The following is a 56,521-nucleotide window of genomic DNA, read 5'->3' on the forward strand; positions in this document are numbered from 1 at the left end:
GTACTGGAAACACGGAGTACTGTATTGTCTGAGAGGCGCAGTGCATAGTATATCGTCTTCTGTGACAATGTTTTTGAATCACGTTCTGCACGTCCGCTTCCTGATTTCAGCGCTTCCTGAACTTCTTTACGGTCACTGTGATTTTCCATAGAAGATGAATCTGCCTGATTATCATAAAGAACCGTTCCGTCCTCTGCGATATACGTAATACGGTCATCTTTTTCTTTAATCTGATTCAGATAATCCACGCCGTTCTGTTCTATGCCATATGCCAGATACGACGCTTCTTTTTCCAGTTCTGTATTGATCTGTTTCCCAAAATGCTGATAAAGGATTGCCATCACACATGCAATCCCAAATATCAGCACAACCACTGCCACCAGTATATTTGATTTAAAGATTTTCTTTGTCACGTTATCAGCCTCCCATTTGGTGTTCATTGTTTCTGTGTTCGCCTGTAATCGCATACTCGACCCACTCAGCAATATTCACCGCATGATCTCCGATTCGTTCCATATATTTTGCAGTCATTAAAAGATCCAGTCCTGCTTTTGCATCCAGATTCTGGTACATCAGCTCTGCCAGTTCCTCTTTAATCTGATTAAATGCATCATCTACCTGATCATCATCATCGATTACTTTTCGGCAGAGTTCCAGATCACGTTTTACAAAGGCATCAACGCTTTCTGTGACCATGTTGACCGTCATTTCTGCCATCTTTCCGATAAGCGGAGGAATTTCAACATGTTTCTCATCAATATACTTTGAAAGATCTGCAATATCTGCTGCCTGATCTCCGATTCGTTCCATATCTGAGATCATTTTCAGTGCTGCGGAAACCTCTCGTAAATCTCTTGCTACCGGCTGCTGGTGAAGCAGGATACGCATACAGAGATTCTCAATCTCACGTTCTTTTGTATCAATTTCTCTGTCTGTCTCAAAAATTGCTTTAATACAATCCTCACCCCGGATTGCTTTATTAGAAAGAGAAATTGCTTTTTCGCAAAAGCTTCCCATCGTGATGATCTGCACATGGAGTGCTTCAAGCTGCCGTTCGAAATGCGTTGCCATAATCAACCAAACCTCCCTGTAATATAGTCCTCTGTTCTCTTGTCTTTCGGCATGGAAAACAGAGTATCTGTATCGCTAAATTCTACAACTTCTCCCAGAAGAAAGAATGCTGTTTTATCAGAAATTCGGGTCGCCTGCTGCATATTATGCGTAACGATCACAATCGTATATTTTCCTTTTAATTCCATTGCAAGCTCTTCGATCTTTGATGTAGAAATCGGATCAAGTGCAGATGTCGGCTCATCCATCAGAAGCACTTCCGGTTCAACTGCCAGTGCTCTAGCAATGCAAAGTCTCTGCTGCTGTCCACCGGACATACCCAGCGCACTTTTCTTTAATCTGTCTTTGACTTCGTCCCAGATTGCTGCATCTCGAAGAGATTTTTCTACGATTTCGTCCAGCTTTGCCTTGGATCTGATGCCATGTGTTCTCGGTCCGTAAGCTACATTATCATAAATACTCATCGGGAACGGATTCGGTTTCTGGAATACCATTCCGACTCTTTTTCGGAGAAGATTTACATCCATGTCACCATAAATATCTTCTCCGTCAAGTTCTACTTTTCCAGTAATTTTACATCCCTCAACAAGGTCATTCATTCGGTTCAGAGACTTCAGAAGAGTTGATTTTCCACATCCACTCGGTCCGATAAAAGCGGTTATTTCTTTTTCCGGAATATGCATATTGATATCATGTAATGCATGAAAATTTCCGTAATAGAGATTCATATCTTCAATAGAAAGTTTAATATTATCACTCATGTTTCGTTATCCTTTCGCGATACGTTTTGCCACCATACCGGACAAACCGTTAATCAGTAATACAAATAACAGGATCACAACCGCAGTTGCAGATGCCTGATTCATGTGAAGGCCTTCACTGGAAAGTACATACATATGAAGTGCCAGTGTACGTCCGGAACCCATCAGATTCGGTACCTGTGCAACCGTTCCTGAAGTGTAAAGAAGAGCTGCTGTTTCGCCAATAATACGTCCGATTGCAAGGATGATTCCTGCAAGGATTCCAGGTACTGCAGACGGCAGCACGATCGTAAAAATCGTACGAAGCTTGCCTGCTCCCAGACCGAAGCTTGCCTCTCTGTAAGAATCCGGAACTGCTTTCAATGCTTCTTCTGCGGTTCTCATAATCAACGGAAGTACCATTATAACAAGGGTACATGCACCTGCCAGAAGTGACATTCCCCAATGAAGTGCTGTTACAAAAAACAGCATACCAAACAGACCATATACGATAGACGGAATACCAGAGAGTGTCTCTGCCGTAATACGAATAACCTGTACCAGTTTATTGCCTTTTTTTGCATATTCTACAAGATAAATTGCCGCGAAAATTCCGAGCGGTGCAGCAATCACCAGCGATAAAGCTGTCATGATAAAGGTATTGATCAGTGATGGCATAAGAGATACATTGTCGGATGTATATTCCAGGCTAAAAAGATCCGGTGTCAGATACGGGATACCTTTTACGAGGATATATGCTACCAGAAAAAATAATACTGCAAAAGTAACTATTGCCGCCCCGATCGTGAGAAGGACAAGTACTCCGGAGCCCGGATGACGCAGATACGAATGAATGCGGTCTGCTGTTGATGTCTGATTTCTTTTTTTCATATTTTCCACCGTCGGTTCAACTACTGCTGTATTAGTTTGCATTCTCTGACCTCCTGTTCAGTAAAGAAAGACTCAGGTTGATGATCAGGATAAATACAAAAAGTACAACTCCTGTTGCAATCAGTGCTTCTCTGTGAAGTCCGGTTGCATAACCCATTTCAGTTACGATATTTGCTGTCATTGTACGAAGACCTTTGAGTAAACCTGCAGGCATTCTTGCCTGGTTTCCGGCTACCATGATCACTGCCATTGTCTCACCGATCGCACGACCGATTCCGAGAACTACAGCTGCCAGAATACCGGATTTTGCTGCCGGAAGCATAACCACAAAAATACTTCTTTCTTTCGTTGCCCCCAGTGCAAGTGAACCTTCATAATAGCTTTCCGGTACACTTCGGAGAGCGGATTCTGTCGGTCCGATAATTGTCGGCAGAATCATGATTCCCAGAAGAAGGGATGCTGCCAGCCAGCTTGTACCAGTTCCTCCGAAGGTATTTCGAATAAGCGGTACCATCAGTACAAGACCAAAGAAACCATAAACTATGGAAGGAACTCCTGCCATCAGCTCAATTCCGGATTTCAGCGGACGATAAATTTTCTGCGGACAGTAGCGTGCCATAAATACAGATGTAAGTAAGGCAATCGGTACACCCACCAGAATTGCGCCGCCTGTTACATAAATACTGGCAATTATCATCGGGAAAATTCCAAATTTGTCATTGGATGGTTTCCAGACTGTTCCGAGTAAGAATTTCAGCGGTCCGATCTTGGCAATCGCCGGAATTCCATTGGCAAACAGAAACAAACAAATCAGAAATACTGCCAGGACTGAAGCACAGGCAGCCACCATAAAAACAATTTTCATGGCCTGTTCTTTAAATCTATTCATACAGGACTCTTCCTCTCTCATAATTATCATCGGATGCACACCGCCGGCACGTCCCTGATATGTAATGCAGGACATACACGAAGCCCGGTGACCCGGGCTTCATCTTCTGTCGTTTTGTATCGGTCTTACTTATTTAGCCAGATCTTCCCAGTCTGTTGTCTCACCTGTGAAGATTGCTTTTACCTGATCACTGGTCAGCTCATCAATATTATTGTCATTGTTTACTACAACTGCGATGCCGTCTCTTGCAATTTCAGTTGCTGTAAGATTTTCAGTTGTTTCTTCGTCTTTCAGTTCACGGGATGCCATACCGATGTCACAGATGCCTTCTGCTGCGGATGTGATACCTGTTGTGGAATCGCTCTGCTGTACTTCTACTGTGATCTTGCCGCCGTTTGCTTTTTCATATGCTTCTTTCAGTTTTTCCATAACCGGTGTTACGGAAGAAGAACCGGCTACAACGACTTTACCTTCTGCATCACTCTGCTCATATGCTTTAGCATCATCAGCTACTTTGATGTATCCGTTGTCTTCTACGATCTGCTGTCCGTCAGAACTGAGAATGTAGTTTTCGAAATCTTTTGCTGCATCGCTGAGTTTGTCAGTTGTTATGATGTTGAATGGACGGGATACTTTGTATGTATCATTTGCTACGTTTTCTGCGGATGCTTCTGCACCGTCAATCTTTACTGCTTTTACTGTATCATTCAGGGAACCAAGGGAAATGTAACCGATTGCATTCTCATCACCTGCAACTGTTGTCATCATAACGGAAGTACTGTTTGTGATACTTGCATCTTCTGTTGTCATGTCGACTTTTTCATCACCCTGTTTTTCTTCGATTCCGAACAGTTCGATGAATGCTCCTCTTGTTCCGGATCCGTCTTCTCGTGAAATTACATCAATAGTTCCGCTTGCTGCGCTTGCAGTTGCTGCGAATGCGGTTGTTCCGATAAGTGCTGCTGTAACAATTGCTAAAAATTTTTTCTTCATGATAAAATCTCCTCTTTATTTTGCTATATTCAATTGTTTTCCTCATTGACAAGTGCAAGTATAAGAGGAAAAAGTAAAATGCATAATCATAACACTGTAAAATGTTTGTAAAAATGAATTTATATTTTGACAGCATAACGCAAAAAAGCTCCTCAGACAGCCTTGTTAATTGCCGTCCGGGAGCATTTATATGCTTTTTGTTATTATATTCTGTTGTTGTATTTTATACCATACCGTTTACGGTTTTGTACTTGTAAAGCATCTCTGCGTGGTTCTGCTCTTCTACCTGAATGTCTGCAAGCAGCTTGCGCACACCACTATCACCAAAAGCAAACACTTCTGAATTATATTCTCCGGAAACAAGCTTTTCTGTCGCAATACAGTCAGTTGCCAGAAAAGCATCCTGCTGTTTGTCCTCCGGAGAACTCATTGCAGTATAAGCAGCTTTCGGCTGATAGTCCCTGCCGTCACTGTCGTTACAGTTACACTGCGGAACTTCTCCGCGAAGTACACGATCCAGAGATTCGTAATGTTCTCTTTCTTTCTGCTGCAAAGTCCGGAAAAGATTTTTCAGTTCCGGATCTTTTGCCTGTTGCGCATATCTTCCGTATTTTTCAATACAGCTTTTTTCCTGTGTCTGTAAGTCCTGAATCGTTGTGCGTTCTTTTTCTTTTAATATCATCGTATCCGCTTCCTCTCTTTTTATTTACAATACGGTGATAGTATCTGGAAGAAAACGGATTTTATGCATGATTCCGGAAATCTTTTTATAAGATATTTTTCAGCTCGGCAAGCTCATAGATGATATAATCAGCTACTTTTCCACCATTATTTTGCTGAATGGCACTTTTATCCCCAGAGTGCACAAACCAGCATGTGGACATCCCGTAAGCCTGTCCACCTTCAATATCTGCGGTCAGGGAATCTCCGATCATCATACATTCCGATGGCAGAACATCCGTAAATTCCTTCATGCAGCCGTCAAAAAACTGCCGGCTGGGCTTGTCCGCTCCGACTGTCTCAGAAACAAAACAGTGTGTAAAATATTTCAGCATATCCGCGCTTTTCAGGCGGTTGATCTGCTGGTCATAAGGACCGTTGCTTGCAGCACAAAGGCAATATTCCTTCTTATATAAATATTCGAGAATATCTTTTGCCCCCTCTACCGGGACTGCACTTAAATGAAGAAGCCTGCGGAATTCTTTTTCCATCTCCACACCGTCTGCGGTAAGTCCGAGCTGTCGAAGCACCGTCTGCCAGCGCACATAAAAGAGGTCGTCCATCGTCAGTTTCCCGAGTTCGATCCGACGCCAGATTTTATTATTTTCTTCTTTAAATACCGCAAACATTTCCGGACGATATTCAAGCCCAGCCTTCTTAAAACACAGATTCATCGCCCATGCCGCACCTGCATCAAAATCCAGAAGTGTATTGTCTATGTCCAGAAAGAGGACTTTTATCTTATGATCCATGTAAATTCTATTCTCCTTTAGTTTTTGTAATCCCTCATCATTTTTCAGTCTAAATGCAGTAAGATACCTTTATGATCCAGAAGACAGCCGGAAGCAGCGTCAGTACACTTCTTCTGGATTATGCATATGACCTGCCTTACGGTACTGATCTGTACAGTTCTGTTTCACAAACACGAAACTGTACTTCAGGCATTATTTTTACCGGTTGCACTTCTGTTCTTTTCTGCTAAAATAGACTTAACGGGTCAGGTTTTCCTGGCCCTTAATTCAATTTGCAGGGGGAATTAAAAATGAAAGAAAAAGGAAGTAGTTTTTCCGGCTCGATCGGCTTCGTTCTTGCCGCAGCCGGAAGCGCCGTGGGTGTGGGAAATATATGGCGCTTCCCATATCTCTGTGCGAAAGACGGCGGCGGTCTGTTCCTGCTGGTTTATCTGGTTCTGGTGCTTACCTTCGGATTTGTTCTGCTCACAACAGATGTTGCGATTGGGCGAAAAACCAAGAAAAATGCACTCCGGGCGTTTGAAGCGCTCAATCCGAAATGGAAGTTTCTCGGTAAACTGACATTTCTTGTGCCGACATTGATCATGACATATTACTCTGTCATCGGCGGATGGATCACGAAATATTTTGTAACCTATATTATCTCTGATGGAAAAGATGCCGCAACTGACGGGTATTTTACATCTTTTATCACCTCAGACATTGCTCCGATCGTGTTTATGCTGGTCTTTCTTGCTCTGACTGCATGGGTCGTATATCGTGGCGTAGAAAAAGGAATCGAGCAGTTTTCAAAGATCATTATGCCTGGCCTGATTTTACTTATCCTGATCATCGCAATCTTTTCACTGACACTGACACACACCGATACAGACGGAAGTGTCCGTACAGGTCTGCAGGGACTTGCTTTTTATGTAACGCCTGATTTCAGCGGTCTTACCGTGAAGCGCTTTCTTGAAATTCTTCTGGATGCCATGAGCCAGTTATTCTTTTCTCTGAGCGTTTCCATGGGTATCATGATCACTTATGGATCCTATGTAAAAAATGAAGTCAATCTGAGCAAGGCAACCAACCAGATTGAGCTTTTTGATACAGGTGTTGCTTTTCTTGCAGGAATGATGATCATTCCGGCTGTATTCGTATTTCTCGGCACAGACGGCATGGCTTCCGGACCAAGCCTGATCTTTATCTCACTGCCCAAAGTCTTCGATGCCATGGGAGTCCTTGGCCGTCCTGTTGCAGTCGCGTTCTTCCTGATGATGGGCTTTGCGGCACTGACATCCTGCGTTTCCGTCATGGAAACCCTGGTTGCTAACTGTATGGAACTTTACCATAAACCTCGTAAAAAAATGTGCGGTGCTGTCGGTATTTATTCGCTGATCACTGCAATTCTGATCTGTCTCGGATACAACAAACTGTATTTCGAACTTAGCCTTCCAAATGGTTCCGTTGGACAGCTTCTTGATGTCATGGACTACATCAGCAACAGCTTCCTGATGCCGTTTATTTCTCTGCTGACCAGTATTCTGATCGGCTGGGTAATCGGACCTGACTGGATCGTCGGAGAAGTAGAACGAAATGGCGAGCATTTCAAACGTGCCGGTCTGTACCACTTCATGATCCGCTATGTCGTGCCGGTCGTAATGCTGATCCTGTTTCTTGTATCCACCGGATTCACAGATCTGATTTTCTGAAATCAGCAGACGCGCCACCGGCGCCTCCTCGATATGCAATGCCAAAAAGTCCCCCGGGCAATAAACCCGGAGGATTTTTTATACTGTGATCTTGAACCAGTCTTTTTCTTCAAATTCAACAACTGTGCAGTCATTTGCATATGTACATTCCGGAAGAATGATCATCGCGTGAAGCTCATCATTGTTGAGCGGAAGTGGACAGAGATGCCAGATTGCCGCATTGATTTTTACCATGTATCCTTTCGGCACGATAAATGCTTTCGTCAGTTCCGGTACAGGTGTACCGCCGGATGCCGGTGCAACATGAATGATCATATCATCGTCCAGTGCCACGATGCCTTCCCATGTCGTTGTATGATATTCTGCCATTTTGACAACTCTTTCATCCTTACGGACTGCAATTGGAGAAAATGCCATGCTTCCCACACAGGTTCCGGAAATGCGATCCGGATAAAACTTATGGATCTCTCCTGCCAGCGGATATCCCTCCGGCTCTGTCATGTTACAGAATGTGCCGTATGGTGCAAAATCTGCTGCATTGATTTTTACTGCTTTTACTTCTCTCATTGAAAAAACCTCCTCTTGTTTTGTAAGAAACCCCATTGATAATTTCAATATATTCAGTATAGCACATTTCTTTATTTTTTTGTCAGTGTATGTTCGTATATTTCCCTGTCATAATCTTTAAATACATTGAAAATTACTTTTTTTACACTGGTTTCTTTTTGTAAAAATTCTCTCACTGTCCGAACGGCAATCTCGGCTGCGCGTTCCTTCGGGAAATGGAATTCACCTGTGGAAATGCAGCAGAATGCTACACTTTCGAGATGATTCTGTGCTGCAAGTTCGAGACAGGAACGATAACTCCCGGCAAGCAGTTCACAGTCTTTCTCCGTTACTCTGCCATAAATGATCGGGCCTACCGTATGCAGGACATAACGACACGGCAGATTATATGCGGCAGTGATCTTCGCCTGCCCTGTCGGTTCCTCATGCCCCTGTGCTTTCATCATCTGTGCACATTCATAGCGAAGCTGCGCACCTGCAAAGGTGTGGATGCAGTTGTCAATACATTTATGATTTGGCGCATAACATCCAGTCATTCCACTGTTCGCCGCATTGACAATCGCGTCACAGCGAAGCGTAGTAATATCACCCTGCCAGAGATAGATTCCCTGCTCGACCGGAGTGAGATCATCAAGCTCTGTGATGCCTTTTTTCTCTGTCTCCTCTTTCAGATACTCATCCTGAATCTTCAGAAATTCTCTGCTGAGCATCTTCGGTGCACGTACATTGAGAAGTCCACGGAGCAGATCTTTCTGCCCCTGCGAATCTTCCGGAATCAAATAATTACTATATTCTTTTTGCTCGTTTAATAACTCCTGGATCAGGTATCTTCTTCTCTCACTCTGGTTCATAACATCACCTCTTTTATGCTATTATAATCTATGCCAGATTATCCGGTCCAAATCCAAGTGGAAAAAGTTCATTTAAGGTAAAGACATTATATTGATCTTTGCTGACTGCCAGAATAATCTTAAATGTTTTCGGATCACAAAACTCCATCATTACCTGTCTGCACACACCACACGGTGCTGCATACTCTGTCAGGATTCCATCCTTACCACCCACAATACAGATAGCTTCAAATTCTTTTATCCCTTCGCTGACTGCCTTAAAAAAAGCTGTTCTTTCAGCACAGTTTGTTGGCGTATAAGCTGCATTTTCAATGTTGCACCCTGTATAATATGTTCCATTCTTTGCCAGAAGTGCCGCACCTACATGAAAATGTGAATACGGTGCATAAGAATAATCCAACTGCCTAATCGCCAGATCGATCATTTCTTCAATCTGTTTTTTATCCATAATTCTGCCTGCCTTTCTGATTCTCTCTGAACCATCAGGTTTTATTTTCTTTTTTCCTGTTCTTTATCTGCACGAATGAGTTCACGGACTGCATCTACTGCAACTTTGATTGCTTTGTCCGTATCATGCACTACCGGGTTTTCCAGTCCTGATTTTTCTCTTTCCTGATTGGCAATCACAAGAAAGCAGGCTCCTGCACGCACCCTTAAGTAATTTGCCACAACAAACAGTGCCGCAGATTCCATCTCAGAAGCAAGACAGCCAAGACGTTTCCATGCTTCCCATTTATTCATCAGTTCATAGCTGACCGGTTTTACTTCCGGTTCATGCTGGCCGTAAAATGAATCTTTAGACTGTACTACTCCTGTATGAAATTCACAGTGTTCTCTCTTTGCACCTTCCACAAGCGCGTTGATCACTTCCAGATTTGCCACTGCCGGAAATTCAATCGGAGCATACTCCTTACTGGTACCTTCCATACGGATAGCGCCCGTTGCAACGACCACATCACCACTCTTTACTTCCGGCTGCATTCCGCCACAGGTCCCGATGCGGACAAAGGTGTCTGCTCCGCAGCGATAAAGCTCTTCCATTGCGATTGAAGCTGACGGGCCGCCGATACCGGTAGAAGTTACACTTACTTTTACGCCGTCCAGTGTTCCTGTATAAGTTACATATTCTCTGTTGTCCGCTACAAAAACCGGATCCTCAAAATACTGCGCAATCTTTTTGCAGCGTTTCGGGTCTCCCGGCAAAATTACGTAACGGCCAACCTCACCCTGACCTACCTGAATATGATACTGTTTGCTTGCATCTTCAGAATAATTTTTCATGTTCGCTTTCTCCTTTTCCGGTTGATAAGAACAATCATTTAATCTATATTAAGTATAAATGCCATTGAAAGCTTTTTCAACCATCCATTTCTGCGCTGTGTTCCTATTTCCGCCTGCCGGAAAGAAAAAAAGCTGTACGATTTTCTCTCGTACAGCATTCTTTCTTATAAAACCATATGTTATTCTTTATGCAAGTCTGCTTCCTGCGCGCAGCATACGGAACATTCTTCTTGCTGCGCAAAGGTAAAGTTCCTCCGCATTTTCCAGTGCCTCGGGAAGTGTCATCACTCCGTTGATCGTTGTGATCATCGATTCAATTCCATAATCGAAAATGTCTTCAGCACCTTTTCCCATGCTGCCTACGATTGCCACTGCCGGAATGTTATGTGCCTTGCAGTGCATGCCGACGCCCTGCATGACTTTGCCGAATACAGACTGCCAGTCGGTCGCACCCTCACCGGTGACAACTATATCAACGCCTTCCAGACGTTTGTCAAAATCAACCAGATCAAGTACTGTTTCAATTCCTGATTTCAACGTTCCCTTCAGGAAAACCATCAGTGCTGCTCCAAGTCCGCCTGCTGCTCCGGCACCTTCTATCTGGTCCATATCGACACCAAACTGTGCTTTCAGGATATCACGATAGTTCTGCATTCCTTTTTCCAGCTCATCTTGAATCTCAGGTGTTGCACCTTTTTGTTTTCCGAATGTATAAGTCGCACCGTCTTTTCCGCACAGAGGATTGGTCACGTCACACATTACCGTGAAATTGCATTCTTTTACAAGCGGATTCATATCGGATACATCAATCTTGCGGATTTTGATCAGATCTTCGCCACAACCTTTCAGCTCTTCCCCGTTTTCATCAAGGAAACGTACACCCAGTGCGCGGATGCAGCCGATTCCGCCATCGTTTGTTGCAGAACCGCCGATTGCTATGGAAATATCACGGAAGCCTTTATTTAAAGCGTCCAGGATCATTTCGCCGGTTCCATAGGAAGTTGTATATCGTGGATCTCTTTTTTCATCCGGCACCAGTGGAAGTCCGGATGCTGCTGCCATTTCCATGACTGCTCTTTTTGCATCCAGCATTCCGTAACTGCAGGTAAGTTCTTCCCACAATGGTCCATGCACTTTCAGTGAATTGCTTTTGCCGTTTACTGCCGAAAGAACTGCATCTGTCGTACCTTCTCCGCCATCCGCAACTTCTATGCTGTCACATATGCAGTCCGGAAAAATCTCCCGGGCTGCACATGTGAGTAATTCTGCTGTTTTCGGAGAAGACAGGGTTCCTTTAAAAGAATCTGACGCAAATAAAAATTTCATTGGATGTCTCCTCTCACATGTCATGTCACCTTACTTTAATTTAAACTGTACATACACCGGATCATGGTCTGAGTAAGAATAACCGGTATTGATATTTTCATATTTCAGACATTCAATATTGTCAGAAACAATAAATCCATCCAGTGTAACTGTATATGTCTCGCCCGGAATATATTCCATATCTGCATTACGTGCACTGTCCCACAGGGAAGCACACTCTTCATCACTCAACTGGTCAATACAGAAAGAAAAATGATCCGGAAGTTCTGCTCTCGGGAACGGATATGCCCATGATTCTCTCTCTGCGGAATCGTCCTCAGCAGCCTTCAGATCATGGTTAAAATCACCTCCGCAAAGTACATAATTGCCTGCATCGTATTCTTTCTTCATATCTGCCGTAAGCATCTGGATCTGGCCTTCCCGGATCTCGTCACTGTTTCCATAAGCGGACATATGAAGTTCAAAAATCACCAGTTCTTTTCCATTATCGACCGGAACGCGTGAAATACTATAGCAGCGGTCCAGATCAAAAAACTTACTGAAAGAAGTGGATACCGGAAAACTTCTTCTCAGAGAATCCGTCACCGGATATCTGGAAAACAGCGCAAGCCCGGATTTACTGCTGCCATGCGGCTGTGTAAATGGATAAAACAGAAATGCAGAATCATAATTCTGTGCAAATACGCAGTCATAATCTGACATACAGTCTTTCAGAATAGAATATTCATTCACATGATAGCTTCTTGTAGAATCCAGATCTACTTCTTCGATCAATGCAAAATCCGGATCATAGGATGTCACCAGTTCTCCAGCTCCCTGAACTGTCTCAAGAACGCTGTCTTTACTCTTTGCCCAGGAAGACTTCCCGCCATCCATAAAGAAGCTGAAGTCCGGAGTATATGCTCCAAAACCAATGTTGTATGTAAGCGCAGAATACTCTTTGCCTGTTGTAAGCTTCGCATCTGCCTGCTCTACGCGGGACTCCACCTCAAGGGGCAGATTGTCTTCGATTCGATAATAGCTCGCATAAAGATAAATAAGATATGCAAGAAGTGCAATTACAAGAATGCCAATGGTGATACCAATGATCTTAAAAAATTTTTTTATCCTTTTCATAGTTTTACCTTTTCTATGCAATAATATTGATTATATATCTAATATTATCACACGAAAAGGTAAAACACTATCAGAATCATTTATTTTGTAAGAGCTTTTTCTACTGCCTGTCTCCAGCCATTTATTTTTCTTTCCCGCTCAGTCTCATTCATCCGGGCTTTGTACTCTGTTCTGTTTACATTTTCAAATAAACTCTTCTGATCATATATTCCCATTGCAATTCCTGCGGCATATGCAGCCCCTATTCCGGACAGTTCTTCTGCATCCGGTACCCTGACTGGAATATTAAGAATATCACTCTGAAATTGCATCAGGAAATGATTTCTTGTCGGTCCTCCATCCACCCTGATCTCTGCAATCTCAAGTCCTGCCGTTCTTTTCATAATTTCAACAATATCACTGATCTGGTAAGCGATGGATTCCAGTGCTGCCTTTACCATTTCATTTTTTCCGGTTGTTCTGCTCATTCCACTTATGACAGCTCTAGCATCTGAATCCCAGTAAGGAGCACCCAATCCCGAAAATGCAGGTACCAAATAAGTTTCATCTTCTAAATTTGCTGCTTTTGCAAGTTCTTCTGTTTCCCCGGCTGAATCAATTAATTTCAAGTCATTTTTCAGCCAGCTGATCACTGCACCTGTATAATTGATATTTCCTTCCAAAACATAATTCACTTTTCCACCGATTTTATAAGCAAGTGAAGTTACAATTCCTTCATCCGAAAGCACCGGTTTTTCACCGATATTCATCATAATTGATGAGCCGGTTCCGTAAGTTGCCTTTATCATTCCAGGCTCTGTGCATCCCTGTCCAAACAGAGCGCCGTGCGAATCGCCCAGCATTCCATGAATCGGAATCGGATGGTCCAAATATCCATCCAAATCCGTCATTCCGAACAGCTCGTCTGATCCACACACTTTTGGCAGACACTGTCTGTTCACTCCGAACCACTGACATAATTCATTATCCCAGCAGAGATCTGTGATATTAAAAAGTTGTGTTCGGGATGCATTAGAATAATCTGTCTTAAACGCATGTTCTTTCGTCAGCTTATATACAAGCCAGCTGTCCATGGTTCCTATGCAGAGCTTTCCTGCTTCATTTTTTTCTCCGGCTCCTTCTACATTCTGAAGAATCCATGCAATTTTTGCCGCTGAAAAATATGGTGAAAGACGTAACCCTGTTTTCTGTCGGATTTTTTCAGCATATCCTTTTTCTTCAAGCCGTCTGCATATCTGCTCACCTCTTGCACATTGCCATACGACTGCATTATATATCGGTCTGCCGCTTTCTCTGTCCCATACCATCGCTGTTTCTCTCTGGTTACTGATACCGATTCCTCTGATCTGTTCCTTACTGATACCATTTTTTTTCACAAGATCTTTGACAACATGAATTGTATTTTTCAGAATTTCTTCCGGATCATGCTCAACCCAGCCTCTCTCGTCTATAATCTGTCTATGTGGCAGATCTGTTCTTGAAATCAGATTTCCTTTATCATCAAATAATAATGCTTTCGTACCTTGTGTACTCTGGTCTATACCAAGAATATAATTTTCCATCACTTCCTCCGTTATTTTCTCAGTACTTCCTCTACTGTCTTTTCAATTCCTTCTGCATTCAGACCATAGTAGTCAAAAACTTCTCTGGATGTTCCGGTGATAACAGGTGCATCCGGTAATGCCATGTTGATAACCCGCTTCGGGCATTCTGCCGCAACTACCTGGCTTACCATGGATCCCAGCCCTCCAAACGGAGAATGTTCTTCGACCGTAACAACAGCTTTGGCTTTTGCTGCATATTTTATAATTGCTTCTTTATCTAATGGTTTTACACAATACATATCAAGAACTATAATTTTGATACCTTTTTCATTTAAAGTTTTTGCTGCATCCACACATGGTTTCACCATCTCACCACATGCAACCAGAAGTATTTCACACTCCTCCGGATTTTCTCCGATTACTCCGGCTTTGTTCATCTGGAAATTAACATTTCCCTCTTCATAAACATCTTCAACAGCATTTCGTCCAACTCTGATGTATGCTGGTTCTTCATCCTCCAGTAATGCTTCCATAAGACATTTTGTCTGGTGACGGTCACTCGGAAGATAAACACGGATATTCGGAATTGCAGAAATAGCAGCTATATCCTGTGCAGAGTGATGGCTCATTCCTAAAGCACCATAACTGATTCCACCGCTGATTCCGATCAGTTTGACATTTGTTCTGGAATAAGCACAGTCAACCTTAATCTGTTCGTAACTTCTTGTTGACAGGAAGGAAGCCGGAGATGCACAAAATACTTTTTTTCCACATTTTGCAAGCCCTGCAGACATTCCTACTAAATCCTGTTCCGCAATTCCCGCTTCCACAAACTGTTCCGGATATCCCTGTGCAAATGGTGTCAATGACGCGCTACCTCTGGAATCACTGCAAAGTACTACGATATCTTTGTCTGTTTTTGCTCTTTCCATCAGAGTCTCACAGATTACCTGTCTGTTTGCGATTTTATTCATTAAGCGCCGCCTCCTTTTTTGAATCAAAATCTCTGAAAATCTGCTCTGCTTCTTCTGCTGTCGGTACCTTATGGTGCCAGTTTGCTTTATCTTCCATAACCGGAGATCCATAGCCTTTTATAGTATTTGCAATTATGATCGTCGGTTTTCCTTTCACTGTTTTTGCTTCCTCAAAAGCTCTGTGAAGTTCATCCAAATCATTGCCATCAACGCTAATTGCGTGCCATCCGAAATCCGTCCATTTTGCGACCAGATCCCGATGTGCCATGACATCCTCCGTGCTTCCTGAAATCTGAAGTCGATTTCTGTCAATTACAGCACAGAGATTGTCCAGTTTGTACATAGAGCCGCTCATTGCGCCTTCCCATACACTTCCTTCTGCAACTTCGCCATCGCCCATGACCGTATAAACTCTGTAATCTTTATTACTCATTTTTCCTGCCAATGCCATGCCGACTGCTACAGGAAGACCATGTCCAAGAGATCCTGAATTCATTTCAATTCCCGGAATTTTATTATTAGGATGACCTATATATTGAGAACCGAATTTGGAATAAGTCTTTATGATTTCTTCTATATCAAGAAATCCTCTTGCTGCAAGTACTGCATAGAGTGCTTCTACGCAATGCCCCTTGCTCATAACAAACAGATCCCTGTCCGGACTTTCTACTGTTTCCGGTGTAATATTCATCTGACGGAAATACAGCTCTACCAGAATTTCCATCACACTCATATCACCTCCGATATGCCCTGCCTTCCCTTCCATGATCATTTTCACGACATCTTTTCGAAGTTCGAATGCCTTTGCTTTTAAATTCTCCATATAAGCTCCTTTCCTGCCTGCACAGTCCAGACAATTTTATTCTTCTCTCCTGTGACTGCTGTTAAAAAATTTCTCTTGCCTTTCTCTGTGCATATTCCATGCACATTCCTCTGTCTTCTTCCAGAATCAGACCTTTTTCTATGCACTGGCTTAAGTTCTCCTGAAACTTTTTCATATACCCCACGTAAGATCCATATAAAGAAACTGCTTTTTCTCTTGTATAATTTTCTTCGTATCCAAACAGTGTACACGCAAATGCAAAATCCGGTTTCATGGATGTACTCACCGGATGATAGATACAAAGTGGAACTTCTACAAACGGAAGTCTGTAACCACCAACGGCATTTCCTGTTTCATCTGTTACGTTTACCCCATCTTTTACTTCGATTTTCTCTGTAGTAAATGGCTGTTTTCCATCCCTTACCCAGTCATAAAGATGCTGCAGGGCTGCCTGAAATGCAGCTTCATAAGGAAATCCGTTTGGATGTACTTCTTTTCCCGGATAATTCGGAATAATTCCACACAGCATCACGTCGCGGTCATCAAGATAATAATCGATCATTGTCGATTTACTGTCATGTGTTGCCCCGGCAACATCGTAAATGCAGTATTTCATATCATCTATAAAACTATTTTCACCTCTGGCTTCACTGTTTGCCCATAATGAATTTTCACTTTCTGTATGCATTTCAATAAACGGCTCGGTCATTTTTTTCAGTTTTCTGGATTGAGTTAAAGCAGTTCGTCCATAACTCTGGTTCAGATCCGGCATGCATGAACTTGCACTTCCTGCTGAAAAATACCCGTCAAAATATGGTCTGTCCAGTTCTTCTGCATATGCAAAATCATTTACAAAACGAATCATATAAGCCCCTGACTGCGACCATCCCGCCAGATACTGATAATACGGGCTGTAATCTCCGATCAGCGGATTATCCTCTTCTCTGAGAAGTTTTGCCAAATCAGTAAGCATGTCCCAAAAAAGTCCGTCTTCTGTCTCCGGATTTGATGCACCTTCCATATTTCCCAGATCCTGCTGTGGAAGTGCATTTGAACTCTCTGGTCTTGGATTCTTCCAGCTCAGTTCACAGTATCTTTTTTCATCCAATTTCAGCATTGCCGGAATTACATTTGGTTTACTGGTGATTCCAATATAAATATCACCATTTCGCATCATATGTCTGTATGTAAGTGTCCAACATCTGTCAAAATCTATAAAACTTGTTGAATTCAGAATTTCTACAACAACATTTCCGCTGAACGCGGCCTTACTCTCAGGTTTTCTTACCAGTATGCGATTTACATACGGACAGTCTTCCACTGCAACCGCACACCTGCCATCCTGCCATTCATAAATATTTGATGTTCCATGGATAAAATATTCTTCTTCAACATATCCATTTTCATCAAATCTACATTTTTTATATGCCGTTGCAAAAGGATGGGATGTACCTGTAATCTCTTTCTTTACTATTTTCTGTATCATAGCATCCTCCTTTTACGAACTTATAATTTTTTTCTGGTCTTCTGAAAAGCATCAAAAGCAACTGCTGCTGCAAGAATCAGGCCTTTTGCTACCTGCTGCCAGTATTCGCTTACACCAATGATTGTAAGACCATTAGAAAGAATACCGATAATCAGAACGCCTACTACAATATGACGGATTTTTCCTTCACCGCCGTTAATGCTGATTCCACCTACAACACATGCTGTCAGGACATCCATTTCATATCCATCGCCGGCTTTTGGCTGTCCGGAGTTTACACGGCTTGTCATGATAATTCCACCTATCGCGCTCAGGAAACCACAAAGCATATATGCAAGAATCTGTATTTTCTGTGTATTAAGACCACAAAGTCTTGTAGCTTCTGCATTAGAACCTACTGCATAAAAATATCTTCCTATATAAGTTCTTCCGAGTATAAATGCAAATATCGCAAGAATAATTACCATAATCAGCACCGGAACTGGAATCGGACCTGCATAACCCTGACCAAAAATTTTGAATCCATTCGGAAGATGATAAACAGATGCTCCATCACAGACAATAAATCCAAGACCACGGAATATCATCTGTGTGGCAAGTGTACCGATCATTGGCGGCATTCCTGTCATTGTAATCATTACACCATTGATCAGACCCATGAAAGTTCCCAGAAGAAGTCCAATCACAATTGCCACTCCTGTAGGCATTTTGCCATATACAGCAGACATTGCAGTAAGGACACTTACCACAGATATGATAGATCCGACACTAAGATCGATTCCCCCTGAAATCAGTACAACTGTCATGCCGACAGATACAATCGCCAAAATAGAAATCTGTCTTAAAATTGTGATAAAGTTACTGACTTTAAAGAACTGTGGAGAAAGAAATGAAAATACAATAATAATGGCAACCAGTACCAAAACTACTGCTGATTCTTTAATAATATTTTTGACATTGATTTTGTTCTCTTTATTAGCACCCATTTGCTGCTCCTCCTACCGCGTAATATTAGAAGCTTTTTCCATAATCGCTTCCTGTGAAAAATATTCTCTCTCGATTTCGCCCTGCTGCACTCCTTCATAGAGGATAATAATTCTGTCTGACATTCCCATGAGTTCCTCCATTTCTGAAGAAATCATAATAATTGCCTTTCCTTCTTCAACAAGTTTATTCATTAGAGAATAAATTTCCTGTTTTGCACCTACGTCAATTCCACGAGTAGGTTCATCAAAAATAAGAATCTCTGCATCACTTGCAAGCCATTTACTTAAAACGACTTTCTGCTGATTTCCACCACTTAAGTTGCCCACTTTCTGCGCAAAAGAAGGCGTCTTTATCCGCAGATCATTTTTATGTTTTTCAAGAATCTGAGTTTCAGTCTTTGTGTCTACCACACCTGCTTTTGACACCGATTTTATAATAGGAAGTGTAATGTTATCCCTGATCGGCAGACTTAAGATAACACCCTGCTGCTTACGATCTTCCGGTACAAGACATATTCCATTAGAAACCGCGTCTTTTGGCGAATGGATGGAGACTTCTTTACCATGTACGATAATCTGACCTGATTCCATAGGATCTGCTCCGAATATCATACGTGCGGTCTCTGTTCTTCCGGCACCTACAAGTCCTCCCAGACCCAGAATTTCACCTTTTCTCAGACTGAAATTAATATCGCGGGCACCGCGTCCTGTCAGATGTTTGACTTCCAGAACAACTTCACCCGAATTGTTCTTTCTCTCAGGAAATTTCTCAGTAATTTCTCTTCCTACCATTTCACAGACTAATTTCTGTCTTGTAATTTCTTTTGTGTTGTGAGTTGCAATCCACTGTCCGTCGCGGAATATGGATAATCTGTCAGAAATTCTGTAAATTTCTTCCATACGATGAGAAACATAAATGATCGTTACTCCATCTTTCCTTAATTTCTCAACCAATTTAAGCAGAATATCTACTTCATCCTCCGTCAGTGGAGCTGTAGGTTCATCCATAATCAAGATTTTTACATTTTTCACAATAGCTTTTGCTATTTCAACCATTTGCATATAAGCTACAGACAAATCTTTGACCAGTGTTTTCGGATTCATCGGAATTTTCATCATTTCAAAAACCTGAGCGGCTTTTTCTTCCATTTTTTTAAAATCCACAGTCATTTTTCCACCGATAAAATCTCCCATAAACATATTTTCAGCTATGGAAAGATTTGGAATCAGATTAAATTCCTGATATATTACTTCAATTCCCAGACTCTTGGAAAGAGCCGGTGTCATACGCTCATACTCTTTGCCCTCTACCACGATTTTTCCTTCATCAGGAGCAATCGCACCGGATATTACCTTAATCAGTGTAGATTTTCCGGCACCATTTTCTCCAACCAGAGCATGAACCTCTCCCTTTTTTAATCCCAGAGAAACTTTATCAAGGGCAACTACTCCGGGATATGTTTTGGTTATATTTCTTAATTCCAGCGCATAATTTTCCATGCCAGCTCTCCTCCGTAAGAATGCCCTCTTGTGGGAGGGCATTCCTTTGCATTATCTCTAGTTCAGTTCATCAATAAAATCCTGTACATTGTCTTTTGTAACTGCTTCAAGAGGGAAGTAGTTGGTTGTAGACTCTAATGTACCGCCATTAACAAGTGTAATTCCATCATCGATCATCTGTTTTCCAACATCATTCAGATGAAGAGAAACTGTACCTCTGTGAATGCTTCCCTCAGCAACTGCTTCCAGACCTTCAAGTGATCCATCACAAGCAAAAAGCCCCACATCATCACCTATTCTGTCAGCTGCCTTGAATGCTTCATAAGCACCGAGTACAACAGAATCGTTAATACCTACTACACCATTCAGTTCCGGATATGCCTGCAGGAAGTTCTCTGCTGCTTCAAGTCCGTCTGTCGTTGTTACTGCATCAGATTCAATAACAATCTCACAGTTTGGATCTTTTTCTTCAAGTGCTGCTTTAATTCCTTTTACACGTTCAAGGATAAAGTCATAGGAGCTTGCATTCAGAAGACCGATCTGGCATGCGCCATCTTCAAATTCTCCATTTGCCCAGTCAGCGCACATGGTACCGATCTGATATCCCAGATCATAGTTAGATGCCAGATAAGAAGCGCTTGCATTTTCCATCTCATTATCAAAGGAAAGAATAATAATTCCCGCATCAATCGCTTCCTGATTAACGGTTTCTGTAACTCCCGGATCAGAATTCTGCTCGATAATTACATTGCATCCAGAAGAAATAAAGTTTTCAATTACGTCTACCAGTGTTGATGAATCGTTTCCTGTATCCTTTAAGATAAACTCAGCACCGTGATCTTTTGCTTCTGCCTCCATTGCCTTGCCCATGGCAACATAAGAAGTATTTCCAAGATCTGCAAATACACAGCCAATCTTCATATCTGTTCCGTCCAAAAGTTTATCATCTGCCTCTTTAGTATCTGCTGTGTTATCTTCTGCAAATACAGTGGTTCCTGTAACCCCCGCTGTCATCAGTCCCACTGTCATTGCTGCACTCAATGTTGCTCCAAGAATCTTTTTCATCATAGTTTTTGCTCTCCTTTATTTTTATTTGATAGTAAAGCCTCCATCTACTACAAGATCTTCGCCTGTGATCATATTTGACTCATCACAGGAAAGAAACAGTACTGCTGCTGCAATTTCATCTGTCTCAGCAAATCTGTGCGCCGGAATTGCTTCGATCATATCTGTCTTTACTTTACCCTGCCAAGCTTTGTCACCCATATAAGTATTTACGACTGTTGGTGCCACACCATTTACATTGATTCCATATGCAGCCCACTCAAGTGCACATACTTTAATCATTCCGACCAGAGCTGCCTTTGACATTGTGTAGCCTACATGTTTGTTAATTGCAATGAAGTCTGCCTGTGAGGTGATACAAACAATTTTTCCGCCATTTCCCTGTTTGATCATCTGATTTGCAACTGCCTGACAAACTCTGAAAACACCAACTGCATTAATTGCAATATGACGTTCCACAACATCAATGTCGATTTTTTCTGCACTCTCAAGTTCAACATATCCAGGCATATTTGCAAGAATATTGATTTCACCAAATGCATCCACTACTGCAGCAACGGTTTTGTCAACCTCTTCCTGTTTTGTAACATCGCATTTTAATCCGATTGTTTTTACGCCAAACTTTTCGGCAAGATCTTTTGCCACTTCTTCTACGTTATCCTTGCAGTCAACAATCGCAACATTTGCACCTTTTCGTGCATACATTTCTGCGGTTGATCCGCCGATACCACCGCCACCGCCAACGACAATTGCAGCTTTTCCTTTCAGATCAAAATTTCCTGTCACTTTTTTGTACTCAATCATGTTCGGTCTTCCTTTCTGATTTCGTCTGATTTATTTGATGGATTTATATTATCACTTAACAGTTTAGTTGTAAATACTAAATGGTTCACAAAATTACCGTTAAATTTTAGTGCATTTTTATCAGAACATTTTGTATTCATACAGTTTTCTTCTCTATTTTTATATAATTCATTCCGTTATTTATACATATCAATCCTTTTAATTTCCATTTTTTTAATTATTTTTTTCTGTTGAATTCTACTTTTTTCGACAAAATAAATATTTAGTGAATTTAGTAAACCACTTGACTTTTGAAATTGAATCATATATAGTATTTAGTAACAGAACTAAACGCAAAGGCAGGAATGCTTATGACAAATAAAGAAATTGCAAAATTGCTGGATATCTCTCCGGCCGCTCTTTCTCTGATACTGAATCATAAACCTGGTGTTTCTGATCAGACAAGAGCCAATGTTTTACAAAAAGTAACTGAAATGGGATATGGACATCTGATTAAACCTGTAAAAAAAGAAAACGTCGCTGATCAGACTATTTGCTTTGTTGTATATCTGAAGCATGGAAAGATTCTGAATCAACACCCATTCTTTCTTTTATTGATGGAAAGTATTGAATCCCATGCCAGAAAACTTGGTTACAATATTACGCTGATTACAATGGATGCTAACTCCTCAGTTACAGAACAGATTGATTCAATTATTCGGCTGAATCCAAAAGGCATCATTTTGTTTGCCACTGAAATGCTTGATGAAGATCTCAGACTCTTTATGTCACTTCCATTTCCATATGTAGCTATTGATAATGATTTTCCATATCTGGATGTCAATACAGTAGCAATCAATAATCAACTGGGAACTTATCAGGCAATTGAATATCTGGTGCAACAGGGACATCAGAATATTGGGTATTTTCACAGCAGCGACTATATCAGCAGTTTTGCAGAACGAAAAGAGGGCTATATAAGCGCATTAAAGCATTTTAATCTGAAACTTAATCCTGATTATATGTTTGATGTGCGCTATTCAGAGGAAGGAAGTTATCAGGATATTCACAAAATTCTACAAACGATAACCACCCTGCCCACTGCTTTTGTTTGTGATGACGATACCATTGCAGTCGGAGCACTCCGCGCATTTACTACTGCCGGTTACAAAGTACCTGATGATGTTTCATTAATTGGTTTCAATGATCGTCCAAATTCTGCAATTACTCAGCCACCACTTACTTCAGTCAATGTTCCAAAAGGTTCCTTTGGTTCTGCGGCTGTCAGCGCCTTAGTATCTCTGATTGATAAAAAAGAGCGCAACAGTTGGGATCGGTCACTAAAAACCAGAATCGGAACACAGCTCAGCATCCGTGAATCTGTCAGAAAACTCAATTGATTTTTACAAACAAAAAGATGTTATCATCCATTTTACAATGGTTTGATAACATCTTTTCTGTTTATAAAATTATGCGTTTTTCTTTCGATTCCATTGAATTACGCTGCTCCTAAAGGCTTTATACATTGCAGGTGATAACTCAGGCGCATCTTCATCCGTCACGATTGGAGAATTCTTCGCCTCCATAACTTCCTGCAATTGTTCGCGTGTTGGTTTCTGCCCTTTACTTATAGTAAATGTTTTGATCATAATAAAGCCTCCTTTCAGATTCCGTTGCCAGTCTTGCAGACTTGACGTTTCCTCGTTATCCACAAAAATGTACAGGTAAATATGATTCCTTTTATGATTGATGTTATGGAAAGTGCCCACCAGATTCCACTGAGACCGATCAGACCTCCCAATATAATTGCAAGCGGGATTCTTGCACTGGTAAAGGCGATGCTGATGATACTGCAAAGCCTTGTCCTGCCTAGTCCGGACAAAGCGCCGACGGTCGTCAGTTCCACGCACATAAAAGCCTCACTGAAACCAATGATCACCAGATATCCAACGGCCGTTGCAACTGCTTTCGGTTCGTGGAAAAAAATATCTGCGATTGTCTTCGGAAAGCAGATAAATACAAAGCTGATCAGCAGTCCCCAGATACCTACCGTCCACAGAGACGCGCGATATCCTTTACGGACACGGTCCATCTTTCCGGCACCATAATTCTGTGCAATAAAGGCATTCAGCGCTGCCGCAAAACCATCCGCCGTATTCCATGAAATGGATTCAATCTGCCCGCCGACTCTCTGCGTGGCAACGGCTTCGGCACCGTAGGCAGATACCATTCGCGTCAGTACCATGGAAATCGCACAGTAAGCCATACCCTGAATTGCAGTCGGAATACCAATCCTGCAGAGTCCGCCGAGATATTCTTTCGGTATCTTTGCCGTCAGCCGGATTCCTTTTAATACATTTTCTTTCTTTTGTATGATCACACCAAGAATCATAATCGTCATAACAATCGCCTGAGCTGTCACTGTTGCGATTGCAGCACCTACTACTCCAAGCTTCGGAAACGATCCCGGTCCAAGGATCAGCACCGGATCAAGAATCATGTTTGTAACAAGTCCAATCAGGTTGGCCAGAAACGGTGTCTTCGAATCACCCTGTGCTGTATACAACCCTGTCATTGTCAGCGTCAGAAATGAAAATACAATCAGTCCGCATGCAATCTTGGTATAGGATAGGGCTGCGGTCTGTGCCTCCGGATCCGTCAACTGAAAAAATGCGACCATTTGCCGTGTAAACAAAAGCGAAATAACCGCGTATGCCATTCCCATAAGTGTCGCAAGCTGCACTGCTGCCTGTGCAAAACCATGGGCTCTGTCACGTTCGCCGCGTCCAATGCACTGTGCCACCTGCACCTGTCCGCCCATCCTCGCCATAGCCGCAAGTCCCTGCGAAAGCCATGTAAACATACCGCCGACTCCAACTCCTGCAACTGCTTTTGATCCCAGCAGTCCGATCCATGCCATATCTGTGATATTATATAAAGTCCCAAGAAACGAAGATGCCATGATTGGGATGGCAAGTTTCGTCAGTGTTTTCAAAATAGGACCTTTTGTTAAATTCCCTTCCATTCTCTTTCCCTCATCCGTTTTATTCTTCACCCATTAGTCCTATTATACATGGTTTAATCTATATTTTCATCAGAAAAATTCATAGTTATAAGCAATAGTTATAAGCATATTTCCAAATCACACCAATTTACCACTCATAAATTGGTTGACCCGTGCTATAGCAATCGTCTTCTTAGTCGTTGGAATCACAAAATGCAGGATAGTATATTAGAACTATACTTCCCTGCATTTCATTTTTAATGTTTATTTATATTTTACCGCTGTTCCGTAGGCAATCACCTCTGCCGCCCCTGCCATGACCTGAGAAGAACCATATTTCACACCGATCACTGCATCGGCATCCATCTCTTTTGCCTCATCAACCATACGCTTCGTGGCAATCTGTCTTGCCTCATTCAGCATTTCCGTATAACCGACGATTTCACCGCCAACCAGTGTTTTCATGCCTGCCATAAAATCTCTGCCGACGTTTTTTGTCTGTACAACTGTTCCTTTTACGATTCCAAGCGGCTCAAACTCCACACCCGGAATATATTCAATACTTAGAAGCTTCATCCTCTTCTCCTCCTTCGATCTCTTTCATTCTTCCTGCAAGTGCTACGAGCGTTCCCACAATAATTACTGCCGGAATCCCTGCTATAAGCAGAAGCATTCCCAGCGGAATCGGATCCTGTGTGTTTGCCCAGAATACGATTACGATCGTAATCAGCATAAGCAATACCATAACTGCCGCACCAATGATCGCCCCGTTTCTTTTTTTCTTATGGATATCCATTTTGTTTATATCCATAAACTTTGCACCTTCTTTCTCCATCTGCTCAATTTCTTCCAGACATTCCTCCGCATTGAGAGAATCCAGTGAACGATGCTCCAGGATCAGGCGTTCGCAGATATCCTGCATTTTCGAAAGACCCTCCTTACGGTGTTCCAGTTCTTTCAGATGCTGTTCGAGGCAGATCTGCAGGCTTTTCTTTCTTTCGAAGAGAGCTTTCATTTCTTCTATGGAAATATCCATCTTGCGGAACAGTTTGATTTCCTGAAGTCGAATGACATCTGCCTGATGATATTCCCTGTACCCGTTTTCTGCACGTGCTACATTGAGTAATCCCTGCTCTTCATAAAAACGGATATTTTTTCTTGTGATTCCAACCAGCTCTTCCACCTGTTTGATTTTCATACTGCTACCTCTTACTTTTCTGACGGCCCCGGAAACCATTCACATCGCTGTCTGTATCTGTTTTATACAGCTTCCATAAGGTGGAAGGTCAAGTATTTTTTCAAATTTCTTTACTTTTATATGTCCATGCCGCTTTTACAAAGAACCCTGCTGTCTGTCACTCTTTAATATCATAACAATGGATGCCAGCAGAAGAAACATCGGATAATAAAGCTTCGGCATGATCTGGAAAGCGGAAATGTCGCCGCCCAGCTCATTGACCGCTGAGATTGCCACGAGCATCTGTGCTCCATATGGAATGATTCCCTGAAAGATGCAGGAAAATGTGTCAAGGATTGATGCAGTCTTTCGTGGTGTAATGCCATACTCCTGTGCCATTTCTTTCGCGATTGGATTTGCCATCACAATTGCAACTGTGTTGTTTGCCGTCGCAATATCCATCGCACCAACCAGAAGTCCCATGCCAAGCTGCCCGCCTTTTTTGCCTCGAAAAATCTTGTGAATCCATCCAAGCAGCGCATCAAATCCACCATATTCACGAATCAGAGCACACATAGCCGCAACCAGAATTGCCACCATACATGTCTCAAACATTCCGGATACACCAGAACCCATGTTTGTCAGAAGTTCCACCGGTGTGATATGGCCTCCGGCAAGCATAATGACTGCACCCGACACAATACCGGTCAAAAGAACCACAAACACATTGATCCCGACAATTCCCCCGATCAGCACCAGTACATACGGAAGCACCTGAAGCAGATGATAAGACTGTGTAACATGTCCTTTAATTTCTGTATGAAAGGAAAGAATGAAAATCACGGCCAGGGTTACGACTGCCGCAGGAAATGCGATCCAGAAATTCTCCCGGAATTTATCTTTCATCTCACATCCCTGTCCGTTGCATGCCGCAATCGTCGTATCCGAGATAAACGACAGGTTATCTCCAAACATTGCTCCGCCTATGACCGATGCCACACAAAATGCAAGATCAAAACCGGATGCTTTTGAGACTGCTGCCGCAATCGGTACAAGCAAAGTGATCGTTCCTACGGAAGTTCCCATTGCCACAGAGACAAAACAAGCCACGACAAATAATACCGCCACGGAGAATCTTGCCGGAATCAGTGTCAACATACAATATGCCACACTTTCCGCACTGCTTCTTCCTACTACACCGACAAAAGAGCCGGCTGCAAGAAAAATCAGAAGCATTGTGATGATATTTTTGTCCCCGACACCACGTGCCATAAGCTCCAGTTTTTTATCAAAATCTACTTTTCGATTCTGCAGACATGCGACCAGAATTGCCGCAAGAAACGCAACAACGATCGGTACATTATAAAATCCCATCGGAATTTTCATTACATATTCAAATAAAATACCCAGTCCAAGATACAATACAAGAAATACCCCTATCGGCAGAAGTGCAATGGCATTGCCTTTTTCTTTCTTCATTATCAAAATCCCTTCTCCATTTATTAAATATAGTAAAAAAAATGGGAAGGCTAAGCTTCCCACATAGAAACACAAACCGCACCAATCAGTATTAAAATCACACCCGCTATTTTCCTTTTTGTGATTTTTTCTTTCAGGATTAAATATGCCAGTACCATCGTCCATATATATGTCAGCGAAGTTAATGGCAAAACCACTGAATAATCCAGCCATTTCAGTACCCAGATATTGATCACCGCTGACAGAAGATATAAGAAGCCACCCACATAAAGGTTTATATTTTTAAGCATAGCTATAATGCCTGCTTCTCCTGAAGCTCTTTTTAAAAATAAAGAAGCGACAGATCCAAGCAGCGTCATAACAAGAAGTTCTCCAAAATAAATCATCATTCCTCGTCACCTCCTGCTATCAGTATGACACCCGCAATAATGATCAGGACACCTATACTCTTTAATAATGTAATTTGTTCTTTCAGAACTGCCGCTGCCAGAAATATACTGAGTACATAATTCAGACTTAACATCGGCTGAAGTACGGAAAGTTTTCCATATTTATAGGCAATGATCATAACCAGTGCTCCCACTCCATAGAAGCAGAAGCCAGCCAGCATTACTATGATTCCCTGCGCAGCGGAAAGCTTCCATAATAACTGTCCAACACAGACACATATAGAAGAAACCAGCATCAATAAGATGCCTTTTTTATTTTTTTGAAATGATTCCAACATTTATCTCATCTACCTCTGTTTCGGATTATATGCCCCTCTGGCATTCTTAAGCAAAATTGACATCAATTCTGAATTGCCTTTAAAAAAGCTGATTTTTGTAGGTGTTTTTCCGGTTTTCGGATATGCCCTTTTTACCGGAATCTCACAGGCTTTGTATCCAATCTGGGTTGCTCTGACAGAAAGATATGCCAAAAGTTCATAAGTCATAAAAACATCACGTAATGGCTGCACTCTCTCATCTGTTAAATATCTTCTTGAATATGCTCTGTACGCATTTGTTGTATCTGTAAAGCGCTGATGCGCTGTCAGTGAAATGATCGGAGCATGAATCAGTTTGACCGATACCGTTCTGATAAACGGGGTATTAATTGCTTTTCCGCCTTTAATAAAACGAGAACCCTGAATCAGATCATAGCCTTCTTTCAGCTTTTCAATGAAATTGGGTACATCTTCAATACTATCCTTATTATTACCATCAATTGTAATAATACCTTCATACCCACGCTGCAAAGCCCACCATATGCCCATTCGAAGCTGAGCGCCCTGTTTGCCGACATCCTGTTTGACCAGAAGAGTATTTACCTGCAGACTCTTAAGTTTAGATTCTTCTGTACAACCATCAGAAGAACCTCCATCACATATTACGATATCTGCATATTCAGAAACTTTATACTTTGCAGCACGCTGCAGTTCTTTTTTTATACGTTCACCTTCGTTGATGATCGGTATTAAGACAACATAATCTTTTTTTCTTTTTTCATATTCGAAGCACTCAAATTTAGGCACCCCTGGCTGTTTTTCATAAATCATGAAAAAATCTCCTTCACATATTTCATTTTTTCTTCTAATAAATATATGTCATCTACTTTTCCCATCTCAATGGAAACAAAACCCTGATAATTCTCTTTCACTAAAATATCTCTTAATTCAGAATGAAGCTTTCTTTCCTCGACCGGTTTTAAGCCTGGCTCACTGATATGTACATGGTTAATGATAGAAACTTTTCCTATCAGTTCTGACAGATTCTCCCTATTCTGAATAACTGTTCCCAGATCTAAATTCAACTTAAATCCATCCGATCCGACCTGTTCAATCAACTCTATTGCAGATACTGTGTCATTAATAAAATTGGTATTGTATATTGGAGGGTTTGCCTCCATACCAATTGTTGTTCCCCTGCTGGCTGCATAATCTCCTATAGTTCTGAAAAAATCAGTTGCTACGTCAGGATCATACTCTCCCTCAATATTTCTGTTTCTCGGACAGCCAAACACCAGATTACCACAGCCGATTGCTGCTGCAAAATCGATTGCTTTTTTTGTATATTCTGTCAGTGCCTCTCTGTCCTCCGGTGAATGGAAGATTTTTTCCTGTCTGCCATACCAGATAGACTGCATGGATGGAACGCAAAAGCCATACTCTTTTTTCAGGCTTTCGCTCCACTTTTTTGCATCTTCTGATTTGTCATACGGACTTTCAGGGAATATTCTGGTCGGCGCTATCTCCAATCCCCGAAAATCCAGTTTCTTCATTATTTTATAAATCTGTTCGTCAGACTCACTGACCCATCCGATATTTGAAATTGAAAGTCTCATTTATAATTTTTTTCCTTTGCCGATTTGAATGCCTGTACAATTTTGTTCACAATAATATAAAAACAAATCTGGATGAATCCAAAATACCATAAAACATAATTCATATGTGTATGTATATATGAATGTGACTTAGCAAGAATAAACCATGATTCTGCAGTCAGGAAAAAGATAATATACATCGCAAATAACTCAACATTCAGATGTTTATTCCTTGCCTCTGCCCCAAATATACAAAGTGGGATTACGCAAAGTATCGGGAACAGATTACCTCCGATTCCTGTAATTACTTCTGTAGAGAAATGGAAATACTGACAAAATACAGTCCAGACTGAAGCATTAAACGAATCCCAGTAAGATGTAGCAAATTCATTTAAATCTCCTCCTACGGTTCTTCTGAGGACATCATGCTCAAATATGCTTTTGATTCCTGCAATCAGATCACCATTTCCTCTTAATGGAGCATGCATACATATAGCTGTCGCAAAACCACACACAGCAACGATTCCAATTATTAAAATCGTCCGTACTTCCAGTTTAATTTTATCTTTGTCTTTATCTGCTACTGCCTTTACAAGATCCGCAAGCAAAAATGCAATAAGCCCCATCATGATCACAGAAATATATTCATATCCACAAAGGCACTTTGCGGTAATTGCAATATATGCCATGACATAGCTTGCGATTCTGCATTTTCTGCTTGAAATCTTCCATGCGCAGAATATTCCGACTGCCATAGGAATGAACCAGGTAAACTCTACCCAATACAAATTTCTCGCAAAATTTATGATCCACGGCGACAGCCAGAACGTTACAAAGAAACAAACTGCCAATATTTCATTATATTTTTTTGCAAGTAATACAACTATCACAGCAAATACAAATGCTGTAATGACACAACATAACAGGTTCAGATTTGAAACTATTCCTCTGTTTCCGATCAGGCGTGCCAAATGTTTAAACACTTTTCCCTGAAGTCCATACTGGCTTGTATATGCCTGAAGCAGACTTTTGTGGAACTGCTCTCCTTTGGCATTTAAGAAAATGGCATTGTCTAACGAACCATTCTTTCCATAGGATATTCTCTCGCCATCTAATTTCATTATGATATTGGTTCCGTCATCTGAAATATCAATAATTTCTCTTTTAGAACCGTCCGCAAACTGTATCCAGTTTCCGGCTGTTGCAACTTCCAGACTATACGGATTCATAGTCACTTTTATCGCGCACTCTGTCCGCGAATAACCATTATACCAGTCATCATCTGTTATATAGTTGTCTGTTCGAGAATTTCTCAGCCAGCCTTTTAAATTGCAATATCCTCCTAATCCAAATCCTGCGTCGGATTCATTTCTGAAATATTCTCCATCTTTATCTGCATATATCATTCCCAATACCAGTGATTCACTGTTCGCCTGGAATCCTTCGTATTTCTTGTTTTCACTATCTATAGAATTATACTCGTAATTCCATGCAAGAACAGTAGTCATAAACAATATAACAGCTGCAATTCCAAAACATTTCTTCCCTTTAATATCAAATGTTTTGTATGCTAAAAACAGCCATAAAGCTATCAAAAACATACAGATCAGAGCTTTATTTTGAAATGTAAATGTGGAGTGCTTATATGCAAATGATATGAGTGCGTCACCCTCGACATTTTCCGCCGGCAGATATGACCTTTTCACTTTCTGTAAATGCGGAGTTACCTCACAGTTTTCTGCTGAAACAGTCAGTTTGTATTTTTGACCCTGCTTAAGATCTGCCGATGTATAAACTTTGTACCAGGAATCTCCTCTCACAGTACTCAGATCAATAAGAACGGTGTCTTTTGTATTCCCCTTCTCATCTGCAATATTTACCTTGATCTCTCCTGAATTTTTAGACGGCTGGTTTTTAAAATATAATTCAATTCCGGTCATATACGGTTTTTTCGGTGAAAAAACCATATCATAATCTTGATCTGCAAGATCTATTTCTCCCTGATAATCGCTTTCTAAAATCTGACTTAAATCTACTTCTTCTCTGAAATAGCCGGTTCTGAATATGTCCATTGGTCCCATCAGTATCATATACAAAATTATTATTACTGAGGCAAGCCAGAAAAATGTTTTTTTCTTATTTATCTTTTTCATCTGCGTTTATAAATTCCTTTATCTCTTCTAATTCAGCTTCTTTTGTTTCAATATAATGACCGTTTCCACCAAAAGCCTCTGCATGAACAGTTCTGTAATCATAATTCGCAGGTACAGCATTGAGTTCATTTTTGAATTCTTCTCCGGTCAGATACTGATATAATTCTCCTGCGGAAAGCGGTTCCGTTGCCGGATGCCACAGCGTAATGTTATTCTTAAGTGCAATCTGAATATCATTCCAAAGCCTTCCAAGATTATAAAACTGATAGATGCTCCGGCTGTCTGTAAAATTGAGTGCTGAAAAGCCAAGTTTTCTGAACTTCTCTTTTAATAATTCTCTGTCCTGCTCTGAAACTGCGACTTTATAGAAACCATTATCCTGCAGACTATAATATTTTTTTAAATCCGAATCCTTTTCTGATAGCTCTCTGAATTTGGACTCTTTAAGCATAAACGGAATTACATTTATGTAATCATAGATGAAGTTCTTTTTTATGTTCTTTCCAAAAAGTCCCGGAAGTCGGATAATCAATGCATCCGGATATTTTTCTCTTACCCATAACTCCAGTTGATAGCGGTTAAAACCGTACGCATGAAGATCTTCCGTATCAATCTCTGAATTTTCGTCCACACCTACCGGTGTCTTAAACACATCGATTGTAGAAATCAATACAAGCTTCTTTGGGTTTATCTTTGTAATATTATCCTCAGCCTGTTTTATCAGCTCCATATCCTTTTCAGGTGCATTGTTTGCCAGATATTTTTCCGCTCTGAGTCCGGCATATATCAACAGATCAGGATTTGTCCCGTATGCTTCCTCTATATTCTTTGAGTTATATGCTCCATCAAAAGAGCCTGCTGCATATATATTACTTCCAACAAACCCTGTATAACCAACAAGTGTCGTTTTCATTATAATTCCCCTTTTACTTTGTTAATTTTTCTATGCTTTCAAAATTGTACTGTTTTCTTTTGAATACGAGGTCTACTAAAAGTTGTAAATATTTGATAATTACTGTTAAAATTCCAAACAGCGCAAAGAAAGCAACCGAAAGAAACAGGATCGTGGTTGTCCATCCAGCGACAGGAGTCGAAGTTGCATAAATTGTAATAGAATATATGATCATAAATACAGACATGATCATCATAAGTACTGTCATTAATTTTGAAAAAGAATATCCCACTTCTGTAAACAAAAGAAGTGAATCAACTGCAAGATCTGTTCGGAAGTTTTCTTCTTTTCTGTCTGTTTCGCGATCAACTGTATTCACAACTGTATATTTCACATTTGCAGTCTTCAGTCCGCAGTTTGCATACACAGCTTTCCTGTAAGGAATCGTCTTATTCATTGCATCAACACGGTTTAAGACCCTGCGGCTCAGCACTCTGAAGCTTTCTGTCGTCATCTTGTATGAAAGATTTGTATACCGGTCAAAGACCTTATAAAAAATCTTAGAAGAAAACTTTTCTTTTCGGTCTGCGGAAGCACTTACAATATCAAATCCTGTAAGTGATTTTCTGTAAATTTCCATTATCATATCTGGATTAAAATCAAGAATTGTATTATCAAACTCAAAAACAAAATCTCCGATTGACATATCAATTCCTGCATTCATAGACAGTTCAAGTCCATGAAAATAGCTCATATTTACAACAGAAACACTCGTAATACTTGCTTTCTCACTTGTTTCCTTTATTTTTTGCAGTGAACTGTCATCTGATGAATCATTTACACAGATAATTTCAGAATGTTCAAAGTTATTTTCCATTATCTCAATAATGGTACTTAAAAAACGGGTTATCCTGTTCTCTGCATTATGTACATATATTACCGCAGATGCAAAATTCTTCTCTTTATTCGCCATCACTTAACACCTCATCCAAATCGTATACTGTATTAATTTTTCCTGATAAAACTGCAACAAACGTTGGTTTATCCGAAAATTTTCTTATTACTGTTGGTCTCGAATCATCTATCTCAGAACTCATAAGTATTGGTTTCATAGAGAAAAGTGATTTTACATATTCAAATCCATAATCGTCCAACATATATTTTCTTGCCAGATTTGCCATATATGGAAATGCTGTTGCCGGCTTCGCTGGACAATCATTACAGTTTCCGAGATGGAATGTCGAACAGAAACCATTGCTTTTTTCCTGACAGGCAAATGTAGGTACACCATCATAGCTTGTTGTATGAGGTGTAAATGTAACTGATGTTAATGAATGATAACCAGTTTTACCAAATGGCATAATTGAAAAGAACGGACCATCCATGACCGTAAATCCGATATTTTTCAGTTTTTCATTCACATCGCAGAGAATGATTTCACAAAGTTCATATTTGATACCAAACTTCTCATATCCTACCATATCCAAAATCTGATTTGTTCCCGCATAAGTTGCATTCAATACAAATCCTGACTGATATGCCCCCCCGTCTGCGGTATGTACGACAAATGCGTCTGTATCCTTATCTATACTCCTGATGTCAACTCCATACTTAATTTCAACAGAATTCGGATATTTCGCCAGTTCTTCCATGAAATAGTCTTTCAATATCATTGCGTCATATGTGTATTCCCTTGTTCGGAATACTCCATCGCACATGCCATCTTTAAAATAATTTCCGGGATGTAACTCTTCACACGGAATGTTTGCTGCCTTGCAGAACTCTTTAAACTGCTTTCCATTTGACCATGAATACTCTGCTGACGTGGCATATATCTGATCGAATTGCTTATTCACGCAAAAGGCATAATCTTTATTAAATCGTTCAAAATATCCTGCTGATTTCATAGCTGTAGATATAGATCTCGGATAATGATAACCCTGGTGAACTCGCGCCTGATTAATGTATGTTGCTCTTCTGAACGGGGTCGAATCACATTCCAAAACAATTACATTCTGTCCTCTTCTACAGCAAAATAACGCTGAATATAAGCCATAAAGTCCAGCCCCAATGATGATTTTATCGTATTTTCTCATTTTCATCCCTTCATTAAATCTATGCTTTTTATTTCTTTTTCAAGACATAAGAATCTTATCCTATAATATAATATAACCCCTGACTTTTCAAGTATTTACCAGATTTTGTGATATTATTTCATCCAACAGAAAACCCCCGGAAACCTTACGGTTCCGGGGTATCTTACGTTTGTGAGGTTCTTAAAATCTCATTATTTTCTGTGATTTTCGTGTCCATATTGTCCTGTATTGCCGATTTTCCGAGTTATATTTTTATTCTCTTTACATTTTAGTATCAAAATGGTATCACAGCTCCATTTTTATGCACTGGCAACTTTCCGGTTGTGGCTTCCTGTCCTGACTGTTATAATCGAAACATGGGTGCTACCATAACGGTAGGCGGTTAGTCCTTCAACAGAGGGTTGCAGAGTGCCAGTGGCACTCGTTTTGCAACGACCGAAGTGAAACGGAGACCTGTGACCCTCTGATCACATAGAAACCCGAAAGGGAATCCACTGGAAAGGAGGGCTAAGCCAATGAGTATTGTTGACTTCATAGCTGTGGTGAGCTTCGGCTTAACCTGCTTTAGTATCGGATATACATTAGGCAAAGATAATCATAAACCACAAAAATAACCGCCCTGGTCTGGTAAACTAAGCGGTTATCTTTGATGATATTCTAAATAGTAAAACGGACTAACCGTCTATCGGTAGCACTCTTTTTCTATAATCATATTATCACGCATCTGTGAAAATGTCAAAAAGTTCTTTTTCCATAGTATGTAATACGAATTTGAAAATACTTATAAGCCGAAAAAATGCACTAGTACCAGCTTGATCACAGCAGCTCCACCAAAAGCAACAACTGCAGTTACAACTAATTGCATAGGTTTTGGAAAATTTTCGAACACAAAAACTTTCCTACTCTTGCTCCGCACCTTGCTTAAAGATCCTGTCGTAAATGCTGCCATCATTATGACTGACACAGATACCAAGGTCTCACAATAGCCGGCAAGCTTTCCTAACACATCATTATACATATCTGCACCTGTTTCATGCAGAATCCAGTATAGAACCAATGCACAAACTCCCATGACACTTTGGAGCTTCATTTCCTTAAAAATCTTCTCTTTCTCTGTAGTTGCATAATCTGACATTGTTTTAGCAATTTTTCTTTCTTCTTCGTTCATCATCTCGCTTTTCCTTTCTCCACTGATAATCTCAGGAATGCTGATATCATAATAATCTGCAATATCCACAAGAATACTGATATCCGGCATATTGTTTCCGGTTTCCCATCTGGATACGGTCCTTCCAGAGACATTTAACATTTCTGCCAACTGCTCCTGTGTAATGCCTTTTTCTTTGCGAAGTTTTTTTAAAAAATTTCCGATTTTTACTTGGTCCACCTCAACTCCTCCTTTCATCATCAAATATAGAATCTGTTATCTGCAAATAACACGACACAAAGCGAGAAATGTCGTATTTTCACTAATAGACACAGTTGTCTACGCGTTTTTAATTTTTCAATTATACAAACTAGAATTTATCACTGAATAAACCACATCCATACTCCAACTATTATAAGCAATATACCTGATATTCTTCCTGCAAATTTCGACTTTTTATATCCTAGAAAATTTATTGTTTCGGGAGTTGTAAATGGCAATAAAACAACATCCATACCCATTACTATAATTCCAATTCCTATTATGAAGACATTATTGTTAGAAATAATGCCATAAAACATAACTACGAAACCCAAAATAATGCCTAATATAAAATACTTGATTTTATGGCTGTCTTTATCCATCATCTTTTCATAACAATTTTCACATTTACTGTTACAAAATTCAAAATTGTCCTTTAGTTTTTTACCACAATATTTGCATTTTTTCATACTGTTTCCTCCGTAATCCTCAAAAATTCATTCAACAGCTCACGATTTTCTCAATTCTCCAAACTTTTATTTATCTTCTAACTCAAATCCGAGTTCTTTTTCGTTTCTGACATCTTCATCCGTTTTCTTTCCAGTGATAGCACTGTAGGCTTCTTTGATACCATTTTTCACTGCCCATTTGATAACGAAATACAGTGCGATCAAAATAACAATTGCGGTTCCTCCACTTATGCCTAATTCATTCCACATAATCATTAACTCCTCCAAATTCGTGATTTTCAATTTATTTTCAATTTTACAGGCTGGAAGTTGTCAGAGAAACAATTCCATTTTAATTTCATCAAGCGGCTTTCCATCTGTATTCCATGTAGTGTTTTCTACCGATTCTGTCGCCTTAAAGCCCAACTTTTCATAATGCCGAATAGCATCAGTAAGAGGGCTGGCTGTCCAGAGAATAATTTTCTGATACCCGGAATCCTTAGCTTTTTTCATAAAAGCGGCAATCAACGCCGAACCAATGCCATAGCGTCGATAGTCTCTCTCAACGGCAAAAAGTCGCAACTGCCCAACAGATGGCTCATCTGTCTGACAAAGCATAATGCACCCAGCTAAAGGTCCATCGCAATCAGCAACAAACAATTCTTCCCTGTCATTTTTCCTGCTTTTTGCAAAATCTGTTGCAATCTTCATGGCATAATCGGTAAAGCTCGGTTCCCATGAGTATTCAGTTGAATAGAGTGCTTTGTGAAGATCTGCAACATACTTTTCTTCACCTTGTCTATATGGTCTGATTGTAAAATTCATTATAGCATCCTCCACCAACTTCCGATTTGTTTCTTACATTCTATCACATCCTACTTCAAAACTCTATTCTTAGATTTCCAAAGAGCAGCCTTCCGACTGCCCTTTCTGCTCACATATACACGCTCTCTTTCAACACAATTTCTTCCGCACATGCCTTTATATTATTTATCAATCCAACCCATTTCATCAGATCCTGCACTTTCAGTTGTTCCGTCACACCCTGTTTTTCCACCATCTGCTTTACCAAGATTTCCACCTGCTCTCTAGCCTCCTGGTCGACTCGGTTCAGATGTGCCGTCAGCTCCCCAGTCATAAATAAATACTGGTATCGTGCCGATCTATGCTCTTTCAGGAACTGTTTCCGCAGCATTCCATATTTACCATAGGTCGGTTCTTCCTCATTCACTACCAGATCCGGCAGGTAATAGTCTCCATGCAGTGTGTAACTTAATCCATTGCTTCCCATACCTGCCTGTCTTAATTTATTCGCTATTCTTTATAACTGTATTCAAATCTTTCATGTAACAGAAAAACCCCGGAAACCTTACGGTTCCGGGGTATCTTACGTTTGGACACAATGTACCTTGCGGTACTCTATTTATATAATTAAGATGTTATGCTAAAATTATTCGATAACTGTAGCAACACGTCCTGATCCTACAGTACGTCCACCTTCACGGTATCAGAATGGGATATTGTAAGGTGTAAATGGTTATTTTTCGTTCATTTTGTGCGGAAAAATATGGATTTTCCGCTGTGTCCGTGTGGTTTTGGGAGATTTTGTTATCATGGTGTTATCAATAAATTTTTCAAACAAATAACTGTTTACGATTATTTACCCAAATTTACAAAATGCATTCTATGTGATTTTGCCCATATTGTGGTTTTATTTTCATTCAACCGTCTTTGTAATTAACAATTCAAGACTACTGTCTTTCGAATTCCCATCGTCTCTTCATCTTCTTTTCTCATAAGGAAAACTGTTAATTTAACGATAAAAAGATAAAATCCTATTTGGCTTAGAGAGAACAATCTTTTTATTTTTCCATCATTGATTCCGTCTACAATCAGCTTTTTCTTATATGTATTTATCTTTGAAAAATCAACAAAATAGTCTTTCAGCATATTTTCTGGAAAATACATATAATTAAATATGCGATTTGCTTCCAGTTCTCTTTTCCCATTAGCATCTCCTTTAAAGAAATCCAAGGGTAACACTGGGACAATATTAAGCTCATCTCTCTGATCGATATGACAGGAAGTAGAAATAACCATTCCTTTTGCTTTAAAAATATGTTGAGTTCCATCTTCTTTAAAATACGAAAAAGGAATTTCTGATATAATATCACCTTGTGATAAAGTTGGTAACTTATTCGGCAATAAATATTCAAATCTATTACCATCTTTATGGAATTGTTCAATTGCAACTTTAGCTTTGTCTTTAGCTTCTGGATCAACAGAGGGAAGTACACTATCAACAAAGTCAACAAACTCTTTGAGCATTAATCCCAAAAATTAAAACCTGTAGGCGCAGATATTTTATCAATGTTATCCTGTATACATTTTTGTTCAGCAATTGTTGCTTCCCTCATATTACCAAACAAATTCTGTGCCTCTTTCTCTACTTTTAATTTATTTCTGGACATATGATAATCTTTCAAAGTAGTAGATTCTGTTCCATAACTACTATCTGTGGTTGAACATAATGCTGCATTATTAAACGGTTGCGTTCCTACAGATGTGTTGGCACTAACCATTGCATAACAAGTTAATCCCATCAAAAACATACTACCAGTTCTATCTATTATACTGGTCTTCTTCATACTAATACGCTCCTTTTTCAACCAAATTTTTCAGCTTTCCACTAATAATTTTAGTTGTCAAATACATCAATTCGTCAAAACGTTCCTTATTTGAGTTATACCCTTTCTGTTGATTAAATGCATATCTGTCATTCACATCTAATGTTATTCCGATTGTATGTGCTTTAAGATTATCGTCTCCGTAATTTCCCGCCACACCATCATCTGAATCATTAAATATTTTAATACTTTGCAAAGTTATATTCACATAATATCTTTCTTTCTCAATATAAGTATATTTAACTACTAAATCTTCCAAATTATCTGCCGGAGTGTTTCCAAACAAATTATGGAACAATGTTTTATTTCCTTTTTCCATTACATTATTCCATATTAAATTTGTAACTATTCCAATATACTTATATTTTTCTGATGCAAACTTATCAGTTAGACTAAATACATCCTCAATTCTACTCTTAACATATTCTTCACATAATTCCCATTTTTCTGTATGTTCGTCAGTATATACGGTTTGAAAAGTGGCAGCTTCTGGAGCAATATTCAACTGAGAATGTTCTCCCTTAGTTTTAACGATTATTCGTGGAATTTCCGACGGCGCATCATCTGGAATTGGCAATATATTTGCTTCATTAAACTTTTCTTTTAAAATATCTTCATTTAAGATATACTGTTTCTTTATATTCTCGCATCTTGAAAACAATATATTTACCGCTGAATTTTGTATTATCATATCTTCCACCTCTGCATACCCAAAATTAAGTATATCTATATTTATTAGACTCCATTTTAGATTTTTTGTGCAATATTTTCACAAATTACTATATTTCCGAAAGCAATTTTATATGTTTAGTATGCTCATTTTCTACTGATTATAGCTTTTCCAAGTATTTCATCCTTATACCTTGATTAAATTATCATTTTCTTTTTGACATCAATAGTAATTAGTCATTATGTTATCACATACCTTCTGATAAATCAATTATCTCTTATTAGTTTTAGCAACACACCAGATTGCTTCTCAAATTTTTCTCTTACATCTAGGACATTTGTATTTACTTTTCACTTTATCACTTACATTCTGTTCCCATTCATATCCACACACATGGCATTTCCAAAAAACCTTCTTCCGTGTATGAGGTTTACAATTTTCAGGAATCAAGTTGCCGTTTCTATTGTAATTCCAATCAAGAGCATCTTCTGGGCAAAGTGTTTTCAAATCGGTTTCTCCCAGAATAGCATATCTACCTGAGCAATATGGACACCCATTAGCCTGTCTTGAGGCAATCGCTATCTTCCACTCATGACCTGTTTCACATCGCCACCACACCTTTTTATTGCTATTAGGCAGGAACTGCTCCGGTTTTAACTCACCATTACGCTCGTAATTCCATTCAGTTGCTATTTTCGGAAATTGTGTTTTCAAATCGGTTTTCCCAACAATAACCCTATGATTGGAACAATATGGGCAACCTTGCCTGCGGCCACTTCTTACTCCAACCTTCGCCTGCCATGAATGATCGATTGAACACTTCCACCATGCATTATAATTACTTCCAGGTAATATACTATTAGGATTAATATCATTCTTCTCATAATCCCACTCAGTAAGTAATTCTTTACAACACGTTGCAAAATCATTTATTCCGACCAAGACTTTTCTATTCGAACACACTGGACAACCCGTTTTTTCTTTTCCCGTCCTACTATAAATATAACTTTGATATGATGGATGACCTTTAGGGCACTTCCACCACACCTTTTTCCCACTCCCCCAAGTAACTTCCGTAGGTTTTAAACCACTATTCAATTCATAATCCCACTCTGACGCTATTCTCGCATCATGAGAGGCTAAATCATTAAATCCTTGTAGTACTTGTTTCCCCGTACAAATAGGACACGCTATCGACGCTTTTACTCTAGTAGCAATTCCCGATGAATAATGATGCCCTAGAGGGCAAATCCAACCTACTCTTTCATTTGAACCCGGTGAAAACATTGATGGAAGTAACCCTTTATTCGCCTTGTAGTCCCATTCTTTTGCAATTTCAGGATAAAGCTTTTCCAAAGAATTATCTCTTAACGCAAATTTATACTGTCTTATAATATCTGCTCTATCTCGGTCAAGGTCGGGTATTATTGAACAATGCAATATGCTATTTAACTCTGAAAACAATCTTAAAAACATTTCTTGACTATATTCTGATGATGCCTGAATTTCTATATCTGCATTTTCATTAGATACTTCACTTTCCCGAACTCTTATAAGTCTGATTCCTAATCTCTTACAAATTTCATATTTTCTGTTATCTCGTTTAATGTTACTTTTTGATGTATGCCATTTTAATCCGTCATATTCAATGGCAATGTTTAATGATGGAATATAAATATCCAATTCCATCCCTTTAGGCAAACCCTCTTTATATCCATTAAATACATCCGGATATGCTTTCTTTATGTAAAAAAACAACGTCTGCTCCGGAAAGGAGGTCTTACTTCTGATAAAGCATTTCGGACAGCCACTATTATTGTGTACTCTATTATATATGGATGCCATATACGAATTCCCGCACACAGAACACTTCCACCAAACTTTTTTATTACTTCCTGTGGAGATTTCAGATGGTAAAATAGTGTTTTTTTCATAGTCCCATTCAGAAGTAAGTTCTTCACATTGACTTTTAAGATCATTAAATCCTTCTAATATTTTTTGTCCCGCACAATAAGGGCAACCATGCCCTCGAATTGCTCTGTAAAGAATCTTAGTTTCCCACGAATGCCCTTTATCGCATATCCACCATGCCTTTTTTTCACTACCTGCCTTTAGCAATTCGGGATTAAGAGATTTATTTTTTCTGAAATCCCAACTATTTTTTAGTTCGGGATTCGTAGAAAACAAATCATCGATACCAATAACAGGCAGCCTCCTAGAGCAATATGGGCATCCCTGGTTCTTCTTATATCTGTTAGCCACTGTAGCACTCCATGAATGACCACTTGAACATTTCCACCATATCTTCTGATGTGATGATGCCGAAACATCAGAGGGAGATAAATCATTTTTTTCATAATCCCATTCATCCAATAATTTAGAATCTGATTCTTCTAACGTCATACTTTACCTTACCTAAAATATTAGTTTATCCTCTAACCTTCTAAAAAAGTCAAATATAATAGTTAAAGTTGATTTTGTTATTCCAATTATACTTCCCTCATCTGAATTTGACAATCTATTTCAAGCAACAAAAGAGAGGACATTTTTTTGTTATCATGGTGTTATCATTACTCCTCAGACTCCACTGTTTCAATAGTTGCCAATGAACTACTCTTATTTTCTTGTCTTATAGACTCATTTATTAAATTTTGAATGAGTGTTAACATTGTTTTACAACTTAAGATTTGATTAATCATGTTCTCAAGTTCTCTCATTGATTCAACATTAAAATTTGTTATTCTTTTTCCAGTATATTCAACAGCCAGATCCTCATTCATGACTATCGTCACCGGATATGAAACTGTTCCATAATCTACAAACATCATTCTATATTTATAATGTTCTAACCCTTTGGCACTCAAAAACACTTCATAACGATGCTTTTCATAATCTTGTTCACCCAAATCTTCTTGAATATCAACATGAACTGTTTCAGTACCTTTCTGAAATGCACTAAGTGCTGCGCCAAATCCTCCAACTTGTTTTGTATACGATGTAATGGCACCATCATATTCTTGAATATGTCCACAAACATACCCTCTTGTAGCGCTTTCAATCTGTTTCAACAAATTATTTATCACTATTTCCGGTGAATATTTATCGACTAAATCAAATACAAATTCCTGTTCTTTCATATAGTATTTACCTCCTCATCTATTTCACACATTATTGGAAAGTGGTCACTTATCTTCTTATTTGGATGCATGTTTTTATCCATTAAATCCGCCGATTCACATGTTGTAATAATCTTCAAACTTTCTTTCCTAAAATATGGAATAATTTCTTGACTTATAATTACTTGATCTAACATGTACCACATAGGACTATTCAATTTAGCTTGATTCAAATAATATGTTCCGGGTGGATATGAAAAATCTCCCATCAAATTCCACATGGGATTATAAAATTTTCTGTATTCTATATTATTAACAGATCTTGTTGCACTATCCTCCATTTTTAGAGCAGGTAATCCATGAAATCCGTTTGCATTTAAACAACCTCTCCCATATGGCATCTCATTAAGATCACCTATTATTATTGTTTTTTTTGAATTTATTTCTAGCTCTAGTTTTCTTATTTCTTGCATAATTTGTTGGATAACTGCCAGTCGCTCATCACTCCTATCTCCATGTAGATCTGTAAATAGATGTGTACAACACACTATACATTTTCTTCTTATAATTTGTATAGAATAATATGTATCCTGAATTCCTGGCTCCACATCAGCATAATTACTCCAAATAGATATTCGATCGCATCCTAATGTATTGTGTTCTACTAATGGCTTATTATATGATTGCAATAAACTTTCTAATTTATTTCGCTCATCCTCATATTCTGCCATGATCAATACATCAATGTTATAATCCCGGACTAAATCAGCAATATATTGATTTATTTTATTTCTATTTGTATTCCAGAATAGGATTCTCACGTTTCTTCTCCAATTCTACATAATAATTTATCCTTTGTGAATTATACCTTCTTTGTCTTTTCTGGTATCATAAACAAATTTATTTTGTAAACTCTGCAAGAACTTCTCGCCATCTTGTCAACACTTCTTTTCCCACAATCAATTCGTCTATAAGTCCCATATTAAGTGTATCAATAAACCTGCACAAATATGATTTCCCTTGTCCCCAGAAAGTATAATGGCTGTCAATAAACATCACATGATATACTTGCTGTCCGGTTCTATCGTATATTTCGTTAAATTCATATCCATCAAGTTCAGCTTCATACACAGCATCTGCAACTCTACTTCCAAATGACTTTGAATAATAATACTCTTTTATTTCCCACACTATCTCCGGATTATAAATCGAAGGATATGCTCCATCAAATCTTCTTGAAGATGCTCCAATGATCTTTCTATTATTCAACAGATACACAAGCCCTCTTGGATCTGGATTAAATTCCTCATCTCCACCAAGCATTTCTTCTGCTATCATGGTAATAATTGCGGTAAAATAATTTACTTTTTTGATCTCTTTGCGCTGTTTGTTCATAATTAGCTTACATTTATATTTTCCGCTATTTCTCATTTCTTCAAATATCTGTTTAGCCTCATCAACATCCATCAAATTTTTCTCAATTGTATTATTTAACAAGTCCGCTCTCATATTACAATATAAGACAGCTTTATTAATTCTATCCGGAGAAACTTCAATATTCTCTTTTTCACATAGTTTTTCTATTTGCTCTACTGTATAAGTTAAAACGATTCCTTTTCTAGAATAGCCCAATTTTTCGCTGATAAATCGAATAAAAAACCAAAATGATTTATCTTCTCTTCTAAATTCCTTAAACGCTCTCATATTGCTCCACCTCAACAAATAATTCCGACTTTTTCACTTGCAATGCATGCGCAATTTTATCTATATTTTCCAAAGAAACATTACGCTTACCAAGTTCTATGTCACTTATATATGTTCTATGTAGTCCACATAAATCAGCCAACTCTTCTTGTGATATTTTCTTATCTTGTCGTATTGTTCTTACAGCCTTTCCATAAGCGACACGTATTTCTTCCTGCATTGCTTGACACCTCCAATTAGTTAAATTATAATAGCACTGTAGACTTTGAGTCTACAGACTATAAGTTACATGTGAGGTTTGAGCAATGTCCAAAGTACCAGCATTATTAAAATGGATCGGAAATAAGCAACGCTTTGCCGAAACCATTATTTCATATATGCCTGAACAATTTAATAACTACTATGAACCATTTTTAGGAAGCGGAGCTGTAATGGCGCAATTACTATATCAAAACAGTACGACCAACACTCCTACATTTGCTAATTCATACGCCAGCGATATCTTACCGTTTTTAATTGACATCTTTAATATCGTTAAATATGATCCGCAACAAATAAAGAACTATTACTCAAGAGAAATTGAAGAATATTATAAAAATCCCAACGACAAATACAATGAAATTAGAGATAGATTTAACAGCAATCACAATGCTCTTGATTTCTGCCTTCTGTCACGCACATGCTATTCCGGAATAATACGTTTTCGAAAAGCCGACGGGTATATGTCTACTCCTAAGGGTCCACATAATCCCATCAAACCGGAAACTTTTTCAAAAAGAGTAGATTTATGGCATAATCTTATAAAGAATTCCACTTTCTCAACTATGTCATTCGAAGAATGTATGGATAAAGCTCAGCCTGGTGACGTAATTTATTGTGATCCGCCATATACTCATAGTCAAAGTATTATTTATGGTGCTCAAACTTTCAATATAGAAACGTTATTCAGTAAAATAGCAGCGTGTAAAAACAGAGGTGTATATGTAATGTTATCAATCAATGGTACACGCGAATCCAACAAAAAGGATATTTCTGTTACTCCACCTATAGGTTTATTTGAAAGAGAAATTTTTGTAAATTGTGGTACCTCTATGATCGATCGATTACAAAACGCTGGTCAAACTATGCAAAACGAAGTCGTTCATGATAAATTACTTCTTACCTGGTAGAATTATTTCATAAAGGAGATACTTCTCTCATCCCTGTATCTCCTTTTGTGATACTTCTATTTTTCCAAGACAAGTATATATTCATGTGCCAACATCAAAAATGTCTTTTGTATATTATTCCAATAGTCTGAAGATCGACAATTATGCTGTTCTTTTATAATAATTTCTTTAAGTCTAAAACCAGCATCTACAAATTTCTGCATAGACTGCATCCCCAGAGGCAATACATACCCTTCTTGTCGTATATCTCCGATCATAAATGCACATATTCCCTGATTTTTTAACACTCTATATGCTTCTCTTGCAACTTGCTCCAATGCCTTCAAAAATTCCTTATATTTTAAGTGCGAAATATCTCCTGGAATTTTCTTGCTGTATCGTATAATATCTGCGTATGGTGGATGTGTACAGATAAGGTTTATGCTCTCATCTTTTATAAATGATAATTCAGTTGCATTTCCTTGCTTTGTGAAAATTTTTGAACTTTCTTGACAAGTAAAATTAAGATTTGTGTTAGATAGTTTGATGGCTTCGGAATTTATATCAACACCAATAGCATTTCTTCCTAATAACTTTGCTTCTATCAATGTTGTACCGCTGCCCAAGAATTGATCTAGTATCCAATCATTTTTCTTTGAATAACGTAAAATAAGATTTCTGGGAATGTATGGGGACCAATTTCCTCGATATTTTCCCGAATGTGTAGCCCAACTTCCTCTTTCTGGAAAGGACCATATGGTTGTATCTTCCAATTTGAATTTTTCTGGTGCTTCTCTTATAAAAATCTCCCCTTTCTTTTTGCTCATTATACTTCTGCCATATTTATTTGTCTATAAAAAATCTCCATTCAAATATTAAATATCGCTAAACATTTGAACAGAGATTTCTTATTCATTATAAATATATAATTTCTTTCAACACAATTTCTTCTACACAGGCTTTAATATTGTTCATTATTCCACCCCATTTCATCAAATCCTGCATTTTCAGTTGTTCCGTCACACCCTGTTTTCCCACCATTTGCTTTACCAAGATTTCCACCTGCTCTCTAGCCTCCTGATCGACTCGGTTCAGATGTGCCGTCAGTTCCCCAGTCATAAATAAATACTGGTATCGTGCCGATCTATGCTCTTTCAGGAACTGTTTCCGCAGCATTCCATATTTACCATAGGTCGGTTCTTCCTCATTCACTACCAGATCCGACAGGTAATAGTCTCCATGCAGTGTGTAACTTAATCCATTGCTTCCCATACCTGCCTGTCTTAATTTGTTCGCTATTCTTTATAGCTGTATTCAAATCTTTCATGTAACAGAAAAACCCCGGAAACCTTGCGGTTCCGGGGTATCTTACGTTTGGACACAACGTTATCTTACGATAACAAATCTATATTCAGATTGTATTACTCGATGATTGTAGCAACACGTCCTGATCCTACAGTACGTCCACCTTCACGTTTGTGAGGTTCTTAAAATCTCATTATTTTCTGTGATTTTCGTGTCTTTATTGTCCTGTGTTATAGGATTTCTACGCTATATTTCTGTTCTCTTCATTTTTTAGTATCAAAACGGTATCACAGCCAGATTTTCATGAGCTGTCAACTTTCCGGTTGCAGATTCCCACCTTGACTGTTATAATCGAAACATGGGTGCTATCATAACGGTAGGCGGTTAGTCCTTCAGCAGAGGGACTGTGACCCTCTGATTACATAGAAACTCGAAAGAGAATCCACTGGAAAGGAGGGCTAAGCCATGAGTATTGTTGATTTTATAGCAGTAGTGAGCTTCGGCTTAACCTGCTTTGGTCTTGGATATACCTTTGGCAAGGATAATAATAAACCACAAAAATAGCCGCCCTGGTCTGGTAAACTAAGCGGCAATTTTTGTCAAAACATATATCGGACTAACCGTCTATCGGTAGCACTCTTTTTCTATAATCATATTAGCACGCATGTGTGAAAATGTCAAAAATTTTCTTCATTCTCTTGGTTATTAATCTCCTTAATCAGCTGTACTGCCTTCTCTGCATCATCGGTTTTCACGAATATATCCACACCATATATTCCAAATCCAGGTGCCCCATGCATTGCAACATTCTCACCTGCTTCCTGTGAAAAAGCTGCTATTCCATTTTGCTTTAACATTTCTACAAGTTGTTCTGTCTCTACTATATTCTGTGCATTATAAATTTTTATCCATTCTACCTTAGATAGGGAAGTTTCCTTTTTCTCCTGAACATTTAACGAATTCTGGTTTCTTTTTCGATTAATAAATGCCAAGAGCCTAAGAATAATAAATGCCACAATAATAATACCAATCAGAAATCCCAATGCTAATCGTGTTATCTGTGTTTCTGTAGCTCCCATTCTAAATAAGCATACACCATAGATGACGGTAAAAATTCCTGCAAATATCACACTGGTGAAAAAATCTCGCCATATAGTAGCACTTTTTGGCAAACATTTATCCCATATTCCATTGTACACCATAATAGAGGCGTACAGGATTCCTCCTACCAAAGCAGTTGCTGTCTCTCCTAAAACCAAGCGAATATCCACAGTTAATAACATCTGAATAATAATCGCTAACACGCTAATCACAAACATTGATGCAAATGCAAGATTTCCAGCCTTTAATGCTTTTTGTTTCACCCATCCTTCATACACCACAACTTTGTCCAGTGTTTCTTTCATCTCTTTATTCATAGTCTGGCTCCTTTCTCCATCCAGGAGCTCTCTCATCTCAACATCGTAATATTCAGCAAGTTGAACAAGTATACTGAGATCTGGCATATTTATTCCTGTTTCCCATCTGGAAACTGTTCTTGCAGATACCTCAAACTTCTCGGCAAGCTGCTCTTGCGTAAGATTCTTTTCTTTACGACATTGCTTTAAAAAAGCTCCAATCTTTTTTGTGTCCATGTCTCTACCTCTCTTCCACTTACAGCTTACCAATATGTATCAAAATTACCACGACATAAAACGAGAATCCGCTAATTTTCAACCGGACATCGTATGTCTAAAACAAATAAACGGTATTTTCACCCCAAAAGCATTCTATTCCTCTATAAATTAACCTTCTCTTTTATGTCTATCCATAAGTAGCAGAATAAACATAACAAACCATATCACCCATGCAATTAAACAACCGATTCCTATATGCCAAATATCTATAATCATTCCAGCAATAAAAGGAATTGACATAAACATCATTCTCTTCCCATATGCCTTACACATAGCATTTTCATCATATTTTTTTCGTTCTTCTGCTGATTTCATATTATAACCAGACAAGAATTTGGATGCTTGTCCTTTTGACCTATAAAACCATATTCCAAATAAAAGCATAATCACTGCCATTGCAAAGTCAAAAATAATATAAATATAGAACATATAATGCCTTCCTTTCAGTCAATTCCTCAAACCAGAAGTTATTACTTTTTGCATAGTGTGTTTTCTAAAATAATAATAACCACGACATCAACTACAATGATTCCCAATGCAATATATACAAAAAATGCAGGCAAAATATTTTCAAGCAAGCCCATAATTAATGCAAGAATTGCTATAATAGACATTCCAACTCCCATTGTCCTGCATAACTTCTTTTCATCATATTTTTTCTTTTCTTCTTTTGAAGCTGTATTATATCCAGAAATAAACCAGCTTCCGTGTCCAGAAAGTAAAACTATAGAAAGTACAGCAAATATTACAAAGACAATCCACACTATCCAATCAGAACCTGTTGCTAAATCTGCTAATTTCAATTATAGACCCTCCCTAAATTTCGTTTTTCTTAATTCTAAAAATCTGAAAGTTGTCTTTTAAGATTTCATTTTCGTTAAATCCTCTAAATACATTTCTGTATAACCACATTCTGGGCAGACTGCAACTCTAACATCATCTATAGTTGTCGCCTTTTGTTTTTCATCTACACGAACAACCATCCCATAGCCACCGCCATTAACTTTAAGTCTTAAATCTAATTTCATACTTGCTCCACACTTTTCACATTTCCTCATTGTTTATACCTCCAAATCCCGAATTTGAGAAAAAGCTCAAAGGACTTTTAATGTCCCTTATGCTTTTCTCTTTTCTTTCGCTGTTTTAGTTCAAACATTCGCTGTTCTTCCGCCTCTTTTTTCTTTCGTTTTTTTTCTTTACGCTCCTGTTTGTTCTGTTCCTGTTGTAATTTCAACGCCTGTTGCGATTTTGTGCCAATGCCAGTTTCCAGCATCTGCTTTTTTGCTGAACGCTGCATCCGTTTCGGATTTCTTTTTATATCCTTTACAATAGCTTCAACAGCCGGACTGAATTTCAAACCGAAATAGTATTTTTGAATATATTCCTGCACTTCATATTCTTTTGGTTCTACGCCAAATGTTACCTTTGCCACAGATAATTTACCATCTTCAATATGCTCAAATACGACTACCCAAAATGATTCTTCAAAATATACCGTCAATCTTCCATTTACTTTGTCCATAAAAATCCCTCCTAAAATTTATTGAACAAAGAATGGACAACCCGGAGGGGCAGGTTACTTACCCTATTTATATAGGACGGCCGGGCTACCTACCGGCTCTGGCACATCAAAGATGCACGTTGCGTTTTTATCTTTGTTTTGATAACTTTCAATTTACCTTCACTTTATTTTACCATAGTGCTTTCTAAAGTTCTATTCTAATATACAAAAATGTAAAAAAGCGGTCTTATCCCCCTCGCAATCACACATATATCATGTTTTTCAATACAATTTCTTCTGCACTGGCTTTTATATTATTCATCAGCCTGACCCTCTCCATCTGATCCTGTGACTTTAATTCTTCAGTTACACCCTGTTTTTCTGTCATCTGTTCCATAAGCGTTTCCACCTGTTCTCTAGCTTCCTGATCAGTCTGATTCAGATGTTCATTCAGCTTTCCAGTCAATAACAAATACTGATACCTTGCTGATCTGTGTTCTTTTAAGAACTGCTTTCGTAACATTCCATATTTTCCATATGTCGGTTCTTCTTCTCTTAAAACCAGATCCGGCAAATAGTAATCTCCATGCAACGTATAGCTCATTCCATTTTTCTCATCATAAATCTGTTTTTTCATAGTCTAAATCTCCAATCCTTTGTATTTTGTTTTATTTTTCTTACGTTGTTGGTTTTCAATCTGGCTCTTTTGAGTTGCCCATTCCAACTGTTTCAGAACGCTTCCCTTTGGCATTTGTTCCATTCGACGCTGCTCTTCCAATTCCTTTTGTTCTTTAATATCCTGCTGCACTACATCCTCTACAACTTCTGTTCCCAGAATACGCACCACTCTGTCATATCTGTCCGAAGTCTCCTGTAAACGTTGATTATCATTTGATAATTTTCCATTTTCCTTACGTACATCGTCTAACTGTTTCTGGATATTATCACATTCCTCAACAGATTTTTGATATTTATTTTTCCAGCTTTCTACCATTTTGTTAAGCTCTACAACCTTTCCAGCTAATGCAGCAATCTGATTCTTCATCTTGATAAACAATGGCTTGATTTTATTCTCCCTGTAAGGTACTGCACGTTCAAATGTTCCTGCCTCCGGTAAAAACGTCTTAATCATTCCATATTCTTTTATTTCCTTACTGGCATTATCCATGATTGGTTGTAGCACATTCCGACGATCTTCCAGACTTTTTAGTTCTTTTTCTGCGTCCTCTGCCCTTTGTTCTGCTTCTTGCTTCTCCCTAATTGCCTGTTCCTTATCGTCTTTTAAAATCTGGATATCTGCTCTGGATTCCGCAATTTGTGCTGTCAGTTCTTCGTTTTCTGCAGTTAGATACTCTTTCTCCTGCTCTAATTTCTGTACTTCCTTTTTCCGTTCTTTTTTCTTGAAGTTATAGACATCCAGATGTTCCTCATGACTGCCTTTCTGTTCCCATTCAATACCATGCTCTTTTGCAATCCCTGCCAGAACTTCTTTTTCATGGTTCATCCACTGGTTTAACTCAGTATCATGCTTATTCCCACCTTGAAATCCAAGACTTTTTAATGCCTGTTTCAGCGAAACTCTGGTGTCCATTCCTTTTCCTTTCCAATCAGTTACATAAGGAATAAAATCAATATGTAGATGTGGCGTAGCTTCATCCTGATGTAGGTAACAACCAAATACCCGTAGCGTTGGATTCCGTTTCTGGAAGTCCTTTACATACTCATCCAGTACTTTTACAGCCTGACCTCCTTCTGCTGTTCCGACAGCCATATCTTCTCGATTTCCAATCTGGAAAATCACTTCATGGAACAATTTTTCCTGTTTGCCCTGCCGGATTTTTTCATAGTAATTTGTAATCTGTCGATCTTTTCTTTTCCCGATATTATATCGTTCTACAGCTTCATCAAACAGTTCTTTATAAACTTCTTTTAAATTCTCATTCTGATAGCAAATATTTAATTGCACTCTGTCTGAATCAACATTTTCTGCTATAAATTCCCTTCTGTTATGAGCCAGAGAACCTGTCCCGATCATACCACTAATTGTTCGTTTCAGCGTCATGTTCGTCACCCCACTTTCTAAAACCAGTGCCAGACATGGCACATAAATTTGTATCTTTACCAGCTATAGTATAAAAAGAAATCTTCGCCGGATACGGCGGTTTTGTTACTTTTGTCAAAAGTAACGCAAAAGCACTTTCGACAGCCGTTCCGTCCATCAAAAGTACCCTTGCGCCCTGCCGGGGGCTATTTTATCTCTTTCGTTACTCTCTCGACTAAATTATTCCGGTATTCTTGCCTGCACATATTCCAGATCTCCACAGTATGGCGTTCCAACCAGATACCATTCTCTTGCTAGATTCATCTCCATTCTTGTCCTTACCCACTTATCATCGACCAGCACCTCAAGACCTTCTCCACAGTGAAATCCCGTATCAATCCATAAGTCTGATGCCAACAACCCATATCTGTTATTGCTACTGTTATATCCTAATCTTCCCTGTTTCATTGTATCTTTCTCCCTTCTTCACAACTATCAAATTTACAGCCGTCTCACATTCCAGCTACAGTTTTCCGTCTGCACCTTACCAACTTTCTCCTTGTTTACTTCTCACAGGTGCGTGACACGCTCCTGTAAAAAGATAATCAATAAGAACTGTTACCATCGAAAGCTCTCTTGCATTCCTTTTCTGTCCAGATACTCCTGCCGGAACTTTTCCCGTTCTTCTTCTGTTGGTGCAGTTTTGAATTTACTGTATACCTCACGATTTACCATTGCATCCAGCTTTTTCTCCAGACCTTTTCTTATATCATCTGCTTCCTGTTCCTGATCCAGTAAATGATATTTTATAATCTTTCCAAATAACTCCTCTGGAATCATAACGTTTTTCAAGCTCTCACCTTCTTACAATTTATGTAAGGACGCAACACTGCAATGTCTTTACAGATTGCAACCTTGCATTTTAATTCCGCATTTTCTATATACTCTGCAATGTTGCACCCTTAATTTATTCCGGCTTAACTTTATCTAAATCCCAATACCATGAATTGCCGATTCGTCTTGCCTTAATTTCAAGTTCCTTTTTTGCATTTTCCAGTGTTCTTTTAGAAATATTCAAATCTTCTGCCATATCAAAGATTTCACTGCTTTGCACAGAAGTTGATGTTTCTGCCAGTTCCCTCAGCATCTTCTTTGCCTGTTCCAGTTTATTTACCTTTGGCGCAATTCCACCAAGCACCTCATCTGCTGTGATTTCATAGTCACCTATCCACTCAAATCCTGTTTCTGTCAGGCGAAATGCTTTGGAATGCCCAAATGCAGCCAGATTATTTTTAATCTGAACCACTGCTCTTAAATCCGGTTCTCCCTCTATTCTTCCTACCAGTAATACGCTTCTGGCTACTGCAAAAAAGTCAATCGAACCCATTCCTCTATATGCAGCTTTGTTTCCACCAGCTTTATTCATGTGTCCGATTAATAAAATTGCACATTTGTATTTTTCTGCCAACAAACTCAATCTTTTCGTCATATCCCTTGCTTCATTTGCACGGTTCATATCCATTGTTCCTCCAAGGTATGCCTGAATCGGATCTAAAATAAGCACTCTCGCACCAGTCTGTTTGATAGCAGTTTCCAGTCTTTCATCAATCATGGAAAGTGATTTTTCTGTTTCATCTATAACCATAATTCTTTCACAGACCGCTTCTGCCAGCTCCAGTCTGGGTTTTACTGTATCTGCCAGTCCATCTTCCGCTGTCTGATAGATAATATTCACGGGTTCTGTTACTTTCATATCGTTATCCAGACCTTCTCCTTTAGACAATCTTGCAGCAATATTTAATACCAGCGTAGTTTTTCCATCACCAGGATCTCCCTGAATAATCGTTAATTTTCCATAAGGGATAAACGGATACCAGAGCCAGTCCACTGTCTGAGACTGGACATCTGACATCTTTATCATTTTCAATTCTGTTTTATTCTCATTTCTCTGTTCCATAAATTCCTCCATTTTCCCAACTGTTCTCGCCAGTTATCTGTTGTTCTCTGGAAGAATCTCTGCTATAATCAACTTGTCTAGGGTTGACATTTGTGGATTCGTCCTCATTTGTCACATTGCTCCGGTTGTTCGTACTTCCGGAGCTTTTTATATTTTCATCATCCAACATATCTGCCACTACTTTCTGCTGATCTGGATATAAGTGCCCATAAGTATTCAATGTAATGCGAATGTCCGTATGTCCAAACCTTTCTTTAATCATCAATGGTTGCACTCCCTTATTGATCAGAAATGCCGCATGACTGTGACGAATGTCGTGTACTCTTATCTTTTTTACTCCGGTCTTTTGAACCACCTGTTTTAACTTATGCTGTACCGCTTCATGAACCATTGGAAAAATCCGTTCATCTTCGGGCAACTCATACAGTCTGCTAATATAGTCCTGAATCTCTTTTTTCAGAAATTCCGGTATGGAAATCGTACGGTTCGATTCTTCTGTTTTGGGAGATGTAATCACGTCCTCTCCATGCATACGGTAGTAAGTTTTATTGATATGAAGTAGATTCCTTTCAAAATCAATGTCAGCAGGTGTAATGCTGAGTGCTTCGCCTTCTCTCGCTCCTGTCCAGAATAATAATTCAAACAGCACATAATATTTGCTTCCCGGTTCTATTCCGGTCATAAACTGCCGATATTCTTCAATTGTCCAAAACTTCATTTTCTTTTTTGAAGTCTTTCCCATACGTTTTACTTTGTCACAGGGATTATCTGCCAGATTGTAGATATTCTTCGCATGATTGAATAATGCCGTCATCTGATTCTGTATTGTTTTCAGATAATCATCTGAATATCCTTTTTCAATAATCGTATTCTGCCACTGGATAATCTCTGCTGGTGTAATACTGTTCATTGGTCTGTCCTTAAAATACGGTAACAGTTGAGCCTTCATCGTATCTCTTTTATTCTTGATACTCCTGTCCTTCAATGACTGAGACTTGTCTCGGAAGTAGACTTCTACAAACTCTCCCATTGTCATATCCATGTCTGCTTTCGCTGTTCTTTTATACTCCGCTTCAAAATTTAATGCTTCTTTCTTAGTGCGGAATCCTCTTTTTACTTTTCGCTTTTTGGCTCCTGTCCAGTCCTCATAATAAAATGAAACATACCAGGTTCCTCTTTCTTCATCTTTGTATGCTGCCATACTTTCTCCCCCCCTTTACATTGCAATCTGGGAATATCCATAAAATTTCTTTTCCCAGAATGCTCTCGGTATCTTGCCCGCAACGGTCACATATCCCTGATCTGCAAGCTCTTTGTTCAGTTTGCGAAGTAGCTTGTAAGCATATCCAAGTGAAATCCCCATGCTCTCTGCAACTTCTTCCGCTGTAATCATATAGTTTTGTCTCTGCATATCATTTCCTCCTTGTCTATAATTATCATTTTCACTGATACTATATCATTTAAAATAATCATTGTCAATGGTTTTTATCTGTGTGAATGATATTTTTCTATATTGTTGATTTTTATCATTTGTGATATACTAATCATAGCTTTTAAGGAGGTGGATAATATGCAGGAATCATCTATTTCAGAAAAAATAAAAGAGCTACGAACTGATCTGAAGATGAATCAAAAAAACTTTTCCGCAGCTATTGGTATACGTCAGTCAACTTTATCCAGTTATGAAAATGGTGTGGTTACTCCCTCC

67 protein-coding genes (2 of these 67 only partly in view) are annotated in these 56,521 nt (G+C 39.1%); 5 read left to right on the top strand and 62 right to left on the bottom strand.

Annotated features, from left to right (window positions below; genetic code table 11):
• The 8 genes from BQ7344_RS08290 to BQ7344_RS08325 all read right to left on the bottom strand — a co-directional run.
• Positions 1–413 carry the beginning of a sensor histidine kinase gene (locus BQ7344_RS08290; RefSeq protein ID WP_072522203.1) on the bottom strand. The gene continues 1,258 nt to the left of window position 1, outside the view, so 413 of the gene's 1,671 nt are visible here — the first part of the coding sequence; it begins with the start codon at positions 411–413; the stop codon falls past the left edge of the window.
• Positions 414–417: 4 nt separating this feature from the next.
• The gene (gene phoU / locus BQ7344_RS08295; RefSeq protein ID WP_072522204.1) at positions 418–1,071 is read right to left on the bottom strand and encodes a phosphate signaling complex protein PhoU; all 654 of its coding nucleotides are present in this window, start codon (positions 1,069–1,071) and stop codon (positions 418–420) included.
• 2 nt (positions 1,072–1,073) lie between these two features.
• Positions 1,074–1,832: a phosphate ABC transporter ATP-binding protein PstB gene (pstB, locus tag BQ7344_RS08300; RefSeq protein WP_072522205.1), complete on the bottom strand. Its 759-nt coding sequence runs from the start codon at positions 1,830–1,832 to the stop codon at positions 1,074–1,076.
• Between the two features lie 6 nt (positions 1,833–1,838).
• Entirely contained in the window at positions 1,839–2,744 is a 906-nt protein-coding gene (pstA, locus tag BQ7344_RS08305; protein ID WP_072522206.1) for a phosphate ABC transporter permease PstA, read from the bottom strand.
• Complete coding sequence (gene pstC / locus BQ7344_RS08310; RefSeq protein WP_072523394.1) at positions 2,734–3,591, bottom strand: phosphate ABC transporter permease subunit PstC; 858 nt, start codon at positions 3,589–3,591, stop codon at positions 2,734–2,736. Before pstC ends, pstA begins: the two co-directional genes overlap by 11 nt.
• Positions 3,592–3,720: 129 nt before the next feature.
• Positions 3,721–4,584, bottom strand: a complete 864-nt coding sequence (locus BQ7344_RS08315) for a substrate-binding domain-containing protein (protein WP_072522207.1) — start codon at positions 4,582–4,584, stop codon at positions 3,721–3,723.
• 223 nt (positions 4,585–4,807) lie between these two features.
• Complete coding sequence (locus tag BQ7344_RS08320) at positions 4,808–5,266, bottom strand: ferritin-like domain-containing protein (RefSeq protein WP_072522208.1); 459 nt, start codon at positions 5,264–5,266, stop codon at positions 4,808–4,810.
• 85 nt (positions 5,267–5,351) lie between these two features.
• The gene (locus tag BQ7344_RS08325; protein WP_072522209.1) at positions 5,352–6,056 is read right to left on the bottom strand and encodes a YjjG family noncanonical pyrimidine nucleotidase; all 705 of its coding nucleotides are present in this window, start codon (positions 6,054–6,056) and stop codon (positions 5,352–5,354) included.
• Between the two features lie 71 nt (positions 6,057–6,127).
• Here BQ7344_RS08325 and BQ7344_RS16175 point away from each other — a divergent pair, with 71 nt between their 5' ends.
• Together BQ7344_RS16175 and BQ7344_RS08330 are read left to right on the top strand one after the other, a co-directional pair.
• Positions 6,128–6,286, top strand: a complete 159-nt coding sequence (locus BQ7344_RS16175; RefSeq protein WP_159431366.1) for a hypothetical protein — start codon at positions 6,128–6,130, stop codon at positions 6,284–6,286.
• A 60-nt stretch (positions 6,287–6,346) separates the two neighbouring features.
• The gene (locus tag BQ7344_RS08330; RefSeq protein WP_072522210.1) at positions 6,347–7,747 is read left to right on the top strand and encodes a sodium-dependent transporter; all 1,401 of its coding nucleotides are present in this window, start codon (positions 6,347–6,349) and stop codon (positions 7,745–7,747) included.
• A gap of 78 nt (positions 7,748–7,825) precedes the next feature.
• Here the strand turns inward: BQ7344_RS08330 and BQ7344_RS08335 are convergent, their stop codons facing one another.
• The 14 genes from BQ7344_RS08335 to BQ7344_RS08400 form a co-directional block, all read right to left on the bottom strand.
• Positions 7,826–8,314, bottom strand: a complete 489-nt coding sequence (locus BQ7344_RS08335) for an ureidoglycolate lyase (RefSeq protein ID WP_072522211.1) — start codon at positions 8,312–8,314, stop codon at positions 7,826–7,828.
• A gap of 71 nt (positions 8,315–8,385) precedes the next feature.
• The gene (locus BQ7344_RS08340; protein WP_072522212.1) at positions 8,386–9,165 is read right to left on the bottom strand and encodes a protein-ADP-ribose hydrolase; all 780 of its coding nucleotides are present in this window, start codon (positions 9,163–9,165) and stop codon (positions 8,386–8,388) included.
• A gap of 28 nt (positions 9,166–9,193) precedes the next feature.
• Positions 9,194–9,613, bottom strand: a complete 420-nt coding sequence (locus BQ7344_RS08345; RefSeq protein ID WP_072522213.1) for a cytidine deaminase — start codon at positions 9,611–9,613, stop codon at positions 9,194–9,196.
• A 41-nt stretch (positions 9,614–9,654) separates the two neighbouring features.
• Positions 9,655–10,446, bottom strand: coding sequence for a uridine phosphorylase (udp, locus tag BQ7344_RS08350; protein WP_072522214.1), 792 nt, complete (start codon positions 10,444–10,446; stop codon positions 9,655–9,657).
• A gap of 186 nt (positions 10,447–10,632) precedes the next feature.
• Positions 10,633–11,772, bottom strand: coding sequence for a glycerate kinase family protein (locus BQ7344_RS08355; RefSeq protein ID WP_072522215.1), 1,140 nt, complete (start codon positions 11,770–11,772; stop codon positions 10,633–10,635).
• A gap of 30 nt (positions 11,773–11,802) precedes the next feature.
• A complete protein-coding gene (locus tag BQ7344_RS08360; protein ID WP_072522216.1) occupies positions 11,803–12,888 on the bottom strand; it encodes an endonuclease/exonuclease/phosphatase family protein in 1,086 nt (361 codons plus the stop codon).
• 80 nt (positions 12,889–12,968) lie between these two features.
• Complete coding sequence (gene glpK / locus BQ7344_RS08365; RefSeq protein ID WP_072522217.1) at positions 12,969–14,450, bottom strand: glycerol kinase GlpK; 1,482 nt, start codon at positions 14,448–14,450, stop codon at positions 12,969–12,971.
• An 11-nt stretch (positions 14,451–14,461) separates the two neighbouring features.
• Entirely contained in the window at positions 14,462–15,406 is a 945-nt protein-coding gene (locus BQ7344_RS08370) for a transketolase family protein (protein WP_072522218.1), read from the bottom strand.
• Complete coding sequence (locus BQ7344_RS08375; RefSeq protein ID WP_072522219.1) at positions 15,399–16,229, bottom strand: transketolase; 831 nt, start codon at positions 16,227–16,229, stop codon at positions 15,399–15,401. The genes BQ7344_RS08370 and BQ7344_RS08375 overlap by 8 nt, the downstream gene beginning before the upstream one ends.
• Before the next feature lie 61 nt (positions 16,230–16,290).
• Positions 16,291–17,715, bottom strand: coding sequence for an alpha/beta hydrolase domain-containing protein (locus BQ7344_RS08380; RefSeq protein ID WP_072522220.1), 1,425 nt, complete (start codon positions 17,713–17,715; stop codon positions 16,291–16,293).
• Positions 17,716–17,735: 20 nt separating this feature from the next.
• On the bottom strand, positions 17,736–18,701 hold the full coding sequence (locus tag BQ7344_RS08385; RefSeq protein ID WP_072522221.1) for an ABC transporter permease: 966 nt from the start codon (positions 18,699–18,701) through the stop codon (positions 17,736–17,738).
• Positions 18,702–18,713: 12 nt separating this feature from the next.
• Entirely contained in the window at positions 18,714–20,201 is a 1,488-nt protein-coding gene (locus BQ7344_RS08390) for a sugar ABC transporter ATP-binding protein (RefSeq protein WP_072522222.1), read from the bottom strand.
• A 57-nt stretch (positions 20,202–20,258) separates the two neighbouring features.
• Positions 20,259–21,269, bottom strand: a complete 1,011-nt coding sequence (locus BQ7344_RS08395) for a sugar ABC transporter substrate-binding protein (protein WP_072522223.1) — start codon at positions 21,267–21,269, stop codon at positions 20,259–20,261.
• Positions 21,270–21,290: 21 nt separating this feature from the next.
• A complete protein-coding gene (locus BQ7344_RS08400; protein ID WP_072522224.1) occupies positions 21,291–22,070 on the bottom strand; it encodes an SDR family oxidoreductase in 780 nt (259 codons plus the stop codon).
• A gap of 350 nt (positions 22,071–22,420) precedes the next feature.
• Here BQ7344_RS08400 and BQ7344_RS08405 point away from each other — a divergent pair, with 350 nt between their 5' ends.
• Positions 22,421–23,449, top strand: a complete 1,029-nt coding sequence (locus tag BQ7344_RS08405; RefSeq protein ID WP_072522225.1) for a LacI family DNA-binding transcriptional regulator — start codon at positions 22,421–22,423, stop codon at positions 23,447–23,449.
• Between the two features lie 69 nt (positions 23,450–23,518).
• On the opposite strand, the gene BQ7344_RS08410 is transcribed toward BQ7344_RS08405, so the two are convergent.
• The 26 genes from BQ7344_RS08410 to BQ7344_RS08535 form a co-directional block, all read right to left on the bottom strand.
• The gene (locus BQ7344_RS08410; protein WP_072522226.1) at positions 23,519–23,698 is read right to left on the bottom strand and encodes a hypothetical protein; all 180 of its coding nucleotides are present in this window, start codon (positions 23,696–23,698) and stop codon (positions 23,519–23,521) included.
• A 14-nt stretch (positions 23,699–23,712) separates the two neighbouring features.
• Positions 23,713–25,074 (bottom strand): MATE family efflux transporter, encoded by a 1,362-nt coding sequence (locus tag BQ7344_RS08415; RefSeq protein ID WP_072522227.1) that lies wholly within the window; start codon positions 25,072–25,074, stop codon positions 23,713–23,715.
• Positions 25,075–25,317: 243 nt separating this feature from the next.
• Positions 25,318–25,629, bottom strand: a complete 312-nt coding sequence (locus BQ7344_RS08420) for a YbjQ family protein (protein WP_072522228.1) — start codon at positions 25,627–25,629, stop codon at positions 25,318–25,320.
• On the bottom strand, positions 25,610–26,251 hold the full coding sequence (locus tag BQ7344_RS08425) for a MerR family transcriptional regulator (protein WP_072522229.1): 642 nt from the start codon (positions 26,249–26,251) through the stop codon (positions 25,610–25,612). Before BQ7344_RS08425 ends, BQ7344_RS08420 begins: the two co-directional genes overlap by 20 nt.
• Positions 26,252–26,386: 135 nt before the next feature.
• Positions 26,387–27,709: a Na+/H+ antiporter NhaC family protein gene (locus tag BQ7344_RS08430; protein ID WP_072522230.1), complete on the bottom strand. Its 1,323-nt coding sequence runs from the start codon at positions 27,707–27,709 to the stop codon at positions 26,387–26,389.
• A 50-nt stretch (positions 27,710–27,759) separates the two neighbouring features.
• A complete protein-coding gene (locus BQ7344_RS08435; protein ID WP_083585513.1) occupies positions 27,760–28,098 on the bottom strand; it encodes an EamA family transporter in 339 nt (112 codons plus the stop codon).
• Positions 28,095–28,436, bottom strand: coding sequence for an EamA family transporter (locus tag BQ7344_RS08440; RefSeq protein ID WP_072522231.1), 342 nt, complete (start codon positions 28,434–28,436; stop codon positions 28,095–28,097). The genes BQ7344_RS08435 and BQ7344_RS08440 overlap by 4 nt, the downstream gene beginning before the upstream one ends.
• Before the next feature lie 9 nt (positions 28,437–28,445).
• Positions 28,446–29,246, bottom strand: a complete 801-nt coding sequence (locus tag BQ7344_RS08445) for a glycosyltransferase family 2 protein (RefSeq protein ID WP_072522232.1) — start codon at positions 29,244–29,246, stop codon at positions 28,446–28,448.
• Positions 29,243–30,031, bottom strand: coding sequence for a sugar phosphate isomerase/epimerase family protein (locus BQ7344_RS08450; RefSeq protein ID WP_072522233.1), 789 nt, complete (start codon positions 30,029–30,031; stop codon positions 29,243–29,245). The genes BQ7344_RS08445 and BQ7344_RS08450 overlap by 4 nt, the downstream gene beginning before the upstream one ends.
• The gene (locus BQ7344_RS08455) at positions 30,028–32,082 is read right to left on the bottom strand and encodes a hypothetical protein (RefSeq protein WP_143143547.1); all 2,055 of its coding nucleotides are present in this window, start codon (positions 32,080–32,082) and stop codon (positions 30,028–30,030) included. The genes BQ7344_RS08450 and BQ7344_RS08455 overlap by 4 nt, the downstream gene beginning before the upstream one ends.
• Positions 32,083–32,146: 64 nt before the next feature.
• Positions 32,147–33,076 carry a sugar nucleotide-binding protein gene (locus tag BQ7344_RS08460; protein ID WP_072522235.1) on the bottom strand — a complete coding sequence of 310 codons (930 nt, stop codon included), beginning with the start codon at positions 33,074–33,076 and terminating at the stop codon, positions 32,147–32,149.
• 13 nt (positions 33,077–33,089) lie between these two features.
• Positions 33,090–34,028, bottom strand: a complete 939-nt coding sequence (locus BQ7344_RS08465; RefSeq protein ID WP_072522236.1) for a glycosyltransferase — start codon at positions 34,026–34,028, stop codon at positions 33,090–33,092.
• On the bottom strand, positions 34,018–35,151 hold the full coding sequence (locus tag BQ7344_RS08470; RefSeq protein WP_072522237.1) for an FAD-dependent oxidoreductase: 1,134 nt from the start codon (positions 35,149–35,151) through the stop codon (positions 34,018–34,020). Before BQ7344_RS08470 ends, BQ7344_RS08465 begins: the two co-directional genes overlap by 11 nt.
• A 781-nt stretch (positions 35,152–35,932) precedes the next feature.
• The gene (locus tag BQ7344_RS08475) at positions 35,933–36,538 is read right to left on the bottom strand and encodes a helix-turn-helix domain-containing protein (RefSeq protein WP_235816079.1); all 606 of its coding nucleotides are present in this window, start codon (positions 36,536–36,538) and stop codon (positions 35,933–35,935) included.
• A gap of 140 nt (positions 36,539–36,678) precedes the next feature.
• Complete coding sequence (locus tag BQ7344_RS08480; RefSeq protein ID WP_005423334.1) at positions 36,679–37,029, bottom strand: DUF2116 family Zn-ribbon domain-containing protein; 351 nt, start codon at positions 37,027–37,029, stop codon at positions 36,679–36,681.
• A 66-nt stretch (positions 37,030–37,095) separates the two neighbouring features.
• Positions 37,096–37,278 carry a DUF6019 family protein gene (locus BQ7344_RS08485; RefSeq protein WP_055056218.1) on the bottom strand — a complete coding sequence of 61 codons (183 nt, stop codon included), beginning with the start codon at positions 37,276–37,278 and terminating at the stop codon, positions 37,096–37,098.
• 63 nt (positions 37,279–37,341) lie between these two features.
• Positions 37,342–37,833, bottom strand: coding sequence for a GNAT family N-acetyltransferase (locus tag BQ7344_RS08490; protein ID WP_072522239.1), 492 nt, complete (start codon positions 37,831–37,833; stop codon positions 37,342–37,344).
• Positions 37,834–37,942: 109 nt separating this feature from the next.
• On the bottom strand, positions 37,943–38,299 hold the full coding sequence (locus tag BQ7344_RS08495) for a TnpV protein (RefSeq protein WP_072522240.1): 357 nt from the start codon (positions 38,297–38,299) through the stop codon (positions 37,943–37,945).
• A gap of 446 nt (positions 38,300–38,745) precedes the next feature.
• Positions 38,746–39,345, bottom strand: coding sequence for a hypothetical protein (locus BQ7344_RS08500; protein WP_072522241.1), 600 nt, complete (start codon positions 39,343–39,345; stop codon positions 38,746–38,748).
• Positions 39,336–39,656, bottom strand: coding sequence for a hypothetical protein (locus tag BQ7344_RS08505; RefSeq protein WP_072522242.1), 321 nt, complete (start codon positions 39,654–39,656; stop codon positions 39,336–39,338). The genes BQ7344_RS08500 and BQ7344_RS08505 overlap by 10 nt, the downstream gene beginning before the upstream one ends.
• 1 nt (position 39,657) lies before the next feature.
• Positions 39,658–40,386, bottom strand: coding sequence for a hypothetical protein (locus BQ7344_RS08510; protein ID WP_072522243.1), 729 nt, complete (start codon positions 40,384–40,386; stop codon positions 39,658–39,660).
• A 288-nt stretch (positions 40,387–40,674) separates the two neighbouring features.
• A complete protein-coding gene (locus BQ7344_RS08515; RefSeq protein WP_072522244.1) occupies positions 40,675–42,768 on the bottom strand; it encodes a zinc-ribbon domain-containing protein in 2,094 nt (697 codons plus the stop codon).
• Positions 42,769–42,935: 167 nt separating this feature from the next.
• Positions 42,936–43,502, bottom strand: coding sequence for a hypothetical protein (locus BQ7344_RS08520; protein WP_072522245.1), 567 nt, complete (start codon positions 43,500–43,502; stop codon positions 42,936–42,938).
• Positions 43,499–44,212, bottom strand: a complete 714-nt coding sequence (locus BQ7344_RS08525; RefSeq protein ID WP_235816080.1) for an endonuclease/exonuclease/phosphatase — start codon at positions 44,210–44,212, stop codon at positions 43,499–43,501. Before BQ7344_RS08525 ends, BQ7344_RS08520 begins: the two co-directional genes overlap by 4 nt.
• A 169-nt stretch (positions 44,213–44,381) precedes the next feature.
• Complete coding sequence (locus tag BQ7344_RS08530; RefSeq protein WP_083585514.1) at positions 44,382–45,185, bottom strand: DUF7687 domain-containing protein; 804 nt, start codon at positions 45,183–45,185, stop codon at positions 44,382–44,384.
• A complete protein-coding gene (locus BQ7344_RS08535; protein ID WP_072522247.1) occupies positions 45,172–45,405 on the bottom strand; it encodes a helix-turn-helix domain-containing protein in 234 nt (77 codons plus the stop codon). Before BQ7344_RS08535 ends, BQ7344_RS08530 begins: the two co-directional genes overlap by 14 nt.
• A gap of 85 nt (positions 45,406–45,490) precedes the next feature.
• On the opposite strand from BQ7344_RS08535, the gene BQ7344_RS08540 reads away from it, so the two are divergent.
• Complete coding sequence (locus BQ7344_RS08540; RefSeq protein WP_072522248.1) at positions 45,491–46,354, top strand: DNA adenine methylase; 864 nt, start codon at positions 45,491–45,493, stop codon at positions 46,352–46,354.
• A 56-nt stretch (positions 46,355–46,410) separates the two neighbouring features.
• Here BQ7344_RS08540 and BQ7344_RS08545 read toward each other — a convergent pair whose 3' ends face one another.
• The 14 genes from BQ7344_RS08545 to BQ7344_RS08615 all read right to left on the bottom strand — a co-directional run bounded on the left by BQ7344_RS08545 (position 46,411) and on the right by BQ7344_RS08615 (position 56,224).
• Positions 46,411–47,160: a TRM11 family SAM-dependent methyltransferase gene (locus tag BQ7344_RS08545; protein ID WP_072522249.1), complete on the bottom strand. Its 750-nt coding sequence runs from the start codon at positions 47,158–47,160 to the stop codon at positions 46,411–46,413.
• An 88-nt stretch (positions 47,161–47,248) separates the two neighbouring features.
• A complete protein-coding gene (locus tag BQ7344_RS08550; RefSeq protein ID WP_072522250.1) occupies positions 47,249–47,605 on the bottom strand; it encodes a TnpV protein in 357 nt (118 codons plus the stop codon).
• Positions 47,606–48,315: 710 nt separating this feature from the next.
• Positions 48,316–49,272 carry a helix-turn-helix domain-containing protein gene (locus tag BQ7344_RS08555; protein ID WP_072522251.1) on the bottom strand — a complete coding sequence of 319 codons (957 nt, stop codon included), beginning with the start codon at positions 49,270–49,272 and terminating at the stop codon, positions 48,316–48,318.
• A gap of 150 nt (positions 49,273–49,422) precedes the next feature.
• A complete protein-coding gene (locus tag BQ7344_RS08560) occupies positions 49,423–49,743 on the bottom strand; it encodes a DUF3784 domain-containing protein (RefSeq protein ID WP_008373564.1) in 321 nt (106 codons plus the stop codon).
• A 41-nt stretch (positions 49,744–49,784) separates the two neighbouring features.
• Complete coding sequence (locus BQ7344_RS08565; protein WP_008373562.1) at positions 49,785–50,117, bottom strand: DUF3784 domain-containing protein; 333 nt, start codon at positions 50,115–50,117, stop codon at positions 49,785–49,787.
• Positions 50,118–50,174: 57 nt separating this feature from the next.
• Entirely contained in the window at positions 50,175–50,372 is a 198-nt protein-coding gene (locus BQ7344_RS08570) for a zinc ribbon domain-containing protein (RefSeq protein ID WP_072522252.1), read from the bottom strand.
• A 47-nt stretch (positions 50,373–50,419) separates the two neighbouring features.
• A complete protein-coding gene (locus BQ7344_RS08575; protein WP_072522253.1) occupies positions 50,420–50,836 on the bottom strand; it encodes a YjdF family protein in 417 nt (138 codons plus the stop codon).
• 241 nt (positions 50,837–51,077) lie between these two features.
• A complete protein-coding gene (locus BQ7344_RS08580) occupies positions 51,078–51,452 on the bottom strand; it encodes a TnpV protein (protein WP_072522254.1) in 375 nt (124 codons plus the stop codon).
• A gap of 3 nt (positions 51,453–51,455) precedes the next feature.
• Positions 51,456–52,877 carry a plasmid recombination protein gene (locus BQ7344_RS08585; protein WP_055059743.1) on the bottom strand — a complete coding sequence of 474 codons (1,422 nt, stop codon included), beginning with the start codon at positions 52,875–52,877 and terminating at the stop codon, positions 51,456–51,458.
• A gap of 219 nt (positions 52,878–53,096) precedes the next feature.
• Positions 53,097–53,324, bottom strand: a complete 228-nt coding sequence (locus BQ7344_RS08595) for a DUF5348 domain-containing protein (protein WP_072522255.1) — start codon at positions 53,322–53,324, stop codon at positions 53,097–53,099.
• 150 nt (positions 53,325–53,474) lie between these two features.
• Positions 53,475–53,696: a hypothetical protein gene (locus tag BQ7344_RS08600; protein WP_055059751.1), complete on the bottom strand. Its 222-nt coding sequence runs from the start codon at positions 53,694–53,696 to the stop codon at positions 53,475–53,477.
• A 127-nt stretch (positions 53,697–53,823) separates the two neighbouring features.
• Entirely contained in the window at positions 53,824–54,825 is a 1,002-nt protein-coding gene (locus BQ7344_RS08605; protein ID WP_072522256.1) for an AAA family ATPase, read from the bottom strand.
• Complete coding sequence (locus BQ7344_RS08610) at positions 54,797–56,014, bottom strand: site-specific integrase (RefSeq protein ID WP_072522257.1); 1,218 nt, start codon at positions 56,012–56,014, stop codon at positions 54,797–54,799. Before BQ7344_RS08610 ends, BQ7344_RS08605 begins: the two co-directional genes overlap by 29 nt.
• Before the next feature lie 15 nt (positions 56,015–56,029).
• On the bottom strand, positions 56,030–56,224 hold the full coding sequence (locus tag BQ7344_RS08615; RefSeq protein WP_055053915.1) for a helix-turn-helix domain-containing protein: 195 nt from the start codon (positions 56,222–56,224) through the stop codon (positions 56,030–56,032).
• Positions 56,225–56,383: 159 nt separating this feature from the next.
• On the opposite strand from BQ7344_RS08615, the gene BQ7344_RS08620 reads away from it, so the two are divergent.
• On the top strand, positions 56,384–56,521 hold the beginning of the coding sequence (locus BQ7344_RS08620) for a helix-turn-helix domain-containing protein (protein ID WP_070100139.1). The gene runs 477 nt beyond the window's last position; 138 of the gene's 615 nt are visible here — the first part of the coding sequence; it begins with the start codon at positions 56,384–56,386; the stop codon falls past the right edge of the window.

It is taken from the genome of Blautia sp. Marseille-P3087 (assembly GCF_900120195.1).
Classification (GTDB): domain Bacteria; phylum Bacillota; class Clostridia; order Lachnospirales; family Lachnospiraceae; genus Blautia_A.

Coding starts and splice junctions, on each gene's coding strand:
- phoU (WP_072522204.1), bottom strand. CDS start 1,071: ATGGCAACGCATTTCGAACGGCAGCTTGAAGCACTCCATGTGCAGATC.
- pstB (WP_072522205.1), bottom strand. CDS start 1,832: ATGAGTGATAATATTAAACTTTCTATTGAAGATATGAATCTCTATTAC.
- pstA (WP_072522206.1), bottom strand. CDS start 2,744: ATGCAAACTAATACAGCAGTAGTTGAACCGACGGTGGAAAATATGAAA.
- pstC (WP_072523394.1), bottom strand. CDS start 3,591: ATGAATAGATTTAAAGAACAGGCCATGAAAATTGTTTTTATGGTGGCT.
- BQ7344_RS08315 (WP_072522207.1), bottom strand. CDS start 4,584: ATGAAGAAAAAATTTTTAGCAATTGTTACAGCAGCACTTATCGGAACA.
- BQ7344_RS08320 (WP_072522208.1), bottom strand. CDS start 5,266: ATGATATTAAAAGAAAAAGAACGCACAACGATTCAGGACTTACAGACA.
- BQ7344_RS08325 (WP_072522209.1), bottom strand. CDS start 6,056: ATGGATCATAAGATAAAAGTCCTCTTTCTGGACATAGACAATACACTT.
- BQ7344_RS16175 (WP_159431366.1), top strand. CDS start 6,128: ATGATCCAGAAGACAGCCGGAAGCAGCGTCAGTACACTTCTTCTGGAT.
- BQ7344_RS08330 (WP_072522210.1), top strand. CDS start 6,347: ATGAAAGAAAAAGGAAGTAGTTTTTCCGGCTCGATCGGCTTCGTTCTT.
- BQ7344_RS08335 (WP_072522211.1), bottom strand. CDS start 8,314: ATGAGAGAAGTAAAAGCAGTAAAAATCAATGCAGCAGATTTTGCACCA.
- BQ7344_RS08340 (WP_072522212.1), bottom strand. CDS start 9,165: ATGAACCAGAGTGAGAGAAGAAGATACCTGATCCAGGAGTTATTAAAC.
- BQ7344_RS08345 (WP_072522213.1), bottom strand. CDS start 9,613: ATGGATAAAAAACAGATTGAAGAAATGATCGATCTGGCGATTAGGCAG.
- udp (WP_072522214.1), bottom strand. CDS start 10,446: ATGAAAAATTATTCTGAAGATGCAAGCAAACAGTATCATATTCAGGTA.
- BQ7344_RS08355 (WP_072522215.1), bottom strand. CDS start 11,772: ATGAAATTTTTATTTGCGTCAGATTCTTTTAAAGGAACCCTGTCTTCT.
- BQ7344_RS08360 (WP_072522216.1), bottom strand. CDS start 12,888: ATGAAAAGGATAAAAAAATTTTTTAAGATCATTGGTATCACCATTGGC.
- glpK (WP_072522217.1), bottom strand. CDS start 14,450: ATGGAAAATTATATTCTTGGTATAGACCAGAGTACACAAGGTACGAAA.
- BQ7344_RS08370 (WP_072522218.1), bottom strand. CDS start 15,406: ATGAATAAAATCGCAAACAGACAGGTAATCTGTGAGACTCTGATGGAA.
- BQ7344_RS08375 (WP_072522219.1), bottom strand. CDS start 16,229: ATGGAGAATTTAAAAGCAAAGGCATTCGAACTTCGAAAAGATGTCGTG.
- BQ7344_RS08380 (WP_072522220.1), bottom strand. CDS start 17,715: ATGATACAGAAAATAGTAAAGAAAGAGATTACAGGTACATCCCATCCT.
- BQ7344_RS08385 (WP_072522221.1), bottom strand. CDS start 18,701: ATGGGTGCTAATAAAGAGAACAAAATCAATGTCAAAAATATTATTAAA.
- BQ7344_RS08390 (WP_072522222.1), bottom strand. CDS start 20,201: ATGGAAAATTATGCGCTGGAATTAAGAAATATAACCAAAACATATCCC.
- BQ7344_RS08395 (WP_072522223.1), bottom strand. CDS start 21,269: ATGATGAAAAAGATTCTTGGAGCAACATTGAGTGCAGCAATGACAGTG.
- BQ7344_RS08400 (WP_072522224.1), bottom strand. CDS start 22,070: ATGATTGAGTACAAAAAAGTGACAGGAAATTTTGATCTGAAAGGAAAA.
- BQ7344_RS08405 (WP_072522225.1), top strand. CDS start 22,421: ATGACAAATAAAGAAATTGCAAAATTGCTGGATATCTCTCCGGCCGCT.
- BQ7344_RS08410 (WP_072522226.1), bottom strand. CDS start 23,698: ATGATCAAAACATTTACTATAAGTAAAGGGCAGAAACCAACACGCGAA.
- BQ7344_RS08415 (WP_072522227.1), bottom strand. CDS start 25,074: ATGGAAGGGAATTTAACAAAAGGTCCTATTTTGAAAACACTGACGAAA.
- BQ7344_RS08420 (WP_072522228.1), bottom strand. CDS start 25,629: ATGAAGCTTCTAAGTATTGAATATATTCCGGGTGTGGAGTTTGAGCCG.
- BQ7344_RS08425 (WP_072522229.1), bottom strand. CDS start 26,251: ATGAAAATCAAACAGGTGGAAGAGCTGGTTGGAATCACAAGAAAAAAT.
- BQ7344_RS08430 (WP_072522230.1), bottom strand. CDS start 27,709: ATGAAGAAAGAAAAAGGCAATGCCATTGCACTTCTGCCGATAGGGGTA.
- BQ7344_RS08435 (WP_083585513.1), bottom strand. CDS start 28,098: ATGATGATTTATTTTGGAGAACTTCTTGTTATGACGCTGCTTGGATCT.
- BQ7344_RS08440 (WP_072522231.1), bottom strand. CDS start 28,436: ATGTTGGAATCATTTCAAAAAAATAAAAAAGGCATCTTATTGATGCTG.
- BQ7344_RS08445 (WP_072522232.1), bottom strand. CDS start 29,246: ATGATTTATGAAAAACAGCCAGGGGTGCCTAAATTTGAGTGCTTCGAA.
- BQ7344_RS08450 (WP_072522233.1), bottom strand. CDS start 30,031: ATGAGACTTTCAATTTCAAATATCGGATGGGTCAGTGAGTCTGACGAA.
- BQ7344_RS08455 (WP_143143547.1), bottom strand. CDS start 32,082: ATGGACATATTCAGAACCGGCTATTTCAGAGAAGAAGTAGATTTAAGT.
- BQ7344_RS08460 (WP_072522235.1), bottom strand. CDS start 33,076: ATGAAAACGACACTTGTTGGTTATACAGGGTTTGTTGGAAGTAATATA.
- BQ7344_RS08465 (WP_072522236.1), bottom strand. CDS start 34,028: ATGGCGAATAAAGAGAAGAATTTTGCATCTGCGGTAATATATGTACAT.
- BQ7344_RS08470 (WP_072522237.1), bottom strand. CDS start 35,151: ATGAGAAAATACGATAAAATCATCATTGGGGCTGGACTTTATGGCTTA.
- BQ7344_RS08480 (WP_005423334.1), bottom strand. CDS start 37,029: ATGAAAAAATGCAAATATTGTGGTAAAAAACTAAAGGACAATTTTGAA.
- BQ7344_RS08485 (WP_055056218.1), bottom strand. CDS start 37,278: ATGTGGAATGAATTAGGCATAAGTGGAGGAACCGCAATTGTTATTTTG.
- BQ7344_RS08490 (WP_072522239.1), bottom strand. CDS start 37,833: ATGAATTTTACAATCAGACCATATAGACAAGGTGAAGAAAAGTATGTT.
- BQ7344_RS08495 (WP_072522240.1), bottom strand. CDS start 38,299: ATGGGAAGCAATGGATTAAGTTACACACTGCATGGAGACTATTACCTG.
- BQ7344_RS08505 (WP_072522242.1), bottom strand. CDS start 39,656: ATGAAGAAGACCAGTATAATAGATAGAACTGGTAGTATGTTTTTGATG.
- BQ7344_RS08510 (WP_072522243.1), bottom strand. CDS start 40,386: ATGATAATACAAAATTCAGCGGTAAATATATTGTTTTCAAGATGCGAG.
- BQ7344_RS08515 (WP_072522244.1), bottom strand. CDS start 42,768: ATGACGTTAGAAGAATCAGATTCTAAATTATTGGATGAATGGGATTAT.
- BQ7344_RS08520 (WP_072522245.1), bottom strand. CDS start 43,502: ATGAAAGAACAGGAATTTGTATTTGATTTAGTCGATAAATATTCACCG.
- BQ7344_RS08525 (WP_235816080.1), bottom strand. CDS start 44,212: ATGGCAGAATATGAGGATGAGCGAAATAAATTAGAAAGTTTATTGCAA.
- BQ7344_RS08530 (WP_083585514.1), bottom strand. CDS start 45,185: ATGAGAGCGTTTAAGGAATTTAGAAGAGAAGATAAATCATTTTGGTTT.
- BQ7344_RS08535 (WP_072522247.1), bottom strand. CDS start 45,405: ATGCAGGAAGAAATACGTGTCGCTTATGGAAAGGCTGTAAGAACAATA.
- BQ7344_RS08540 (WP_072522248.1), top strand. CDS start 45,491: ATGTCCAAAGTACCAGCATTATTAAAATGGATCGGAAATAAGCAACGC.
- BQ7344_RS08545 (WP_072522249.1), bottom strand. CDS start 47,160: ATGAGCAAAAAGAAAGGGGAGATTTTTATAAGAGAAGCACCAGAAAAA.
- BQ7344_RS08550 (WP_072522250.1), bottom strand. CDS start 47,605: ATGGGAAGCAATGGATTAAGTTACACACTGCATGGAGACTATTACCTG.
- BQ7344_RS08555 (WP_072522251.1), bottom strand. CDS start 49,272: ATGGACACAAAAAAGATTGGAGCTTTTTTAAAGCAATGTCGTAAAGAA.
- BQ7344_RS08560 (WP_008373564.1), bottom strand. CDS start 49,743: ATGTTCTATATTTATATTATTTTTGACTTTGCAATGGCAGTGATTATG.
- BQ7344_RS08570 (WP_072522252.1), bottom strand. CDS start 50,372: ATGAGGAAATGTGAAAAGTGTGGAGCAAGTATGAAATTAGATTTAAGA.
- BQ7344_RS08575 (WP_072522253.1), bottom strand. CDS start 50,836: ATGGACAAAGTAAATGGAAGATTGACGGTATATTTTGAAGAATCATTT.
- BQ7344_RS08580 (WP_072522254.1), bottom strand. CDS start 51,452: ATGAAAAAACAGATTTATGATGAGAAAAATGGAATGAGCTATACGTTG.
- BQ7344_RS08585 (WP_055059743.1), bottom strand. CDS start 52,877: ATGACGCTGAAACGAACAATTAGTGGTATGATCGGGACAGGTTCTCTG.
- BQ7344_RS08595 (WP_072522255.1), bottom strand. CDS start 53,324: ATGAAACAGGGAAGATTAGGATATAACAGTAGCAATAACAGATATGGG.
- BQ7344_RS08600 (WP_055059751.1), bottom strand. CDS start 53,696: ATGATTCCAGAGGAGTTATTTGGAAAGATTATAAAATATCATTTACTG.
- BQ7344_RS08605 (WP_072522256.1), bottom strand. CDS start 54,825: ATGGAGGAATTTATGGAACAGAGAAATGAGAATAAAACAGAATTGAAA.
- BQ7344_RS08610 (WP_072522257.1), bottom strand. CDS start 56,014: ATGGCAGCATACAAAGATGAAGAAAGAGGAACCTGGTATGTTTCATTT.
- BQ7344_RS08615 (WP_055053915.1), bottom strand. CDS start 56,224: ATGCAGAGACAAAACTATATGATTACAGCGGAAGAAGTTGCAGAGAGC.